Below are 54,652 nucleotides of genomic sequence, written 5' to 3' on the forward strand. Positions count from 1 at the left end.
GGAGGCTGGGCTGGTGGAATACATCCAGTACTACAACCAGGAGCGCATCAAACTGAAACTGAAAGGTCTGAGCCCGGTAGAGTACCGGGAGCGGGCCCAATCGGCCGCCTGACCCCGTCCAAGTCTCGGGGGTCACTTCACAATGGGGGCTTGGCCGCGGCATCCATCCCGCGGACACCCCCGCGAACCCGACCGCCACGGCCTCTGACAGGTTCCGGCGGCGTCCCGCCACGGAATCAACAGAAGAAGGCAAAGGCAAACGCGGGTCGCTGCGCTCGGTGGATCCCCGCCATGCGTGGATGGCGGGGACCACGGTAGTGCCGGCCGCTGGCCGGCACCTCCGTAACGTTTGCTCTGGGCCTACGCCCAGGCCTTCGGCCGTGCCAGCAGCCACGCCACGCTCACCGCCAGCAGCAGCAACGGCAGCCATCCCAACTGGTTCGGGCCGCCCGCCTGCAGCAGCACACCCCCTGCAACGCCTCCGGCGGCGATGGCGAGGTTCCAGCCGGTCACCAGCATCGACTGCGCCAGATCCGCGGCGGCACCCGCACGCCGTGCCAATGCGGTCTGGAACAACGTAGGCACCGCACCGAAGGCCACGCCCCACAGGATCGTCGCCAGCAGCAGCGCGGTCGCGTCGCCCGGCCACAGCAGCAGCGCCAGCACCGGCACGATGAAGCCGATCACCGCCGCCCACACCAGCGTGCGCAGATGACGGTCCACGCCCCAGCCGGCAATGCCGATGCCGGCGATGGCGGCCACGCCAAAGGCCAACAGCAGGCGGTCCAGCCACGGGCCGGCGCCGGCCTCCACCGCCAGCGGTTCGATGTAGGTGTAGAGCACGTTGTGCGCCAGTACGTACAGCACCATCACCGCCAACGCACTGCGCACGCCGGGCATGCGCCACACCGTAGCCAGCGGTATGCGCCGGCCAGCACCGGCGGCGGGCAAGGCCGGCAGTGCCCAACGCGCATACGCCAGCAGTCCCACGCCCAGCACGCTCATCAGCGCGAACGCCCAACGCCAGCCGATCTGCTGGCCCAGCAAGGTGCCCGCCGGTACGCCCAGTGACAGCGCCAACGGCGATCCGACCATCGCCACCGCGATTGCCCTGCCCTGCAGCGACGGCACCACCATACGCGCGGCGTAACCGGCCACCAGCGACCACAGCAGGCCACCACTCACGCCGGCCAGGAAACGCGCGGCCAGGATCAGCGGATAGCTGCTGCTCAGTGCGGTCAGCGTGTTGACCAGCACGAAGCCGGCAATCGCAGCGAGCAGCAAGGGGCGTCGCGGCAGGCGCTGGGTCAGTGCGGTCATCGGCAAGGCGGCCATCACCGAGCCCAGTGCGTACACGCTGACCAGCTGGCCGACCGCCGCATCACTCACGCCGAGGCTGTCGCCCATCGGCCGCAGTACACCGGCCGGCAGGGTCTCGGTCAGCAGCGTGATGAAGCCGCCACCGGCCAACGCCAGCAGGCCGGCCCATGGCAGGCGCGTGGCTTCACCGGCGGGACTGGCTGCATCGATGGCATGGCCGCTCATCGCACGGTCCCGACATCGGTATACACCGCATCGCGCAGTTGATCGACGAAGGCACCGTCCATGCCTTCGTACAGGGTGTTGGTCAGCGCCACCACGCTCAGCCCGCGCACAGGATCGACAAACCAGCTGTGTCCGTAGGCACCGCCCCAACGCCATGTACCTGCGTTCTGCGGCGTGCCGCTTGCGGCCGCATTGCGCAGCACCGCAAAGCCAAGGCCGAAGCCCCAGCCGGCCGGTTCCGGCGGTCCCTGCTCGCCGACCTGCGGGCTGGCCATCTCCGCTGCCAGTACGGGCGGCAGCAGGCCTGAACGCTGCACGTCACGCAAGGCTTCCAGCACCGCCATCACGTCATCGGCGGTACCGACCAGGCCGGCCCCGGCCGAGGGGAAACGGCTGGCATCGGTGGCGCGCGCGAGGCTGTATTCGATGCCGACCGTACCCTCGAACGGAGCGACCACCTCGCCTTCCTGCAGGCGATGCGGCTGCGGCGCGTCGCTTACATAGGGGGTGGCCAAGCGTGCCGCGTTGCGCGCAGCAAAGGCGGTGTCGCGCAGGCCCAGCGGTGCGGCCAGCAAGCGCTCGTACAGTGCCTGCAGCGTTTCACCCGTCGCTGCTTCGGCAACGGCACCGGCAACGTCCACGCCCAGCGAGTAGAGCCATTGGCTGCCCGGCGCGAACAGCAGTGGCGCCTGCGCGATGCGGCGCACGTTATCGGCCAGGGAGAGCGGGTTCGCGTCCAGGCCATCGCTGACCCCAGCGCGCGCATACGGGCCGGCGGCATCGGCTTCGAGGAAGCGATAGCCCAACCCGCTACTGTGGCTGAGCAGTTGGCGCAGGCTGATCGGCGGCGTGCTGCCGTCGGCCAGTGCCGGGCGGAAGTCCGGCAGCCAGCGCTGCACCGGCATATCGAGGTCGAGCACGCCCTCTGCTACCAGGCGCAGGATCACCGTGGTCAGCAGCGGCTTGCTGACCGATGCCAGCCGGAACAACTGGTCGCGCTGCATCGGCGTGGCCGACTCGCGATCAGCCAGCCCGGTCGCGCTGGCGTGGCGCAGCACACCGTGCTGGCGCACCAGGACCACCGCACCGACCAGACGCTGCGGGTGCACCTGCTGCAGCAGCCGCTGCACCGATGGCAGCGTCGGCGTGGGTTCAAGGGAAGGAGTGGCATTCATCGCGGGAATCCGTGGGGAGAGGCCCGCCACGTTAGGCAGCACGGCGCAGCGCAAAAAGCCGGTTGCCGCTCCGGGCATCATGGACCGTGCAGTCCGCAATCGGCATGATGGCCGGAACTGCTAGGCCGTAACGGCCCCACGCCACCCCGCACCACAGTGTTGCGATGGCGGAGCCAGCCGCTACGGTCGCACCAACCTACCCTGCCGCTTTCATTGCCCACACGCCCATGTCAGTCCCGGACAACCTCGCCAACCTGCAGACCTTCGTCCACGCGGCCGATACCCGCAGCTTCGTCGAGACCGGGCGCCTGCAGGGCATCTCGGCCTCGGCCGCCGGCAAGTGCGTTGCCCGGCTGGAGCATGCACTGGGCGTGCGCCTGTTCCACCGCAGCACGCGCAGCATCACCCTCACCGCCGAGGGCCAGCTGTTCCTGGCGCGCTGCCGGCGCATCCTCGACGAGCGCGATGCCGCACGCACCGAGCTGGCACAACCGCACGCCACGCCTCGCGGCACGCTGCGCATCGGCCTGCCGTTGGTGGGCGACCTGACCCTGCCGCTGATGGCCGAGTTCATGGCGGCCTATCCCGATATCCGCCTCGACCTCGATTTCAGCGATCGGCTGGTCGACGTCATCGAGGAAGGATTCGATGCCGTGCTGCGCGTCGGCGAGCCCAGCGACTCACGCATGAACGCACGACGCCTGGGCGTATTTCCACGCCGCATCGTCGCCTCACCCGCCTACCTGCAGCGGCGCGGCACGCCGCGCACACCGGCCGATCTGATGCAGCACACGCTGCTGCACTATCGCTTCCCCAGTACCGGCAAGCTGGAACTGTGGCCGATCCACTGGCCCGACCAGGAAACACCGCAGGAACTGCCAGTGCACATGGTGGCCAACACCATCGAAGCGCGGGTAGCGCTGGCACTGCGCGATATCGGCCTGGCGTTCGTGCCCGTGCACTCGGTGCGCGATGCGTTGGCCGATGGCCGCCTGGTCACCGTGCTGGACGAGCATGTGCATTCCTGCGGCATCTTCCACCTGCTGTGGCCCTCCGGCCGCCACGTGCTACCGAAACTGCGCGTGTTCATCGACTTCGTCAGCGCACGCCTGGAAACCGTGCCCTAGGCGATCGATCCACCCCATGCCCGGCCCACAGTAGATCCACGCCATGCGTGGATGCCTTTGTAGAGTCGCGCCATCAAACCATTCAGCCAGCCCCGCTATACTGGCCGCTCATTCCTCCCAGAGGCTCGCGACCAATGCGCCATTGATGCCGCCGTCTTCCCACCAGACGGCCTGACTCTTCCCGCCCCTGCGCGCAGGGGAGAACCCGGCATCCATGGAGGTCGCATGACCCCGCATTCCCTCACGCTCGATCGCGTGTCGTATCGATTGGCCGACGGCCGCCCGCTGTTTTCCGATCTGACGTTTTCCTTCGAGCCGGTCGCCACCGGCCTGGTCGGTGCCAATGGCGCCGGCAAGAGCGTGCTCGCACGCTTGCTGGCCGGACGGTTGCTGCCCGACACTGGCCAGGTGCGCGGCAGTGGCCGCGTGTTCCTGTTGCCGACGCCCGGCTATCCGCCCGCCGGCACGGTCGGTGAACTGGCCGGCGTCGGCGCGGAACTGGCTGCACTGCAACGCATCGAAGCCGGCAGCGTGGACGAGGCCGACTTCGCCTGCGTCGGCGACCGCTGGGACCTGCGCGAACGCCTGCAGCAGCAATGGCAGGCGCTTCGGCTGCCCGACGATCTCGATCCCGCCCAGCCGGCCGCGCGCCTCAGTGGTGGCCAGGCCATGCAGGTCGCGCTGTCCGGTGCCTGGGCCAGCGGTGCCGATTGGCTGATCCTGGACGAACCCAGCAACCACCTCGATGCACGCCATCGCCAACAGCTGTACGAGCAGTTGCAGCAGTGGCGCGGTGGCCTGCTGGTGATCAGTCATGATCGCGAGCTGCTGGCGCACATGCAGCAGATCGTCGAACTCGATGGGCGCGGGCTGCATCGTTACGGCGGACCGTGGCAGCACTATGCCGATGCGCGCGCCGCCGAGCGCGAAGCTGCCGCCGCCCAGCTCGATCATGCGCGCGCCCAGCACCGCCAGCAGCAACGCAGCGCGCGCGAACAGCACGAACGGCAACAACAACGCCAGGCGCGTGGCAACCGCGATGCGAAGCAGGCCAACCAGGCCCCGATCCTGCTCGGCCGGCAGAAGCAGCGCGCCGAGGCCAGCCACGGCCGCGCACAACAGGTGCAGGCCGAACGCCTGCAGGCCAGCGCAGAGCATCTGCGCGCAGCGGCATCGGCGGTGCACGCGGCGCCGGAACTGGCACTGTTCGCCGGTGCGGGTGACCGTGGCAGCATGCGCCTGCTACAGGCCGAGGCGCTGGTGCTGCCACATGGCTGCAGTGCACCGTTGCAGCTGGAGATCCGCCGCGGCCAGCGCATCGCCGTGGTCGGTGACAACGGCAGCGGCAAATCGACCCTGCTGCGTGTGCTGGCCGGCCAGCTGCCTGCACGCAGTGGCGCCGTGCAACGGCATGCGCCACTGGCCCTGCTCGACCAGCAGCTGCTGGGGCTGTCCGGCGAGCGCAGCATCCTCGACACCGTGCAGGCCGCCAACCCGGGCGCGGACCCAGGCGAGCTGCGCACGCGGCTGGCCCTGCTCGGGCTGGATGCACAGCGCATCCAGCGGGCAGCCCACAGCCTCAGCGATGGCGAACGCGTGAAAGGTGCGCTGGCCAGCGTGCTGTACGCCGATCCCGCGCCCCAGCTGTTGCTGTTGGACGAACCCGGCAATGCGCTGGATCTGAGCGCATTGCAGGCGTTGGAGGAACTGCTTGCGGCGTGGCCGGGCGCGCTGCTGATGGTGAGCCACGACCGGCACCTGCTGCAGGCATTGCGACCGACGCAGGTGTTGCAGGTCACCGCCAACCACTGGCAATGGCGCGACAGTCTGTAGAGTCAAGCCATGCTCGACTCCGCCATGCATCCATCCACGCATGACGTATCGACCAGGGGGTAGTGCCGGCCGCTGGCCGGCAACCCATGGATCCTCAATGCACCGTCAACGCTTCCACACCGGGAACGCCTGCGGCAACTGCTGCCACAGCAATGGCCCCGCACGCAGCTCCTGGTCGTTGAGCAGGCACGCATCCAGCTCCGCACGCACCGCGCGCTCATCCATGTGCACGCCAATCACCACCAGTTCCTGGCGGCGATCCCCCCACAACGGGTGCCAAAGCCGCTGCATCGCCGTGTGCGCTGCCTCATCCGGGAATTCTTCAGGCCCCGGGAGCGGCGCGCTCCAGCAATCGGCCTGCTGCCGCGCCCATCCGAGGTCGCTGTAAGGCAGCGGCGTGGGCGGCAACAACGGCGCGGTGTCTTCCAGCCCGGCCCGCACGCGGTCACGTGCGGCGTACCAGAAGCCCGCCGCCTGCGTGCGCGTCGCCGCGCCCACGCTGTTCAGCTCACCCACCCAGTCCATGCGGTTGGCCAGCCAGAACCAGCCTTTGCTGCGGATCACGCCGGGCATGCCGGACTGCAGCGCGCGGGCGAAGCGCGCCGGGTGGAACGGACGTCGCGAGCGGTAGACGAAGCTGCCGATGCCGTACTCCTCGGTTTCCGGTGTGTGCTCGCCCCGCAGTTCCTTCATCCAGCCCGGCGCACGTTGCGCACGCTCCATGTCGAAGCGACCGGTATCCAGCAGCTCGGCCAGCGGCACATCGCCGAAGCTGGACAGCAGCAGCTTCGCGTCGCGGTTCAGGCCACGCAGCACGGCCAGCGTGTCCTGCAACGCTTCGTCATCCACCTGGTCCACCTTGCTGACCACGATCACGTCGGCGAACTCGACCTGCTCGCATAGCAGGTCAACCACACCTCGATCATCCTCCGGGCCGGCCTGCTGGCCGCGCTCGGCCAGTCGCGACGTCGAGCCGAAGTCGGCCAGGAACGCGCTGCCGTCGACCACCGTCACCATCGTGTCCAGCCGCGCGATATCGCTCAGGCTGAAGCCATGCTCGTCGCGCACCGCGAAGGTGGCCGCCACCGGCATCGGTTCACCGATGCCCGTGGATTCGATCAGCAGATAGTCATAGCGACCGGCATCGGCCAGGCGCAGCACTTCCTGCAGCAGGTCGTCGCGCAGCGTGCAGCAGATGCAGCCGTTGCTGAATTCCACCAGCGTCTCTTCGGTGCGGCGCAGCTCGGCGCCACCTTCGCGCACCAGCTGCGCATCGATGTTGACCTCGCTCATGTCGTTGACGATGACCGCCACGCGCAGGCCCTCGCGGTTGCGCAGGATCTGGTTGAGCAGGGTGGTCTTGCCGGCCCCCAGGAAGCCGGACAGCACGGTGACCGGAAGGCGACGGTCGGCGCGGGAAACAGTGTTCATGTCGGAGCAGGTTGGCTGCGGAACGGAAATGTTACTGTATAACAATTGTTGCGCAAGGAACCTCCCCCGATGAAGTCGCCTTCTGCCGCCCTGCTTGATGCCGGCGCGGTCGCCCTGTCCAGCCTGTGCCTGCTGCACTGCCTGGCGCTGCCCCTGCTGGCCGCCGCGCTCCCCCTGTTCGGCACCTGGGCCGAAGCGGAATGGGTGCACCTGCTGTTCGTGGCCATCGCCCTGCCACTGACCGGCTACGCGCTATGGCGCGCCGAGCGCCGTCACCCGCTGCCCGTACTGGCCTGGGCCGCCGCCGGCGTCGGTCTGGGCCTGTTGCTGGCCGGCGCGCTGGCGCTGCCCTCACATGACTGGGAAACGCCGATGACCGTCACCGGCAGCCTGCTGCTGGCCGCCACGCATATCTGGAACGCACGGCACCGCCACCCGGGGTAGAGTCGACTGTTAGTCGACTATCGCGCGAAGCGCGGGGTTTTTCGTTGGTTGTACGAAGAGCAGTCGACTAACAGTCGACTCTACCGCCCCCCGGCCTATTTGCCGTAGCGGCGCAGCAGCTCCACCAGCACTTCGGCCTCGTCCGCCCGCTGCTGCGGGTCATCGGCACCCACCACGTGTTCCTGCAGGTGCTCGTGCAGCAGCTCCATCAGTAGGCTGTGGGCGGCACCGCGCACGGCGGCGACCTGCACCAGCACGTCCGCACAGTCGCCGGCTTTACCCTCGGGCTGGTCCAGCGCCTGCTCCAACGCCGCCACCTGGCCCGCGATGCGGCGCACCCGGGTCAGCAGCTGCTTTCGATTCTTGTGTACATGCGCCATGGCGGGATCATATACCCTATGGGGGTATCCACTCCAGCTACCGCCGTCATGCACTTGGACGCCCTCGCCGCCGCCCGTCGCCACGAACACCGCTTCGACGACGGCAACCCGCTGGCCGAACGCAATACCCGCCGCGCCCTGTGGCTGACCGTCGGCATGATGCTGGTGGAGATCGTCGGCGGCTGGTGGTTCAACTCCATGGCCGTGCTCGCCGACGGCTGGCACATGAGTTCGCACGCGCTGGCGCTGGGCCTGGCGGTGTTCGCCTACCGCTGCGCGCGCCGCTACGCGCACGACCCGCGCTTCGCCTTCGGCACCTGGAAGATCGAGATCCTGGCCGGCTACACCAGCGCCATCGCCCTGCTCGGCGTCGCCGCGCTGATGGCCGTGCAGTCACTGCAGCGGCTGTGGGTACCGGCGCCGATCCACTACAACGAAGCCATCGCCATCGCTGCGGTCGGCCTGGGCGTGAACCTGCTCTGCGCATGGTGGCTGCACGACAGCCCGGGCCACGCGCATCACCACCACGGGCATGACCATGGCCATCATCACGGGCATGACCACGAACACCACGATCACGGCCATGCGCACGGTCACGACCTCAATCTGCGCTCGGCCTACGTGCACGTGCTGGCCGACGCCGCCACCTCGGTGCTGGCCATCGTCGCCCTGCTCGGCGGCAAGCTGCTGGGCCTGACCTGGCTGGACCCGGTGATGGGCCTGGTCGGCGCCGTGCTGGTGACGGTGTGGGCTGTAGGCCTGCTACGCGACAGCGGCCGCATCCTGCTCGACGCGCAGATGGACGCACCGGTGGTGGCCGAAGTTCGCGAAGTGATCGAACAGGGCCCCTGGCCGGCGCGCCTGGCCGACCTGCACGTCTGGCAGGTCGGTCGCGGCAAGTACGCGGTCAGCGCCAGCGTGGTTACCAGCGACGCCCGCCTGGATGCGGATACCGTGCGCAACGCACTGGCGATCCATGAGGAGCTGGTGCACGTGACGGTGGAGATTCACCGCATCGTGTGATCCATACCGGGTAGTGCCGGCCGCTGGCCGGCAACCTCATGAGCTTCGGACCCAAACTGCAGTTGCCGGCCAGCGGCCGGCACTACCGCTAGAGCTTCAACATCATCCGCAGCAGGTACATCAGCAGCGGCAGCGCACTCAGCACCGCACCACCGATGCCGATCCACGGCCAGCGCTCGCCGCGCACGCGCGAGGCCACCGCCAGGCCGCAGCCCACCAGTGCCGCGCCCAGCACGCCCACGCCCAATCCCGCAGCCATGCCATTGCCGCCTGCGGCCACCGCCGCCTGCGCCGCCAATGTGCCGGCTCCCCAACCCACAGCGATCCCCAGCCAACTGGCCATGCCGCACCACGGTGCCTTGCCCTGCGCCATCCCAAAACCCCTTTGTTCTTGCCGAATTTCTGTACGGGCGACGCCCGAGTGCTGCCTACACTAGCCCCACCTGCCCTGTAGGGACATCCCATGCGCATGCTCCGCCTGCTGCTGCCCGGTGCCGTCCTGCTGCTCACCGCCTGCAGTGGCGATGCCGGGCTTCCTTTCAGCGCCGACCCGTTGCAGGGCTGCTTCGCCACCGGCGCGCGCAAGCCGGCCGACTTCCGCATCGACAGGGAAGGCGGCCAGTACTTCGTCTCCTTCAGCCGCGGCGACCAGTGGCAACGCGAGCCGAATGCCCTGCACAAGGCCACCCGCAGCGAGATCAGCCGCTACTTCCGCGATGACGCCGAGCAGATCGACAGCGCGTTGATCCGCATGGCGGGCGGCTTCGGCATCTTCCACTTCAACAAGGACGCGACGTTGAAGGGCAAGGCCAGCGATAGTGACTACATGGCGTTGATGCTGATCGGTGCTGGGCCGGTGTATGCGGTGAAGTGCCCGTAAGACGCAATGATTCTGATGGCGGCTCAGGGCACTATGGGCGCATCCTGTCTTCTTTGAGGAGCGATGCCAATGCTGCTGTTTCTGCTGCTTGCGGTAAGCGCGCCGAAGACCCAGGCGGCCTATGACGAAGTCCGGCAGCTGCCCGATGGCCAGACCCTGATCATGCGCACCCTGGACTGGGATCTCGGTGATGGTCGCCACGAGCGCGTTACCGTGCATTGGCTGCTGCAGGAAGACGGCAGCCTGCGCTACGACTTTGATCGGCAGCCACCAGAAACTCAGGACGTCCATCGTCGGTCGTGCGCCCGTGTAGGCATGCAGCCGTCGCGTGGCGTCGGCATGCTCTCGGGGGAAGGGACCACACACGGCTACAGCTGCACCAGCCAGCGGTAGCGCCGAGCCCACGCTCGGCTCCTCCCGTCTACATCCACGCATGGCGTGGATCTACTGCAGCAGCCACACGTGGCCCCGGTAACAGCTGCGGTACCATGCCCTCCCCCGAACCGCCCCGGTACCCGCCGTGCCCCATTACACCGGCCCCCTGCTGACCCGCGACAGCGCTGACACCCTGCGCCGTGCCCATGACAAGGGCGCTGCCGACTGGCAGGGCTCGCTCGACCTTGGCCGCAGCGAGGACGGCGTGGCGCTGGATGCCGACGGCTTCCACTTCCGTGGCCAGCCCTACCCGTGGCCGGGCAAGCTGAAGGACCGCACGCTGTACTACTGGGACGGCGAGGACTTCGCGCCGATCTCGCGCTACAGCGGTTCGCTGATCAAGCTGGTGCCGACCGAATGGGGCGCACCGACCTTCGAGATCGACGGCATCAAGATGCTGCCGACCTCCAAGCTGTCACCGTTCGAGGACGCGCGCCGCAAGGTCGAGCTGGTCGCCCCGGCCGGCAAGGTCATCCTCGATACCTGCGGCGGCCTGGGCTACTTCGCCGCCTGCGCGCTGGAGGCCGGTGTCGGCCAGATCCGCTCGTTCGAGAAGAATGCCGACGTGATGTGGCTGCGCACGCTCAACCCGTGGTCGCCGGATCCGGAATCGGCCGTGGCCGGTGGACGCCTGCAGTTCAGCCACGGCGATGTCTCGCAGCAGATCGAACAGGTGGCCAGCAACAGCGTCGACGCGATCCTGCACGACCCGCCGCGCTTCGGCATCGCCGGCGAACTGTACTCGCAGGTGTTCTACGACCACCTCGCCCGCGTCATCCGCAAGGGCGGGCGCCTATTCCACTACACCGGCGCGCCGAACAAGCTGACCAGCGGCCGCGACGTGCCGCGTGAAGTGGCCAAGCGCCTGGAAAAGGCCGGCTTCAAGGCCGAACTGGCGCTTGACGGCGTGCTGGCCGTCAAGCGCTGAGCCTCATTCCGAGTCCACCTTCGCCAGCTTCATCACCCACGACGGCACCTCAGGTTCACCGGCGTAGAAGTCCTTCGGTTTCTTCTCCGCCATCGCCCAGCGGTGCAGCCAGCTCGGGCCGTAGCGACCGCTGTAGCCCTCGGCGCCCCGCGCATAGGCCGGGTCACGCATCGCTTCGTCCAGCGAAATGAAGCGATAGCCGCGCCGCTTCGTCGCCGCCACCAGTTCGGCGAACGTGGCTGCATTGAGTTCGTTCGCATGCATCAGCCAGACCTGCGGCAGCGCGTAGCCCAGCAGCGCCTGGGATTGCTTCTCGTAGTAGTCCAGCTTGTTCAGCATGTACGGCACATAGCCCTTGCGCAGCTGCGCCAGCGTCGCCTCGCGCGCCGGGGAATCCGGCTGCTCGTTCATCACGTTGGCATAGGCGAACGCCCACACCCACTCGCCGTTGTCGACCGTCACCGGTGCCACGCGGTAGCCATGCTGCTTGAAGAACACGTCCATCTCCGCGCGTTCTTCCGGCGTGCGCCCGGCACGCAGATAGGAGTGACGCATCCACTGCGGCTTGAGCCCGCGCTCGGCCAGCAACGGCCGCAGCACCGCCTCGCCACGCAGGAAATCCTGCTGGAACGCAGGCACGCCCTTGGCGTTCAGGTCCATGTGCGAGTAGGTGTGGTTGCCCAGCACATAACCGGCGTCCAGCCAGTCGCGCAGCATCTGCACCCGCGCCGGCTGCACCTGCCCATCGATCTCAAGCTTGTTCCCGTTGACGAAGCCAACTACCGGCACACCCGCCTGGTGCAGCTGCGCCATCAGCGCTTCGTGCCGCGCCTGCAGGTCCGGCGGAACGATCTCGTCCACCCGCGCCCAGGGCAGGTCGTCGATGGTCACTGCGATCCGGCGATCCACCTCAGCGGCGTGTACCGCCAACGAACACAGCAGCAACGGCACAGCACGCAGCAACCAACGCATCAGCACATCCTTGCAGGAGCGGAGCGCAGACTGTAGCGCGATTGCGGGCGCGTGGTCGGTCACACACCCGTTATGGGCTGGGCGACTGCACCTGACGTTCGCGCACGATCGCCCGCCACAGCATGAATCCTGCAGCCATTGTCACCAGCATCAACGCGACCAGCACCAGGGCAAGGTCATCGGGATTGCGCAGCAGCGGCGCATGCTCATGGGTGAGGATCTCGAACACCACCTGCTGCGCCTGTGCCAGCGGCAACCGGCCCTGTTCGCCCAGTTCCACCAGGCACGCCGCTGGGGACAGCTTGGCCACGCTGGTCCACGCCATGTCGTACAGATGCAATGCCCTGAGCGCCAGCGCCAGGATCGCGGCGTGCAGGGCCATCACCCCCCAGTTGGCGCGTCGCAGGCGTTCGGACAGACGTCCCAGACGGTAGACGCTGATCGACATCGCGCCCAGCAACGCCAGTACCACGCCTGCCATCGGAATCCACTGCAACGGTTGCCATGGTGCAAGCGCAGCGGACCGCGCCAGCAGCTGTTCTGCAACCTGCATGCGCGCGACAGGATCAGGCCCACCGCATGCGTCATCCACCGGCTCCAGCAGCAATCCCACGCGGTAGTGGAAGAAGCCGGCTGCAAGGGCTACCGCCAGCAGCGCCACCACCTGCAGTGCCAGCAGAATCGGGCCAGGACCACAGATACGACAGAAGCGGGCAGCAGCAGAGACCATCGGTTCATCCGTGACAACAAAGGACCATCCTAACCAAGCGCCCTGTGCTTGTCGGCTGGCGGATACGACAACCGCCGCGTGGTCCCGGTAGGATGTGGATGAGCATGGATGGTCGCATGTAGAGGTGTTGTGGATGGTCACGCTGTATCTGTGGGTGCGAACGCTGCTTCCGCTGCTGGCGTTCGTGATCGCGTGGATGCTGCTGTCGCGCCTGATCAAGGCCCGCGTGGCGCGCCTTCCACGGGTGCCCTTGAACCTGCCCGAGCACAGCAGCAGCCCGCGCAGGAAGGACCGGCGCATCTACGCGCGCAAGCTGCGGCGCAGACCGGGCCTGCGCACCGCAACGCGCCCGGCCACCGCGCCGCGCAGCTGGAACCTCGCGGCGGTGTTTGTTTCGTTCTCTGCGTTGATTGCCGCCGTGCTGGTCATGCCGGATGGCGCGCGCTTCCAGGTGCTGGTCGAGAGCCTTACAGGCTACCCGGCCACGATTGCTGAAGTACATGTTTCCGCTGCCGGGCAGCCCCTCGTGCTGCAGGCGTGGCAGCCCGCATTGGCGCAGCTGTCACGGCCGGTAACAATGCGCTACCCGATCGGGCGCACCGGCGGCCAGCATGACGCGCACGCCACGCTACCGGTACAGGTGAGGCATCAGAGTGATCGGCTGCAGGTGGCTACGGCCGCGCCGGTGGATTCCGAGCTGCTACGTGCAGAGCTTGCGCGCTTGGCGGGGCTGCCGACGGAGGCAATCACCGTCCGCCAGAGCGAGATCTCGCCATGGCTGGAACCCGGCTGGACGCCGCTGGACGGCATGTAGATGCCGGGCCAGGCCAGGCCGCTGTTGCAGTAGATCCACGCCATGCGTGGATGGGCACCGTGCGGGGTCGAGCACGGCTCGACTCTACAGATCAGGACCCGCGCGGCAGCTTCGCGGCCCACATGTTGTCCACCAGATTCGGATAACGCCGGCCATTCTCTTCCGCCCGCTGCCGCGCCGCCTCTTTCTGTGCAGGCGACAGCGGCTGCGAGGTCTGGCCCTTGGGATTGGGCTTCTTCCACGGGGGTGTCTTGGTCTGGCGCATGGCTGCAGCTTACCGCTTCAGGAAGTTCAGCAGCGCCAGATTGAAGTGGTCCGCATGGCTGGTATTGCACCCATGTGGTGCGCCTTCCAGGATCACCACTTCGCTGCCCGGAATGGCCTGGTGCGTGCGCCGGCCCGAGCCTTCAAACGGCACGATGGCGTCACTGTCACCGTGCAGGATCAGGGTTGGCACCGTGATCTTCTTCAGATCGTCGCGGAAGTCGGTAGTGGCAAACGCCTGCATGCAACCCAGCGCCGCCGTCTGGTCGGATTGATGGCAAAGCGCGATTGCGGCCTGGCGCTCATCCTCGGTCACCATCAGCTTGCCATTGGCACTGAAGAAATCGCGGGTGAAGCCATCGAAGAACGCCTCGCGATCCTTCTCCAGACCGCTACGCATTTCGTCGGCCTTGTCCTGTGTGAGCGGACCTTCCGGATTGTCCTCGCCGCGCAGCAGATACGGCGGCACCGCTGCTGCAAACACCACGCTGTGCAGGCGCGCCTGCCCGTGATTGGCCACATACCGCGCAACCTCACCGCCGCCCATCGAGAAACCGACCAGGGTCACGTCGCGCAGGTCATGTTCCTCGATCACCCCGGCCAGATCCGCCGCCAGCGTGTCGTAGTCGTAGCCCTCGGCGGGCTTGTCGGAACGGCCGAAGCCGCGCCGATCGTAGCTGATCACCCGGTGTTGGGCGTCGCGGAGGATCGAAACCTGCGTCTTCCATGCATCGGCGGACAGCGGCCAACCGTGAATCAGAATGACTGGTCGGCCGTCGCCACCGGTGTCTTCAACGTGCAGGCGGACGCGGGAAGCAGGCATGGAACCTCCTGTGGAAGGGGAGGATTTCAGCCTATGGGCCGGCCCCTATCGCGGCCGTGATGGAATCGCCGGTCGCCATGACATCCCCTGCACAGGGCACGCCACCCGGCCAATCCATAGGTGCGGGCATTCACTCCCTGGAAATCCCGTTTCGTCGCAGGGCGGCTGCGGCCCTCGGAGCACCGTGCGAGCCTGCATGAATCCCGCCCTGGAGCCTCGCCATGCTGCTGCTCACCCTGCCCCTGCTGGCCGCCGGCCTCGCCGCCGCACCCGCGCCCTCCGATGACCTGCGCGAGCAGATCCGCCAGGCCGACACCCAGCTGTTCGCCGCCGCCTTCGAAGCCTGCGATGCCGACAAGGCCGCCGCGATGACCACCCAGGACATGGAGTTCTTCCATGACAAGGATGGCAAGTCAGCCAGCAGCCGCGAAGACTTCCGCCGCAGCGTGGCCAACATGTGCAGCAATGCGCGCAAGGGCGGCTGGAGCCTGCGCCGCGAGCGGGCGGAGCCTTCGCTGCAGGTGTTCCCGCTACACGACGAGCGGGCGCTGGAAATCGGCGACCACCGCTTCCATGAACGCGGCAAGGACGGCGTGGAGCGCTGGGTGGGCCAGGCCCGCTTCATCCAGGTCTGGCGTCGCGTGGACGGGCGCTGGTTGGCCGAGCGGGTGATCAGCTATGACCATCGGCCGGCAGACTGACTTCGCGGGCCGGATCTATACTTGGGGGGTTCACCCACGACCCACCGCTACCGTTCGATGGCCATGGCAGAGATCACCCCCAACCACCCCGACTATGGCCTCAATCAGCAGGTCCGCCAGGGCGTGGCCGCACTGGACGCGCAGCATGGCCGCCCGTTCGACCAGACCAGCGAGCGACTGACCGCCAGCCTGACTGTGCTCGCCCGCGAGCAGGGCCTGCAGCAGGTCGACCATGTGCTGGTCAGCAACGCCACGGCCAATCATCCGGCCGGGCATAACGTCTTCGTCGTGCAGGGCGACCCGGCCAATCCGGCGCACCTGCGCGCGATGATCCCGACGGCTGTGGCAGCGCAGACGCCGGTGGAGCAGTCGATGCAGAAGTTGGGGGTGGGTGTGCAGCCGCAGGTCGAAACCCAAGCGCAGGAGATGCAGAATCCTGCGCACCGGTTGGGGTAAGCAGGCGCGGAAGCGGTTTCTCTCCCGCTATTTGAACTCTGAAACGAGCAGGCCTTCCCGCTTCAGGACGTCTCTGGCCTGGGTGACATAGCTGCTCACCGTCAGTCGATCCAACGGAAGCATCTCGCCGTGCTTCTTCGCCGGCAGCAACCTTCCCGCCTGCTGAAGACGGAATGCCTCGTGGTCCTTCTGGATGTTGATGGATGACACCTTTCCATGGACCTTCAGCAGCTCCAGCACGCACACATGGAAGACCTGTGGCCTGCATTGTGAGATGAACTCCTCAATGGACATCTTCGGGTCGACGAAGTACGGCTTGAACCGTTTGAAGAGTCCCTTCCTTGCACCGTCCTCCAGGTTCTTGATGTAGGCATCCAGCGGAACGTCGATGTTCGAGAGATCATGGATGTACTGGTTCCTGATCTCTGCAACGGCCTTGAACATCGATTTCTGTTCACTGTCGATGATGTTCATCTTGCGCAGAAAATTGATCCTCACTTCCTGCGGGAGATTGCTGATCACATCGAATATCAGCGGCTCGCGCAGGGCATCGACGACGGCCCGCGTGAAAACGGCCTCGACGAGCTGCGCCAGCTTCGAGATGAAGCTCCACGAGTCTTCTTCTTTGTAGAGCGCTACGGCGAATCCCTTCGGTATCGCCAGCTCTTTGTTCAACCTTTCAAATGCGAGCTCGACGAACGCGGTATACGTACTCATTGGATAGCCTCCCCTGGAAGGCTGAAGACGCTACATGTACCGCCCCACTGCAACAAGCGCTGCCCCTGCTTTTGCAACACTTCCTAGTCCAGCGTCATGCGAGCCGCATAAATGGATGAGGCCCGCTCCACGGCCGACGGCCGAGGACACGGGCCTCGTCAATCCAGCGCGAATGCTTACAGCTGGATGCGCGCCACACTCTCGTCAGCGCCCTTGTCATCCTTCTCGCCGTTCTTGATGCTCACGAACAACACGTTGTTCTTCGCATCCAGCGCCAGGCTGTTCGGGTGGGTCGGCACCGTGTAGGTGGCCACCTTCTGGTAGCTGTCGCTGTTGTACGCCGTCACCGTACCGGCTTCGCGGTTGGTCACGTACAGGCGCTTGCGCGGTGCATCCAGCAGGATACCCAGCGGGCCGGCATCGGTCGGAATGCTGGCCAGTTCCTTGCCGGTGCTGCGGTCGAGCACCAGCACGCGCTGGCCCGGATGCTTGCTGACCAGGCCGCTGCTCTTGGCCTGGTAGCCACGCAGGAACTCCGAGCCCTGGTCGGTTACAAACAGGCGCTTGCCGGCCGGGTCCAGCGCGATGTTCATCGGCTGCTCGGCGGCGATCCTGTGCTGCGCCACCACCTTGTTCGAATCGGTGCCCACCACCACCAGGTCGGCCAGCAGGTTGCTGGTGTAGACGCGCTTGTTGGCCGCATCCAGTGCGAGGCCCGGTGCCTTGGCATTGCCCAGGCCATCAATGGTGTTGATCACCTTCAGCGTGGTGGTATCGATCACGAACAGCACGCTGCTCAGGTCCGGCTGGCTGCTGTGGCCGGTCACGTACAGGCGGTTGGCGGCGCTGTCGACCACCAGCTCGCGCAGGTCGTGGGTGTAAGCGGCCTTGCCGTCCTTGCCGGTCTTCTTTTCCATCAGCTGGATGGTGCCGACCGCCTTGTTCTGCGCGGTGTCGACCACGGTCACCGACAGGTCCACGGTGTTGCCCACGTACAGGCGGTTGTGGGCGTCATCGAGGACCACACCGAAGGCTTTGCGCTCCAGCGGAATGCGGGTTTCCACGGCCAACGTGGCCGGGTTCAGGCGCAGCACCTGGGCCGGGCCGGCGTCATCGCCGAAGCCACCGGACGAGGCCACGAACACGACGTTCTGCTTCGGGCTGTAGGCCAGCTCGTACAGGCCCTTGGCCACGGCCTGGCGCTGCACGGCGGCGGTAGCACTGGCGGCGGGTGCGTTGTCGGCGAACGCGGAGGGCGCGCCGAGGCTGAGCGAAACGGCCACGGCCAGGGCGGCCGAGCGGAAGAGAGGATTACGGAACATGCGAGCGTCCTTGAATGGGCACGGGAAGGTGTCCTGGCTCGCTGGGCCGTCCTGCGACGGCCCGCCCCGCATCTGTCTGCGCAGGGTGGGCTGGCTGGGGTTGCGGGGGAATGGTAGCAGGTGGGGGGGCGTGGCGTGCGCCGACGCGCGTATGGCAGGCGCGCGGGTTACTGCTCCTTCAACCGCAGCGAATCGGCCACATCGGTCTTGGCTGCCACTTCAGTGGCGATGCTGGCGCGGCGGTGCCCCGGGTCGTTGCGATCGCCCTGCACGATGAAGATGCTCTCGGCGGCATGACTGCTTTTTGTCGGCCGGCTGAGCAGCACATGGTCCACGCGCGAGAGATTGTTCTGCTTGGCCAGCACCAGCAGGCTGGCGCTGATGCGCTGGCTGGCCGCATCGAACGGGCGGCCATGCGCAGCGTCCAGCTCGGCCACTTTCTGGATCAACTGCGAGAACAGGCGATGGTCTGGATGCGAAGGGTCCAGCAGCGTGCCGGCCACTTCAATCGGCGTCGGTGGCGGCTCATCGCTGGCGCGGTCGCCCTGGCGATGATGTTCAGCCTCGCGCTCGGGCATCGCGTGATGGGTTTCGGCATTCAGATCGCTGCCCGGGAACGGCGCAGCAATGCACTGGATTTCCGGCAGGTTGAACAACACCGCGAACTCGCCCAGATTGCTGCCGCCATCCAGCGGCGCCGGCAGCGGATGCAGGCCGGCGTAGCGCAGCGCCGCCCAGACGAAATCGCTGCAGCGGTTGATGGTGGCCGGGCGATCGACATCGAATTCGAACTCGGCCGGTTCCTCGGCGAAATCACGCAGGCAGCCGTAATGCTCCTCGGAGATTTCCAGGGTGCGGCTGTAGTACGGGTCCAGATGCTCGTCGGCATCGTCGTGGCGCACCTGCGGGTACTGCACGCCGGTGCGGGTTTCGCCCAGCGCCTGGCGCGGCGGTGCGAAGCCGTAGCTGTGGGCCTCGTCGCCCGCGGCCACCTGCAGGTACATGTGGCCGCGCGGGGAGATGCCACCACTCTTCAGCGGGGTGCCGGGCGCGGCCAGGTACAGCGTTGCGGTATAGCGTGTTGCCTGCTCCATGCCTGTTCAGCCTTGATGGGTACTGCGGTCCTGGGCGGATGATGGCATAGGTGGGATGGGAGGCAGGTGGAGATGGAAGCAGTTTCGAGGCCGAGGCGCTCGAAACTGTGATCTTCCGTGCAGTCGCTGGAAGTCAGCCCATCTGCAGCGGCGCCCGGGTTTGTTCCAGGGCCGGCTCCTGCGGCGCCAACGAGGCTCGCTCCTGCTGGGCCAGCGAAATCTGCTCGACCTTGGCAAATGACTGCTCCACCGGTGTTCGCGCACCCTCCTCCGCCGTCATCGAAGCTCGCACATGGGCCGGATCGTTGAGCTCCCCCCGCACGACGAACAGTCGCTGCGCCGAACCATCGCTTGGAGAATTACCCAATACCACATGGTCGACATGCTCCAGCCCGCTCTCCTTGGCGGTGGCCAACAACCCCGCTGAGATCCGCTCGCTGGTCCCATCGTAGGAACGGCCATGCGCCTCATCGATGCTCGCCACTCCCTTGCGGATGGAATCGAGCATATCTCGATCGCCGCGCGGCAGTTGCTCATCGCTGATGATTCGCTGCATCAGCGTTCTCTCCGGCATTTTGTTGTAGTGCTCGGTATTCAGCGCGCTATCTGGGAAGGGTGCGCGGATGCTGCGGATGTACTCCACATTGCTGAGCGGTTTCAGACCACCTTCGAAGCTCTTGTCTTGCATGAAGAGAAGGTTGGTTCGATGAAGCCCCGCGTGATTCAGTGCGCCCCACGTGTAGTCGATACAGCTGTTCTCTACACCGTGATACTCGGTATTGAATCCATGCTCGCCGGGCTTTGCGCCGAATTCCACCAGCTTGTCGTACTGCTGCTTGCTGATCTCCATCGTCCGCGTGTAGTACGGGTCTTTGTACTGCTCGGCGTCATTGTTGTAGACCATTCCGGGCCCAGTGACGACGCCATGCTCGATGGGTGCAAAGCCAAAGCTCACCTCGTCCTTGCCATGTGCCACTTTGTAGTAGACGTGGCCGGCGCTGGATGTCCCTCCCGCCAGCAGCGGCGTGCCGGGAGCGGCAACGAAGATTGTGACTGTGTACTTGTCGTCCATGACGCACTCCTACTTCGACTTGTTTACGTAGGCCACCAGCAACTCGGCTTGCGTGGCCGCCAATCGATCATCAGGCTTCAGTACCTGCATGCTCAGCCTGTAGTGGCCAGGCTGCAGTTCCTGAGCCCAAGCGAGGGCAAGTTGTGTGTGGTGACTGTCAGGCGCCTCCAATCCTGCTGACTGCAGAGACTGATGATCGACGTCATCCAACCACCCGCCTTCCACCCGGCCCATGGGTCCGATGGGCTCAATACGCGCGGGCGTACCTGCCACCGACTCCACCCTCACCAACGGAACAGGAATGCGCTTCTGCGCCTCCAGCCGCTCCAGTTTCACCTCGGCGGGTAGGCCCATACTGCGGATCTCACGGCTCGTATTCAGTGATTTCAGCCCGTCTTCTCCACCCACCCGGATTCCAAGAAACAAGGTTGGCGAGGAGCTTTTCCCTGGGGGCGGCAGGGTGAACTCGACCACCATGGGTGTGGTCATTGCTACCAGCGGCAGCGGCCTGATGAAGGGCACCAGGGTCCCGTTCTCTGCCGGAGCACGCGGCCCGGGTACCGCCTCCGAGCTGGCTCGGCAGCCGCTCAGCAGGGAACCTGACAGTATCAAGGCCAGGCAGACCAACCATCTTCCTTGTCGAAACATCGCTTTTCCTCTTCCAAGGCTCATCGAAGCCGTTGAAGGCGCCTTCGCCCGTACTTATACACCCCGGCCGCAGATGATTCTGCGACGAAGTTCGCTGCGTCGCGGCTCCTGCGACTGGGAGTGATCAAAGTCGACCACGCGCAATGGTGCGCTTACGTACACGCATAGGGGGTAGTAAATGGACCGCTACTTTGTGAACAGAACGCCGCAGGCCAATGGAGACCATGAGGTGCATAGACAGGGATGCTATTGGCTTGCTCGCGCCCAGTCCACACAGGACCTCGGCTTGCACACCAGCTGCAGGACGGCTGTGGCTGAAGCCCGGAGGTGGTACCGGCAGTCGAATGGCTGTGCCACTTGCGCTGCAGCTTGCCATACGAGTTGATCAACGGCCGAAAGCGAAGCGGATGCGGCCCCGCCAAAGTTGGGCGGGGCCGCACCGTCAAAGCCGCTGAGACAGGCCCAAGCCTCCCCCGTCCCCACTGGAGGATGCCCATGACCAAGATCCACCCCACATGGCTGGAAGCCTTCGACAAGGAGCTCCTCCACCTGTTCGCCATCGACCACCGCGACGCCGGCATGGATGAGTACCTGCTGGGCTGCTATGCGGACCTCCCACCGCGCGAGGCGGCTCTGGCGTTCGGCAGCGACTACGACCTGGAGCGCGACGATGCGCTGTGGCCAAGACCAGGCGTGCCTATGTGATCCGTGCAGCAGTCCGGCACACCGGCATTCAAGGCAAGCGATGCCAAGGGATGGCCGCTATGCTGGCAGCGCACCGGAATGGAAACCACGTACGCCCCGCTTCAACACCGCCCCGGCACTGAACCTCGTTCTGATGCTGCTGGGCGCTACACCTGCGATGGCCACGGCGGCAGACCTGCAGGTTTCCACTGAAGTGTTCATGGAGCGCGGTGACAACCCCACCTTCGAGCTGCAGCAGGCACCTGCCATTGAGTATTCAACGGCCCTCGTCACGCCGCCCGATACCTTCCTGCAGGCTCCCATGCAGGTGCTGCTGGTTGCTCAGTTGGATGAGCTGGGCCACGTTTCCAACGTGATGGTGGCGCGGTCCAGCGGACTGCGGGAGATGGATCGTGCGGCCCTTACCGCAGTACGCCAGTGGCGCTTTGATCCGGTCGTGGTTGACGGCGTCGCGCTGTATGCGCGCGTGCGGGTACGTCTGACCTTCGCGCCCACGGCCGAGGCGCCGCCCGGCTGAACCGCTGGTCCAATTTGTCGCTATTGGCCCTAGGCCATCGCCCTGGCTGCGGGCGCTCCTGCGCTTGGGGCCAATAGCGCCAAGCCCTTCAAGACCGTTGCAGCGCAATCGCTTGCCGGCTTAACACCGTGTGCGACAATGCCGAAAGCGTCAGGACTGCCAATCATCAGTCCTGTGGTTTCTTGGCATTTGGCAGCTGCGCGGGTATCTCTTGGCGTGCCACCGGAAAAGGGTGGCGCGGGACTCGAAAACCCGTGTTTATGCCAGCTGTATGCGCTTGCCAGCCGACGTCGCCTTTTATGTGGCGTCGGCTGGCAATCCGTTCGCGTTCCATGGCGGGCGGTGCGTGGGGGTCTTCGGACCCGCCGGTCTGGCATTTACCGGTTTTCGAGCCCGCACCGTCCGCCACCTTTATTGGTGGCGCTGCTGTCTGTCCTGTACGGAGCATTGCCATGAACACATCGGACTTCCGTTCCCTGCACGCGCAGTACGATCCGGACAACGCCGAGCCCGAGCGCGAACCGTCCGTCGATCCCAACGCCTTCGTCGCCACGCTGCATCGCATCGGAACCGGTGCGGCTGCGGACGGCCAGCCTTGGCCGGAGCGGCATCAATTGCCTGGGCGGTGTCTTCAGCTCGCGGATGCGGATTGCGCGCTAGCCGGGCTGCGCGTGGTGGCGGAGCTGATGTTGGCTGCAGAGCGGACTCGGCAGAACGGCTCGCCTGAGGAGTATCTGGGGGATCGGGTGATGGAGGGGTTGAAGATGGCGTGTGTGGCGTTGACTGCGCAGGTGACTGAGCGGTTGCAGGTGCGGGAGTAGAGCGCACCTCGCTACGTACATCGAGTGCAATACGCGGATCGTACGCTGGGTCCCAAGCATTCGCCGCTGTCTGAGCCATTTAGCCTCCAACACTGGCCTCACTATGCCGAGCCGGACTTTGCTTGCCCTGACGACGGCAGCGCTATTGGGATTGATCATTGGAGGGACGTACGCGCCGGCCACCACAATGAGTCTTGAGAGCTACCCAAGACTCACCGACTCGGAGTTTGCTCTGTTTCAGGCCGACGCCGAGAGCTTCGCCGAAGCGTTGGCTTGCCAAGGCGTCACCATCGGAAAGCATGATTCAAGTAGACGCTTCTTTGATATGAGCGTACTTGGCGATGTCATTCTGTTCGTGGACAACTCTGGGGCAAGTCTTCAGATAGTCACCATGTCTACGGTCGCAAGCGATGCAATGGAGCTACAGCGCTGGAAAGATGGATGGGGCTCACCAGAGAGACGCAGTAGGAACCTGAGCGCACCTGAGAACAGCTGCCCTAGGTCTGCGTCCCAGTAGCTCCCTATCTTCACCCTGTCGAGGAAGCCAAACGCGTCAACCAATGACACAAGGAACCTGGTTCTGGCTAGAATCCTGGGCAGTTAGCTTTCGGGACAGGGATCTAGGATGGAACTCCCATTCGAGGTGGGCGCGCTCTACAACCGTCAAAAGCAGATCCATGGTGTATTTGGCGGGCAACAGCAAGGCGGCATTTCGACGCCCAAGGAGCATCCGCTAGTCATCGCGTTCACTGGCGAGGCCGGCGTGTCTCATGGCTACCATGACTTTTGGGACGACGACGAAGTCTTTCATTACTTCGGCGAGGGCCAAGTCGGAGACATGAAGTATGTGGCGGGCAACCGAGCGATTGGTGAGCACGTGAAGGATGGCAAGACGCTCGTAGTGTTCCAGATGATGGGCAAGGGGCGGCCCTACCGATACCTTGGTAGGTTCATGTGCCAGTCCTCCTACGTTCAACCTGGCATGCCAGATGGAAGGGGGCAACGTAGATCTGCGATCGTTTTCCGCTTGAGATCACTGGATGCCTCACTTGGGCTCGCGGCGAGCGATACGGACCAAACCGAGATCGATGCAGCTATCGATGACGTCGGCGCGACGACCACAAGACGCGAAACCGAAGTGCGGACGAAGCAACGCCTGTTCCGTGAGCGTCTGATCGGCGTTGAAAAGGGTTGCCGACTGACCGGCATTGAGGACCTGAGATTCCTTCGCGCGAGCCATATTAAGCCATGGGCGGACAGTAATCACGACGAACGCGTTGATGGGGAGAACGGTCTTCTGCTAGCTCCCCATGCGGACCTGCTGTTTGATCGCGGTTGGATTAGCTTTTTGTCTAGCGGTCGTCTGCTAGTCTCGAGCGACCTATCGTCTGACGTACAAGTTCGGCTCGGCCTGAACCTGAATGCATCACTTCGATATGGAGTCTTCTCTCAGAAGCAGCTTGGTTTCTTAGAATTCCACCGAGACGTCGTTTTTGATAGGCGCCATTCTCAATCAAATCCGCCAGAGCATTGACGCCAGAGCCTCCTGGAATTCTCGCTGATCTCTCGCTCAAGTGTTGCATTATCCGAAAGACGCGAAGCCCCCGCTTTCAGTAGCGGCGCTCATTAAGGCTCAGGTTCCATCGTAGCGGCTTTTGCTGCTAGCTGTTGGGCATACGCGGCCGGCGTCAGGCCACCCAGAATCTTCTTCGGTCGCTCCTCCTTGTATTCGCGCCGCCATGTTTCGATCTCGGTGTGGGAGTGTAGCAACGTCGGGAACCGATGTTGGTTGAGGCATTCGTCCGGAGGGCGGCCGTTGAAGCTCTCAATGTAGTTGTTCCGATTGGGCTTGCCTGACCGGATCAGGCGCAGCAGGACACCTCGCTCGTAGGTCCATGCAGCCATCGTCTTGGGGCGGAATTTCTTGCCGTTGTCGATCTAATCGGTCCGAATCACCTACGGTGGGCCTCGGGTCAGCACCAGCCTATCCAGCACTCGTACCATGCCGCGGCCAGTGATGGTCCGCTCCACTGCGAACGCCTCCGCCTCGTGGTGGCATCGTCGACGATGGCCAGCGCCTTGAGCACACTTCCTTTGGCAGCTCGAACGAACAGGAAGTCCATCGACTCCACCACGTTCGCTGCCTCCGCCCGAAACAACGGTTGGTGTTCACCGTGCAGCATCGTCTCCCGCTTGCGCCAACGCACCTGCAACCTGCCCTCCCGGTAAAGGCGTTCGACCCGCTTGTAGTTCACTGGTCACTGTTCCTGCTGCAGCTTCAGGGAGATCATTCCTACGCCGTAGCGCTTGTATCGTTGTGCCAGCGCCTGGATTCGCTCGGGCAGTTCGATATTGCGATCAGGACGGGGGACATAGCGCAATGCACTGGCGTTCATCCGTACCACGATTAGCGCCGGCACTCGGTGGGCACGCGCTCCTCCAAACGCCGCACCAGCGCCCTGCGCGCAGGTGCAGTCACCACTTTTTTCGAAGGGCGTCGTAGATGACGTCGTTCTCCAGCCAGTGCTCGCACAGCCGCTTCTTCAGCCGCGTATTCTCAGTCTTCAGCTCCTCGAGCCGCTTGGCCACCGGCACGCCCATCCCGCCAAATTTTCTGCACCACAATTAGTAGGACGCCTCATTAAACCCGCTCCTTCGGCAATAGTCTTTCACCGCCGAGCCAGTCTCCATCTCATCCAGGAAGCCAATGATCTGTTCGGAAATTCGCTTCTTCATATCCAATCTCCGTATAGCTGGGGATTGGACTCCAAATCAGCCTACTACTCAAAGTCTGACGACGCCGAGTCACCAGAGCTATTACAGCAGTCGTTTCTGGCGTCCACCTCTTGCTCTCGGCGTCGGCGAATCAACGTTCCGCGGCGCCAAAACCCGACCCGCAAGCAGCTCTAGTGATTTTGCTGCAGAAAGAATCTCATTTGCCAGCTCCTGCTTAGCCACCTCGGAATCTTGAGGTACTGATACCGCCCCTCGATCACTACGCCTTCCGTAGCGGAAGCTCACATCGACATGCGGATACAGCTCAATGACAATTTCATTTGAGTGAGTCATGCGCTTCGATACGGAATCAATCTCAAGCTTATTGGCGAGAATAAACTCGTCATAAGCGATATCGGCTCTCGGCTCTGAGAACAGATCACTGGACAGTCTCATGTCCCTTAGGATTCTGAGACCTCGACCCTGGCGCTGTCTCAAAGCAGAACCGAACCGCTGAATTCCTGCAAAGAAGGCGTACCAAAGCACTACGCTGGGATTAGAGTTTCTCAGTAGAAGATTGAGGTGATCCATAGTTCCGGGCGAAATTCGGGTCGCAACTAATGCGCAAGCAGCCAGAAGCTCTTGGGGCGGATCCTTCGACGTTCTGACTTTCTCAAGGATTGATTGAAAGCCAGTCCCCCTCTCTTCGCGGGTGCCGTTTGAAAAGTCCTGCAGCGACCCCTCTAAGACAGCTCCGGTAATCCTCCTCCAATTTGCGTCACTCGGCTCCCCATACTTAACCGCATCACTGACCAAATCAGCAAGGGTGTCTCCATTGTCCTTTCCCAGGTCAACGGAAATGCAAACATCAAATATTCTGGAAAGAGTCTCAGAAGTCCCAGCCCCAGCCAGAAGCGGAGCGCCGGTAATTGCCTGAACCTCCATCCACCTTCTCAAGAATTCCTGAATTTCGTCCTCAGGAACGATCTGAATCGCCTTCCCAAATGCGTGAGAGATGGTGCGACTGCATACCGAAACGCCTATATTTTCCGATTGAGCGTCCTGCCCGGCGTAAATCGTTGCCTCTGCTATTGCCAGGCAAGCCAGGCCGTTTAGCAAGCTTGAGCGGGTATCAGACCCACGCATTTCAGCCATCGCGGAAAGCTGCTTATTCGTTACCAGCCTCGAAAGTGAAGTTATAGGAAACGGAAGCTGCGGAGCTGACAGCAAAGCTGCGAGCAGCGGAGCAATCGAGCTCTCATTGGATGCGATTAGACACGGAAGCGAGTCAACACTGGTTGAAGAACTGTCATGCCAGACTGCCAAGAAACCGGCGCCGTCTAAGAAAGAAAGCTGTCCACCCTCTTCCATCCTGGAAAGCTCTGGACGCCAGCCAGTGACGAGCACATCCATTATCTCTCTTCGATTAAGCTTCGCATACCACATTATCATCCTCCTTTTCCGAACAGCATCTTTCTGGATACCGGCTTACCGGTCGGCACTACCGTCCTTACTGCAGCCTCTAGATACCCAGGAACATGTGCGTCCCAGTAGAGCGACAAGGCTGTCTTGGCACGCGTGACGGCCGTAAAGGCTAGCCGCTTTTGCGCCCCCCTCCCAACGGCCGCCAACTGATCAAGACCGACCAGATGAAGCGCTCTGAACTCAAGCCCCTTGGCTGATGATATCGTTCCTACCCATATCTTTTTCTTAGAATCAAAATCTTGAGATCCACACCTAGTCACTTCATCCACAAGCTCGGATTTCATTAGAAGCGCCGTGACGGAATTGACATCGTCAACTTTCGGACATAGAACCCCAATTACTTCATCCGGGTAAGCAACCCGCTGCAATCCAACTTGCTCTATTACCAGCTCAACCTGGGCTTCAATTGATAGACCACTCTTATACGAAACAGACGATGGATACTCAGCCTCATCGTAGTGACTTGTATTAAAAAGCGGAATATATCCAGGCTTACCTGCCATCAGGGCATCAGCAACGCGGCATATCTTCTTTCCATTTCTAAAATTAAACGTTAGCTCACGGACTTCATCCACGACAGATTCCAGCGCCGGCTGACTATCATCGCCCTCATAAATTTTCTGCTTAGAGTCACAAGCAGCGGTTATGTTTTCAGCCAATTTTGAGATTAGCGAAACCTCCCGCGGCGTATAATCCTGAGATTCATCCAGAAGCAATGCTTGGCTAACAACCCCAACCTTGCCCGCATTAATAAGCCCCTCAATGATTTCCACTCTCCGATCTCGAATCTCCGTCAGACCCATTCCGGCTTCATTAAACTCCATGTCAAATTCACGGATGATGTCAAGAAATAGCCGGCTATGCGTTATTATTTTTGAAGAAGGAAACTTGTAGACCTCACCACCGAGCTGAATAAACTGACGCAGAACAGAGCCAAAGACCACTACATTGATGTTGGGACGATCAGCAATGTACAGATGATTTGCTCTAAGTAGAAGCAGATTGGTTTTCCCACAACCCGGCGGACCTTTTATCAAAAGATTCTTATCCAATGGAACATCTAGAATATCCAATTGTTCTTTAACCAGATCACCATCATCCTTCCACCATGTAGCGGTCATTCCCTCTCCCCCGCAGAGAAATTGCAATCTTCTATGTAGTCGTACGCCTTGGCCAGCATGGATAACATCCACCCCTCGAGCTCTCGATCTGGCAGTACTTCTTCGATAGTCCCAGCGCAAAGCACAGACTTCTCGGCCAGCGGGTGACCAGCAACGTCAGCATGGGCACTAAGCTGAAAGACGAGAGCACCTGCGTTCCGTGCAACGCAGGCCAAGATGAAGACCATTTCGATGGATGCAGTTAGACCCAGTGTGTCATCCTTTAGGAATGACACGCCACACGTCGCCTCGTCTTTCCGAAGGTCCACGTTTGCACTTAGAGAGTGGAGAGGAAAGCATTTGAGCGTAGTAATTAGCTTTCCCACCTTAAAGCTTAGACTTGAGCTAGCCCTACGAATCTCCTCGCGATGAATTCGCTGCTCTTCTCCATTCAGTGGGAGACCTGAGACTTCTGCGGATTGATGGGAGTAGTAGCCCTGACGATTTCGAATTTGATGAAAAAGCTTAGATCTTTCATCGCTCGCAGACGGCTCAACATCGAATGAATCCCAGCTAATTAGCTCCAATCTCGCGAGCGGATCTTTCAGAAGGCAGTTCTTGCACAGCCTCACAAGCCTCAGATCTTCACCAGCCACATTTGGATTTCTCTGATGAACAGCTTCTACCAGAATTGCATACGGTTCCGAATATTCTTCGAAGAGCTCTTTTCGCATGAGCAAGTCATGGAGTACGGCTCCGATTTGATAGAACGTTAAAGCCCGCCATCCATCAATCGAGTCAACCTCTTCTCTACGAAGAAACTCTGGCGAGCTGTATCGGAGAGTGCCGATGAAACTGCGAGAGTCGACATCAGTCAGACCAGCCGCACCAAATGGGCGTATCACACCGAGATCAAGAAGCTTCAGTGTTGAGAAGTCTTCATTTATCGCAATGTTCTCAGGTTTGATGTCACGGTGCGCAAGCCCATTATCCTCAAGAAATCTCGCTGCAGACGAAAGCTGCGAAATCAACGCCGGCACTGCGTCTGTCGGTATCTGCGGCAACGCTTGCTTCAGGTTTTTCCATGGCAGCTTTTCCATTGCCACGTAGAGCCATCCACTATCCGCTTCCCCGCCACCGAGGATAGTGACAACATGTGGGTGGGTTGCACCCACGAGACTGGCTTCGCGCCTGATTCGCTCTAGTTGAGCATCGCGACCAAATCTCTCCACCAGCTCTGGATGGAACACCTTGATTGCTGCACTTGTGCCTTCTTTCTCACCCACCATAACAACCGCGGACTTTCCATGGCCTAGGCCTCCTGTGATGGTCCACCCATCAAGAGTTGCTCCCATTAGTTCTTGCTGAAGAATTTGGGCTTGCGCTCCGTCCATGGCACTCTCTCATAAAGTAAAGAGGCGGCCAGTGGCCGCCTCTGTGAACTAATAATCAAACCCCAACAGGATTAGCCTTCTCCGGATCAATCTTGTACTGCTTGATCGCCCGGGCCACATCCTTCGCGGTCATCTTCCCTTCCTTCGCCAGCGCCGCAATCGCGGCATGCGCGATGTAGTACCGATCCACCTCAAAGAACCGGCGCAGGTTCGCACGCGTATCCGAACGGCCGAAGCCATCCGTACCCAGCACCGTGTAGCTCATCGGCACGAACGCACGGATCTGGTCCGCATACGCGCGCACGTAGTCGGTGGCGGCAATCGCCGGGCCCTGGCGGCCTTCCAACAGCTCGGTCACGTAGGCCTTGCGCTGCTCACCTTCCGGATGCAGGCGGTTGGCACGCTCCACGTCGAAACCATCGCGACGCAGTTCGTTGAAGCTCGGGCAGCTCCAGATGTCGGCGGTCACGCCGAAGTCCTTGTCCAGCAGCTCGGCCGCGGCAATGGCTTCGCGCAGGATGGTGCCTGAGCCCAGCAGCTGCACGCGCAGCTCGCCCTTCTTCGGCTTGCCGGCGTCGGTCAGCAGGTACATGCCCTTGACGATGCCTTCGGCCGCGCCTTCCGGCATTTCCGGGTGGGTGTAGTTCTCGTTCATCAGGGTGACGTAGTAGTACTCGTCCACCTGGTCTTCCATCATGCGCTTGGTGCCGTGCTGCAGGATCACCGTCACTTCGAAGCCGAAGGTCGGGTCGTAGCTGCGCACGTTCGGAATGCCACCAGCCACCAGATGGCTGAAGCCATCTTCGTGCTGCAGGCCTTCACCGTTCAGCGTGGTGCGGCCGGCGGTGCCACCCAGCAGGAAGCCGCGGGTACGCATGTCGGCGGCCTGCCAGGCGATGTCGCCCACGCGCTGGAAGCCGAACATCGAGTAGTAGATGTAGAACGGCAGCATCGGCACGTTGCTGACCGAGTAGCTGGTACCGGCGGCCATCCACGAGCTGATCGCACCCGGCTCGCTGATGCCCTGCTGCAGCACCTGGCCGCTCTGGTCTTCGCGGTAGAACATCAGCTGGTCGGCATCGACCGGCTTGTACTTCTGGCCGAACGGCGCGTAGATGCCGATCTGGCGGAACAGGCCTTCCATGCCGAAGGTACGGGCTTCGTCGGCCACGATCGGCACGATGTGCGGGCCCAGTTCCTTGTCGCGCAGGGTGATGTTCAGGCTCTGCACGAAGGCCATGGTGGTGGAGTAGCTGCGCTCGCCGCTGCTCTTCAGCAGGCGCTCGTAGGCGTCCAGCTTCGGCGCCACGAAGGTCTTGTCGGCCTTGCGGCGGCGCTGCGGCAGGTAACCGCCCAGCGCAGCACGGCGCTCCTGCAGGTACTGCACTTCCGGCGAATCCGGGCCCGGGTGGTAGAACGGCACCTGACCGTCGGCCAGCTGTGCATCGGTCACCGGAATGTTGAAGCGGTCGCGGAAGTGGCGCACCGCTTCGTCGTCCAGCTTCTTGGTCTGGTGGGTCGGGTTCAGCGCTTCACCGGCGCTGCCCATGCCGTAACCCTTCACGGTCTTGGCCAGGATGACGGTCGGCATGCCCTTGGTGTTCACGGCCTGGTGGTAGGCGGCGTACACCTTGTGTGGGTCGTGGCCACCACGGTTCAGGCGCCAGATGTCGTCGTCGCTCAGGCCGGCCACCATCGCAGCGGTTTCCGGGTACTTGCCGAAGAAATGCTCGCGGGTATACGCGCCGCCGAAAGCCTTGCAGTTCTGGTATTCGCCGTCGACGGTTTCCATCATCAGCTTCTTCAGGACGCCGTTGGTGTCCTTGGCCAGCAGGGCATCCCAGTAACCGCCCCACAGCAGCTTGATCACGTTCCAGCCGCCGCCACGGAACACGCCTTCCAGTTCCTGGATGATCTTGCCGTTGCCGCGCACCGGGCCGTCCAGGCGCTGCAGGTTGCAGTTCACCACGAAGATCAGGTTGTCCAGGCCTTCACGGCCGGCCAGCGCGATGGCACCCAGGGTTTCCGGCTCGTCGCTCTCGCCGTCGCCGATGAAGCACCACACCTTGCGGTCGGACTTCTCGATCAGGCCACGGTTTTCCAGGTAGCGCATGAACTGCGCTTGGTAGATGGCGGCCAGCGGGCCCAGGCCCATCGACACGGTGGGGGTCTGCCAGTAATCGGGCATCAGCCACGGGTGCGGGTACGAGGACAGGCCGCCGCCGTCCACTTCCATGCGGAACTTGTCCAGCTGCTCTTCGCTGATGCGGCCTTCCAGGAACGAACGCGCGTAGATGCCCGGGGCGCTGTGGCCCTGGATGAACAGCAGGTCGCCCGGGTGGTTTTCGCTCGGAGCGCGCCAGAAGTGGTTGAAGCCCACGTCGTACAGGGTGGCGCCGGAGGCGAACGAGGCGATGTGGCCGCCCAGGTCACCCGGCTTGCGGTTGGCGCGCACCACGGTGGCCATCGCGTTCCAGCGGATGATCGAACGGATGCGCCATTCCAGCTCGGCATTGCCCGGGCTCTTGGCCTCGAGCTGCGGCTCGATGGTGTTGACGTATTCGGTGGTGGGAGAGAACGGCAGGTAGGCGCCCGAACGACGGGTCAGTTCCACCATGCCTTCCAGCAGCTGATGCGCGCGCTCGGAGCCCTCGACATCAATAACGGCCTTCAACGACTCGATCCACTCCTGGGTTTCCACAGGATTCGGGTCGTTGTTCAGCACCTCGTTCAACCAGTTCATTAGCGCTCCCATAACCGCACGCACGCGCGCGACTGTTGTATAGATTTCTAGACCGCAAAGTGTAGCGCACCAAGGGCTTTCGTCACTTGGCTACGCAGGCGTATGGATGCAACCGGCCAGTGTCCGCAAGGGGCTTGCCGGGCCCGCTGAAGGCCCTGCGGCGGGCCTTGGTGGCTGCGCGGGCTGTCGCTTGCGGGCCGCTGCGCCCATGTGCAGGACGCAGTGTTACCGCTGCCGATGACGGTTGTAGGGCAGCGCCACACCCACCGGTATCGGCTGCGCGTGCCGGCGCTGAACCGGCGACAACGTGTCGCACCTGCCTCTGGATTGGCCCCCAACCTGCCCTCAGGGTAGGCCTCGAGTGTTGGCCTCGCCCGCTTCGGTCCGCCGTCTGGCCCTGCCTCGCTCCCTTCCACAGTGTTGCCCGGGGCGCCTCGCAAGGGGCGCCCCTTTTGCCGTGCGCGGGGCTGGCCGTGGCCCAAAACTGACCCGCTTGTGGCCGGATCGGTGATTGCCGGCTTCGATATATCGATATATCGTTTGCACACTCGTTTACCGATATATCGAAATGAGCCGCACCGCTTCTCCCAGAGCCCGTTCCACCAATCCGGAAGTGCCGCGCCGCAACGGCCAGCCGCGGGTGCTCAGCCGCGGCGACCTGCGCCTGCTGGTGCTGGCCCTGATCGGCGAACAACCCCGCCATGGCTATGAGCTGATGCAGCTGATCAGCAACCAGTTCATGCAGGCCTACACGCCCAGCGCCGGCACCATGTACCCGCTGCTGGCCAGCTTCGAGCAGGCCGGCTGGATCGAGGCCGAGGAAGTGGACGGCAAGCGGATCTTCCGCATCACCGCCGCCGGCGAGTTCGAGCTGAAGGTGCAGCGCACCCAGGTGCGCCTGGCGCAGCGGCGTGCCTTCGACCGTGCCCGCGAGATCACCAAGGCCTCGCTGCCGCCGCCGCTGGCCGGTGCCCTGCGCGAGTTCAAGCGGGCGCTGGTGCACCACCACGGCCGTTGGGCCGAGGGCGAAGCGGAAGAAGTAGCGGCGCTGCTGACGCGGGCGTCTGCCCTGCTCAACGGTACGGCCGGTAGCGAGAGCCCACCCATTTCAACGACCCAGCCAGACTGACTCCAGCCAGGTCTCCCCTACGCCGCGCAGCACTGCGCGACACCTTTACAGGTAACCCCATGACCGAACACAACAACACGCGCCTGCGCCTGGATGTGCGCTTCCGTGAACTGACCGTGCTGCGCACCGAAGAGGTCACCCCGCACATGCGCCGCATCGTGCTGGGTGGCGCCGAGCTGGCCGGTTTCGATTCGCCCGGCGCTGACGACCACATCAAGCTGTTCTTCCCCAATGCCAGCGGCGAGATGGTGCTGCCGGTGGTCACTGCCGAAGGCCGCAGCTATCCGGCCGGCAAGGAGCCCTCGCCGGCCCGCGACTACACGCCGCGCTGGTGGGACCACGAGACCGGCGAGCTGGCCATCGACTTCGTACTGCACGACCAGGGCATTGCCGGGCCGTGGGCCGAGCGCGCGCAGCCGGGCGACGTGCTGGTGATCGGCGGCCCGCGCGGCTCGTTCGTGGTGGCCGACAGTTACGATGCCTATGTGCTGATCGGCGATGAAACCGCGCTGCCGGCCATCGCCCGCTGGCTGGACGTGCTGCCGGACGGTGCCGAGGTGCAGGCCTTCATTGAAGTGAGCGATGAGGCCGAACGCCAGGACCTGCCGCAGTACGAGAACGTGCGCATCCACTGGCTGGAGCGCAATGGCTTCCCGGCGGCCACCAGCACGCTGCTGGAAGACATGCTGACCGACTTCGAGGCCCCGGAAGGCGATGTCTTCTACTGGATCGCCACCGAATCGCGCCGCGCACGGATGATGCGCAAGTTCATCGAAGGCCACTTGGGCGTGCCGCGCGACTGGATCCGCTCGACCGGCTACTGGAAGGCGCACCCCGACGAAACCGACGGCGATTGATCCAAAGACGGTGGGTGCGGACCCTGCTTGGTAGGTGCGGACCGTTGGTCCGCACGCCCTCCGACAGGTAGTGCCGGCCGCTGGCCGGCAACCTCATGAACCTTCGGCAGGAAACCGCAATTGCCGGCCAGCGGCCGGCACTACCACCCGGCGCGCCCACCCGAACCGCTGCGCGGCCCAGATCTCCAGCGCCACCAGCAGCGCGATGACCAGCAGCGGCAGCAACAGCCCGAAGTACACGCCGGGCATCATGCCGTTGATCTGCGCCTTCACCAGCCGCAGCACACCACGGGTGTGCAGCAGCTCATCCACATGCATGGTCAGCGCCTCACGCACCACCTTGGGCTCCAGGCCAATCGTGCCGGCCTTGTCCACCAGCGTGTCTTCCACCATGCCGCGCAGCAGGCCTTCGCGCACCTTGCCGATCACCCAACCGGTGCCGCGTGACAACGGGCCGTTGCCAAGACGATCCAGGCCGGGCAACGGATGTTCGCTGAGATAGGCCGAGGCAATGGTGTCGGCGACATCACCCACCGTGCCCTGGCTGCGCAAAGCCTCGCGTATGCGCGGGTCGTCCAGCGAGTCGGTGAAGCCTTCGCTCCAGCCTTCCACCAGGGTCTGCAGGTGCGGCTGGAAATGATCCAACTGCTTGAACAGCGCGCGGTGCGCACCAGCAGTAAAGCCCAGCTGCAGGCCGAAGAAGGCGGTGGCCAGTGGCAGCAGCACCACGTAGCTGGCCAGCAGCCAGTGATGCCAGCGCTTGCGCCGCTGCAACCAACCACGGCGGTGCAGCCCGCGCCAGGCGAGGATGCCCAGCACCAGGCCAAGCAACGTGCCGAGCACGCTGCCGCCCACCAGATCGAGCACGCTCAGGCCCGACCAGAATTCGTTCAACCAGTACTGCGCGTCCTGCATGGGTCTTCCTTCCGTGGGTGCGGCCGCGCCATTGTAGGGGCCTGCCCACGCTCGGCTGCTCTCTGCCCTCGGTGGGTGCGGACCGTTGGTCCGCACATTCCCATGCGATTGCCGGCCGATTGCCGGCACGACCGAGCCGGCAATGCGACAATCGCGCTCTTTCCTGCAGCGACGAGGCCCACATGGCCAAACTGACCCTGGCCAGCGTGGATGCGCTGCGTACCCGCTTCGCCGATGACGCCGCCTGCGATGCGGCCCTGGCCGCCTTTGCCGACACCGCTGCACTGCGCGTACCGCTGCGCGAGCTGGTGGCGGCACAGCACCGTTACCTGCAGGCCGAATTCGAAGTGGCACAGGTGGCCGACGTGCTGCGCCGCGACCAGAAGTACGCGCCGGTGGGCCGCCCGTCGGTGCACATCGTGCAGCTGCGCAAGCAGCAGGCCGCGACCAAGCAGGCGGCGCTGATCGCACGCCAGGTGGTGGCGCAGGCCGCGCAGACCTTCGTTCGCGTGAGCGGGCTGGCAGTGAAGGCCAAGCAGAGCCCGAGCGAAGCGTGCGTGGCATGGTTGGGCGCGTTGCGCTGAGGGATCGTGCGGACCAACAGTCCGCACCCACCAGATGCAGGTTGGCGTCTACCGGGTAGTGCCGGCCGCTGGCCGGCAACCCCATCAGCATCGGGCACCCCGCATGCAGCCGGCCAGCGGCCGGCTCTACCGGCACCCAAAAAGAAGGCCCGCTTTTCAGCGGGCCTTCTGCCTTCTCACGACGAGTGAGCGGGGTGCATCAAGCCGCCGGCTTTTCGCCGGTGGCTTCGGTGGTGATGCGGATCTTCACTTCATCGCTGACGTTCGGGGCATACGCGCCGACGCCGAAATCGCTGCGCTTCAGGGTGGTGGTGGCATCGAAGCCGGCGGCCGGAACCTTGGCCATCGGGTGCTCGCCGCCGCCGTTGACGGTCACGTCCAGGGTGACCGGCTTGGTGATGCCCTTGATGGTCAGGTCACCGGTGACGGTCAGCTTGTTGGTGCCAGCGGCTTCCACCTTGGTGCTCTTGAAGGTGGCATCGGCGAACTTGGCGGCGTCGAAGAAGTCGGCGCTCTTCAGGTGCTCGTCGAACTTGGCGGTGAAGCTGTTCAGGCCGCTCAGCGGCAGCTTCACTTCCACGGTGGACTTGGTCACGTCTTCGGCGTTGTACACCAGGGTGCCTTCGACGTTGCCGAAGTGCGCGCTCGGGTTGGAGAAGCCGAAGTGGCTCCACTGGGCCAGCACGTCGGTGTGGGTCGGGTCCAGCTTGTAGGTGCCCGAGGCGATCTTGATCGCTTCGGCGGCCGGCGCGGCAGCGGCGGCATCGGCGGCCGGGGTGGCGGCCTGCTCGGTGGTGGCCGGGGCGGCGGCATCGGCAGCCGGGGCAGCGGTGTCGGCCGGCTTGGAGCAGGCGGCGATGGCCAGGGTCAGGGCCAGCGGCAGCAGCAGTTTACGGGTGGCGCTCATCTGAGGAACTCTCCGGATCGTAGGGTGGGTACACGGTGCAGCAAGAGCCTGCCACGGGACAGCAGGCCCGAAACCGATACAACGACTTACGCGATGCGCGCCGCTTCGTCGAACGACAGGCGCGGCAGACGCGGGAACAGGCCCGCCGGGTCACCGTAACCCAGGTTGACCAGGAAATTCGACTTGATCGAAGTGCCGGCGAAGAACGCTTCGTCCACCTTGGCCGGGTCGAAGCCCGACATCGGGCCGGCATCCAGGCCCAGCGCGCGTGCGGCCAGGATCAGGTAGGCGCCCTGCAGGCTGCCGTTGCGGAGGGCGGCTTCGTGGCGGCCTTCCTGCGGGCCGTCGAACCAGGCCTTGGCATCGGTGTGCGGGAACAGGTACGGCAGCTTCTCGTGGAAGTCCAGGTCGAAGCCGATGATGGCGGTGACCGGAGCGGCCATGGTCTTGTCGTGGTTGCCTTCGGACAGGGCCGGGGCCAGCTTGGCCTTGGCTTCCTTCGAGGTGACGAAGACGAAGCGGGCGGGCGTGGTGTTGGCGGCGGTCGGGCCCCACTTCACCAGGTCATACAGTTCCTGCAGCAGGCTGGCCGGGACCGGCTTGTCGAGGAAGGCGTTCTGGGTGCGGGCAGTACGGAACAGCTGGTCGAGGGCAGCAGCGTCGAGCGCGTGGGACATCGGTGGATCTCCAGGGCGGCTAAGGGAAGTCAGTGCCCGCGGGCGGCGCGGGGCGAAACGACGAGCCGCAGTGTAGAGTGTCGCGACTGTTGCAACACCCAGCAGGGCTGAAACGAATTAATGCCAATGGTGAAACGATCGAGCGCGCCATGGACGGTCACTGACGGCCGTGCGGGCAATGTCCGCCAAGCGGTCGCGCTGGCCTCGGCGCTGCGCCAGGGCACCCACCGACCGCTGGTCCTGCAGCCCCGCGCACCCTGGCGCTGGCTGTCGCCGCGGCGCCTGCCGGGTGATGTGAACGGCTATGGCGAGGCTTTCGCGTCATTGGCTGCCGAGGCCCCGGCGCTGGCGATCGGCTGTGGCCGCCAGGCCGCCGGCGCACTGCGCGTGCTGCGCGCACGTGGCAGCCAGGTGGTGCAGATCCTCGACCCGCGCATCGGCGCACGCCACTGGGATGTGGTGGTGGTGCCCGAACACGATGCCCTGCGTGGCAGCAACGTGCTGACCCTGCTCGGCAGCCTCAACCCGGTGGACGACGACTGGCTGGCCTGGGGCCGCGCCGCGTTCGCCGGCTTCAGTACCTTGCCCGGCCCGCGCACCGCGTTGCTTGTCGGTGGACCGACGCCGCTGGCGCCGTGGGATGAAACGGCGATGGTGGGCGTGTTCCAGGCGCTGGCCGGGCAGATCCGCAGCGAAGGCGGCAGCCTGCTGGCGACCACCTCGCGACGCACGCCGCCGGCGTTGGCCGAGATCCTGCGCGCGACGTTCGCCGACCTGCCGCATGTGATCTGGGGCGACGGCGGCGACGGTACGAATCCTTATGGCGGCCTGCTCGGCTGGGCCAACCGCGTGGTGGTCTCGCCCGATTCGGTGAACCTGCTGTCTGAAGCCTGCGCCACGCGCATGCCGGTGATGGTGGCGCTGGCCGATACCGCGCAAGGCCGGCTGGCGCGCTTCCAGCAGCAGCTGCGCGAGCGCGGGCGGCTGCAGGCGCATTGGCTGGACTGGCAGTACGACCGCATCGAACCACTGCGCGAGACCGCGCGGGTGGCCGCGGAAGTGAAACAGCGTCTGGCATTGGGGTAGTGCCGGCCGCTGGCCGGCAATGCTCTACGCGCTACCGAAGATCCTGACGTTGCCGGCCAGCGGCCGGCACTACCGGGTGCGCAGCGTTTTCTGAACATTTCGATCCGACTGTGCGGTTAGAGTCCAGCGTCCCCCATCACGCTGAACGTCTTCATGCGCACCCTGCTCCTGCTGCCCCTGGCCCTGCTCGCCGCCTGCTCCACCACGCCCACCGAGCTGGATCCGATCTCGTATCAATGCCAGCAGCAGCTGGACGCGTACCGCGAACAGCCGGCGCTGCGCGATCCGAAGACTGGTCAGCGCCCGCCGCTGCCGGTGGCCCCGATCAGCGACGCCTGCGACAAGGAACTCCAGCGCAAGGGCCTGGATCGCCCGCTGCGCTGACCGGCGTATGATCGGCGCGCGGGCCTGCCCGCCGTTGAAGGTATCGACATGGATCGTTTTTCCCGCCTGCCCCGCGCCGCGCTGCTGATCGCCAGCCTGCTGGCGACTGCACCGGCCTGGGCCAACAGCACCGAATGCCGCGAGCGCTACCCGAGCGTGGCCGCGCAGGCGGCGATGCTGGACGTGGCCTGGACCACCGCCGAGCGTCTCGATGCGCTGCCCGATGTGGACGTGGTGGTCGCCGCGCGCGGTGGCCAGGACCTCAGCCGATACGGCCTGCGCCACAGCCACCTGGCCTTCCTGCTGCGCGAGGACGACGGCCGCTGGCGCGCGATGCACCTGCTCAACCGCTGCAAGACCGACAGCTCGCAGCTGTACCACGAGGGCCTGGGCAACTTCGTCGGCGAGAGCGGCGGCCATACCGACCTGCGCATCGGCGTGCCGTCGGCGCCGCTGCGTGCTGCATTGAAGGCGATGCTGGTGTCGCCGTCGATCCAGCCCAAGGCGCTGCACGAGACCAGGTACAACGTGGTCGCCTACCCGTTCGCCACCGACTACCAGAACTCCAACCAGTGGGTACTGGAGGTGCTGGGCGCGGCGATGGCGCAGGCCGATGGCGCACCGGCCATCGTCAAGCGCGAACAGGCCCAGCAATGGCTGCGCCAGCAGAAGTACCAGCCCAGCGTGCTGCATATCGGCCTGGGCAAGCGCGTGGGTGCACGCCTGTTCATTGCAAACGCCACCACCACCGACCACCCCGCCGGCGAACGCATTTCCGGCAACTATTCGGTGGTGACGGTGGAATCGGTGTTCGACTTCCTGCACCAGCGCAGCCAGCTGCAGCAGGAACTGGTGATCCCCCATGTGCCGGTGGCCGGTGCTGCTGCCGCCACGCCCTGAATCCCGCGAGGAGAACGACATGCGTCCGCTGCCTGTTTCCCTGATGTCGATGGTGATCATTGCCGGCCTGCTCGGCGCGAACACCGCCCATGCCGAACGCCGCATCATCATCCTGCAGGACCCGGGTCCGCAGGGGCCGAGCCTGGAAATGTCCGCGCCCCTGGTGGCTTCCGCGCGCGCCGCCGCTGCCAAGGAAGCCCGGGATGCCGGGCTGCCGCCCGGCCACGGCGCATCGGTGAAGCTGCCGCAGATGCAGGTGAGCGCCATCGCCACCACCGTCGACGGCCGCCGCGAAGTACTGCTGCGTGATGCCAACAACCCGCAGAACACCGCGTCGATGCAGTGGCCGAAGCGCCCCGGCGATCCCGCCGTGCAGTTCACCGTGGGACAGACCGTGAACTTCGAGCCGACCGGCACCGACCAGGGCTGGCAGGTGAAGGACAACCAGGGCCGCCCACTGGAATACCTTCCCGAGGCCACCGGCCCGCGCGACATTTTCGATACCCGGCGCTGAGCCGCCGCCCCCACGTTGACCAGGAGGTCTCCATGTTCCGTTGCCTGCGCATTCCCGCGTCCGCCCTGCTGCTCTCGGCGCTGCTGGTGCCCACTGTCCATGCTGGCGCCGCGCCGCAGTTGAACAGCAGCGAGGCCAGCGTGATCGTGACGTCGTTCGTGGTGCTGTCGTTGCCACTGGCGGCCTCGATGGGCTTGTCCGAACTGTCCAAGGCGCCGTTCAAGGCCAGCGAACGCAACGGCCGGGCCACGCGCACCAAGGCAGTGCCGCTGCCGCCGATGGAGGTGAAGAAGGTGGAGACCACGCCGGAGGGCGAGCGCCAGGTACAGCTGCAGGTGCCGGACAAAGCCGACCAGACCGCCACCCTGCGCTGGCCGGCGCGCGTGCATCAAGACCAGGCGGCAGGCTTCGTGGTCGGCCAGCAGGTGCACTTCGACCCCACCGAAGCCGGTGCCGGCTGGACCGTGAAAAGCGCGCAGGGCCAGGCACTGGCTTACGTGCCCACCGCCTACGCCGCTGGCGACGTGTTGAGCGAAGCGCTGTAAAGCTGAACGAGTGGTTTTGGCTTTGCCGCGGGCCGGGCGGATAATGGGCGATCCCCTTTGTCCCCCTGGCTCGCCATGTCCGTGCGTCCTGCCCCTCTTTTTGCCCCGCTGACCCCGCGCGCCCTGGTGCTGGCGGTACTGGCGATGGGCGCGGTGGTGCTGCTGTCCAACGTACTGGTGCAGTACCCGATCAACGATTGGCTGACCTGGGGTGCCTTCAGCTATCCAGTCGCGTTCCTGGTCAGCAACCTGATCAACCGCCGCTTCGGCCCGGGCCCGGCGCGCCGCGTGGCGTGGATCGGCTTCCTGGTGGCGGTGGTGTTGTCGGTGTGGGTGGCCACGCCGCGCATCGCCATTGCCTCGTGCTCGGCCTTCATCGTGGCGCAGCTGCTGGACATCACCGTGTTCGACCGCCTGCGTCGTGGCAGCTGGTGGCGCGCACCGATGGTGGCCACCACCTGCAGCGCGACGGTGGATACCACCATTTTCTGGTCGATCGCGTTTGCTGGTTCCACCCTGCCGTGGGTGAGCTGGGCCGCCGGCGACCTGGCGGTGAAGCTGGCGATCGGCGTGTGCCTGCTGGTCCCGTTCCGCGCGTTGTTGTGGAAGATGGCGCCACTGCGGGCCACCAGCTGACCGCACATGCTCTGGTGGGTGCCGACCTTGGTTGGCACGCTCCATCGGAGTTCATTACCGCTGGCGGATTGTGCCGACCAACGGTCGGCACCTACCAGGAGCGGGCATCGCAGGGCCATTGATCCGGTGGGTGCCGACCGTTGGTCGGCACGCCCTGCAGAACTCATTGCTGCCGACAGATTGTGCCGACCAACGGTCGGCACCTACCAGAGCGGGCATCGCAGGGCCATTGATCCGGTGGGTGCCGACCATTGGTCGGCACCCCCTGCAGAACTCATCGCTGCCGACAGATTGTGCCGACCAACGGTCGGCACATACCAGGAGCGGGCATCGCAGGGCCATTGATTCGGTGGGTGCCGACCGTTGGTCGGCACGCCCTGCAGAACTCATCGCTGCCGACAGATTGTGCCGACCAACGGTCGGCACCTGCCAGGAGCGGGCATCGCAGGGCCATTGATTCGGTGGGTGCCGACCGTGGGTCGGCACGCCCTGCAGAACTCATCGCTGCCGACAGATTGTGCCGACCAACGGTCCGCACCCACCCAAAGTGGTTGCAGCATTTGCCCCCGCTCAGGCGAACGGCAGCTCCGCGGCTCTGCACGCTGCCGTAATCGCGGCACACGCCTCTTCAATCGCAGGCGTGGTCGGCGCCAACCGCGGGCGCCGGTCCAGCGTGCAGGCCAGGCCTACGTCCAGCAGCGTGGCATGTGCCCCATGCAGTGCATGCGCGGTGGCATCGGGAAAGAAACCGGCCACCGCCAACGCATCGATCAACGACGGTGTATCGCGCGGCTGCAGCAGCACCGCATGCTGCGCACTGCGCGCCAGCACGCCGGTCTGCAGCAGGAACTCCAGGTCCACCACGCCGCCGGCACCCTGCTTCAGGTCCAGTCGTGCGGCATCGCTGCGGTCCAGTTCGGTGCGCATGCGGCCGCGCATCTTCAGCACGTCCGCATACAGCACACCCGTGTCGCGCTCACGCCCAAGCGTTTGTGCACGCACCTGCTCGAAGTCGGCCAGCAGGCTGGCATCGCCGGCCACGCCACGCGCGCGCACCAGCGCCTGGTGTTCCCAGGTCCACGCGCGTTCGCGCTGGTATTCGGTGTAGCTGGCCAGCGAAGACACCAGCGAACCCTTGCCACCGTCCGGGCGCAGGCGCACGTCGATGTCGTACAGGCGCCCGGCAGCTGTGACTGCACCGAGCAGCGCCATCACCTTCTGCGCCAGGCGCGCATACCAGCGGCCCGGCTCCAGCGGCCGTGCGCCGTCGCTGGCGTCCAGGCCCGCCGGGTTGTCGTGCAGGAACACCAGGTCCAGGTCGGAACCGAAGCCCAGTTCAAGCCCACCCAGGCTGCCGTAGCCGATGATCGCGAAGCGCCCACCGGGAATTCCGCCGTGTGCGGCATGCATGTCCGCTTCGGCCATCGCCAGCACGGTGACCACCACCGCCTGCGCCAGCTCGGCCAGTTGCCGGGTGCTGTCCACCGCGCCTTGGCGCCCGTCCAGCGTAGCCATCGCCATGCGGAAGCTGAGCGCCAGCCGCGTTTCGTTGAGCCAGCGCAGCGCGGATTCGGGATCTTCCACCACCAGCACCTGCTGGCACTCGGCCAGCATGCCGGCGGCATCCGGCATCGGACCGGACACGCGTACGTCCAGCAGTTCGTCCAACAGTAGCGGATACGCCGCCAGGCGCTCGGCCAGCAGCGCGCTGCGCGCCAGCACATCGACCAGCCGCGCCAACGCGCTGGGTTGCTCGTCCAGCAGCGCGAGATAGCTGGTCCGGCGCAGCACCGCCTGCAGCAGGCCAAGCACACGCTTGAGCGCGGCGTCGGGTTGTGGCGAGCGCGTGGCCGCATGCAGCAGTGCCGGCAGCACGCGATCCAGCCGCGCACGCGCGGCATCGGACAAGGACTTCACGCCGGTGCCCTGGGCGAAATCGCGCAGTGACTGGTCTGCGCCGTTGGCATCGAGGAAGCCGGCTTCGGCCAGCAGTGGTGCGTTGCTGCCTTCGGGCAGGCTGCGCCAGTAGTTGGCCAGCGCGTCGGGCGCGGCCTGGCCCTTGCGCGGCGCCAGCAGCGCGGCGAATTCAGTACTGACCCGCTGCTGCTGTTCGGCCAACGCCGCGCGCAGCACGTCCCAGTCCGCATAGCCGAGGCCGACGGCGATGCGTTCGCGGTCCAGCGCGTCACTGGGCAGTACGTGGGTCTGCGCGTCGCGCAGCATCTGCAAGCGGTTCTCCAGCCGGCGCAGGAACAGGTAAGCCTCGCGCAGTGCGGCGCCATCCTCGGGCGCGATCTGTCCGGCGGCGACCAGTGCATCCAGCGCCACCAGCAGGCGACGCTCGCGCAGTGCCGGTTCACGGCCACCGCGGATCAGCTGCAACGCCTGGCACAGGAATTCGATTTCGCGGATGCCACCGGCGCCACGCTTGATGTCCTCGTGCAACTCGCGGCGCGCGACCTCGGCGGTGATCGCCGCCTTCATTTCGCGCAGGCCATCGAGCGCGGTGAAATCGAGGTAGCGGCGGTACACGAACGGGCGCAGGGTCTGCAGCCACGCTTCACCGGCGGCGATGTCGCCGGCCACCGCGCGCGCCTTCAGCCACGCGTAGCGTTCCCAGTCGCGGCCCTCGCGCTGGAAATACTGGTCCATCGCCGCGAACGACAGCGCGACGCGGCCGGCGCTGCCGAACGGGCGCAGGCGCAGGTCGACACGGTGGCTGAAGCCATCGACGGTGGTTTCGTCCAGCAGCTTGGCCAGGCGCTGGCCGAGGCGGGCGAAATACTCTTCGGCGGCCAGCGCGCGCGGGCCATCGGATTCGCCGCCGTGCGGATAGGCGTAGACCAGATCGATATCGGAACTGAAGTTGAGCTCGCCGCCGCCCAGCTTGCCGAGGCCGAACACGACCAGCTGCTGCGGCGTGCCTTGGTCATCGGCGATGACGCCATGGCGCTGGGCGAATTCCTGCTGCAGGGCCTCCAGCGCCAGCCGCAGGCAGTCTTCGGCCAGGGTGGTGGCGCCGGCCAGGGTCTGCGCCACGTCGTCCAGCCCGGCAAGGTCGCGCCAGATCAGCCGTGTGGACATCGCCGCACGCCAGCGCCGCAGCTGTGCCGGCCAGTCGCTGGGCTGCAGTGGGTCGAGCACCGGCGCCGGGATCGGCGGGCAGCCGGGCGCGGCCAGCTGCGCCAGCAGCGCCGGTTGCCGCACCAGGGTGTCCAGCGCGAAGTCGCTGGTCACCGCCAGGCGGGTCAGCAACGGCAGCAGGTCGGCCGGGATGGGCTCTGGCAGGACTTGAGCCAGACGCGCCAGGGCGCGGTCGACAAGAGGCTGCAGGGAGACGGGCAGATCAGCGGGGGCGAGGGTCATGCACTGATTGTATCGACCCGGCCGGGGCGCAACGGACCCGGTAGTGCCGGCCGCTGGCCGGCAACCCCGGTAACCTTCGGCAGCATCATCGGATCTGCCGGCCAGCGGCCGGCACTACCAAGTCAACGGATCTGCCGGTTAGCGGCCGGCATTACCAACAATGGAGGCCGCGTATTCATACTGGGCGACAGGCAATAAAAAAGCCCGCTTGCAGCGAACTGCCAGCGGGCTCTGCTCCCTCCCCCACGTCGGGATGCAGGGCCATCGTGCGGGCTGCGAAAGCACTTTGCACGCTGCACTGCAAAACAAAACCGACGGGTTTGGGTGAGCCCCTGGGGAAAAGCCATTCCACGAAGGTAGAACCCCCCGTACGGATGAGGATGGCCGATAATCGGAATTCCCCCCAGCAACACGTGTCGTCATGTCTGTTGATCGCATCGCCAACGCGCGTCTCCGTGACCGCGTGGTCTCCGCAGAGGCCGCAGCCGCGCTGATCCAGCCCGGTGAAACCGTGGCCATGAGCGGCTTTACCGGCTCCGGGTATCCCAAGGCCGTTCCCGTCGAACTGGCCCGCCGCATCGAAGCGGTGCATGCCCAGGGCAACCCTTTCCAGATCAAGCTGATGACCGGCGCCTCCACCGCGCCGGAACTCGATGGCGCGCTGGCCAAGGCCGATGGCATCGCCATGCGCATGCCGTTCCAGAGCGACCCGGATGCGCGCAACCGCATCAACGAGGGCAAGCTGGACTACATCGACATCCACCTCAGCCACGTTGCCCAGCACGTGTGGTTCGGCTTCTACGGCGAGATCGATACCGCCGTGATCGAAGTCTCGGCCATCCGCGAGGACGGCTCGCTGGTGCCTTCCACCTCGGTCGGCAACAACAAGACCTGGCTGGACCTGGCGAAGAAGGTGATCGTCGAGGTCAACGAATGGCAGCCGGCCGGCGTCGACGGCATGCATGACATTTACTACGGCACCGCGCTGCCGCCGCACCGCAAGCCGATTCCGCTGGTGAACGCCAACGACCGCATCGGCGACACCGCACTGCGCTGCGACCCGGACAAGATCGTGGCCGTGGTGCGCACCAACGGCCCGGACCGCAACAGCCCGTTCAGCCCGATCGATGCGACCAGCGAGCAGATCGCTTCGCACCTGATCGAGTTCCTCAAGCATGAGGTGAAGAAGGGCCGCCTGCCGCCGAACCTGCTGCCGCTGCAGTCGGGCGTGGGCAACATTCCCAATGCGGTGCTGGCCGGCCTGGCCAAGAGCGGTTTCCGCGACCTAGCCGCGTTCACCGAAGTGATCCAGGACGGCATGCTCGACCTGCTGCGTGATGGCGTGCTGAGCTACGCTTCGTGCACCGGCTTCGCGCTGAGCCCGCAGGCCAACGAGACGTTCAAGGAGAACATCGATTTCTACCGCGAGCGCATCATCATGCGCACGCAGGAAATCTCCAACCATCCGGAACTGGTGCGCCGCCTGGGCTGCATCGGCATGAACGGCATGATCGAGGTGGACATCTACGGCAACGTCAATTCGACGCACGTGATGGGCACGCGGATCATGAACGGCATCGGCGGTTCCGGTGACTTCGCCCGCAACGGTTTCCTGTCGGCGTTCCTGAGCCCGTCCACCGCGAAGAACGGCACCATTTCGGCGATCGTGCCGATGGCCAGCCATGTCGACCACACCGAGCACGACGTGTCGGTGATCGTCACCGAACAGGGCCTGGCCGACCTGCGTGGCCTGACCCCGCGCAAGCGCGCGCAGGTGCTGATCGACAACTGCGCGCATCCGGATTTCCGCGCGCAGCTGCAGGATTACTTCGACCGCGCCAGCCGCGAGAGCTACGGCAAGCACACCCCGCACCTGCTGCCGGAAGCGCTGTCGTGGCACCAGCGCTGGCTGGATACGGGCACGATGAAGGGCTGACCCCAGGTCCGGACATCGGGTAGAGCCGGGCGCTGGCCGGCTTCCCCTACAGCCGGCCAGCGGCCGGCTCTACCTCACGCGGTGCGCCCGGCCAGCGGCCGGCTCTACCTTCACGCGGTGCGCAGCGCCGCCAGCGACTCAGCCTGCAGCCGCTCGTAGATCTCGAACTCGTCATTCACCGCCACGCCCAGCGCCTGCTCGAAGGCCTCGCGGTTGGCATGTGCGGCATAGGCGCGCTGTTCTTCACCACCCAGGTTCGACTGGAAGATGCCCGCGGCACTGACCGGCAGGAAATCCTCATAGACGATCGGGTCGGCCGTGGCCAGGCCGGCGGCCACCAGCACTTCAGCCGGCAGATCCGCCACGCGCTCGGGCGCGGCACGGCCGGCGTCGGTCAGCTGGTAGCGGTAATAGCCCAGTCCTTCCTGGCGCAGCGTGTCATGGTCATCCGGGAAGCTGGCGAACACCGCCTGCAGGCGCTGGCCGTAGTCGCCGCCGGTGCTGCCTTCGCCACCGGCATCGCGGGCCTGCGACAACAGCTGGTCGTACAGCGCGCGGCCCTTCGGGGTCAGCGCAAGGCCGCGCTGTTCGATCTCGCCGAAGCGCGCGGTGTGGGTGCCGGCATCGCCGCCTTCGCCGCCCGGGAAATGCACGGCCTCTTCCAGTGCCTTGAAGCTGGTCTGGCGCAGCAGGATCGGGCAGGCGCGGCGCGGCGGGCCCTCGATCACCGCCTTGGCCGCCATGCCGTGTTCGATCATCGCCGCCTGCGCAGCGTCGATGTCCAGCGTGCGCGGGGTCAGGTGATTGATGTGCGGGCCACGGAAACTGACCACGTCGGCCACCAGGCGGTGCGCGTTGTGCAGCGCGTGGTAGGTCGGCAGGTCGACCGTGGCATCGCCGTGCCAGCGGAAGGTTTCCAGTGCTTCCTCGACGAAGCGCTCGGCATCGGCCTGCGCCAGGCCACCGTCACGCTCGGCCTGGTCGATCAGCGCCAGGGCGCCCTCGGTGAAGATGCGGCGGTGTTCGAGGATGCGCGCGGACTCGGCACGCAGCGCTTCGTCTTCGATCAGCTCCAGGCGCAGCAGCGAGGTGAACACGCGGAACGGATTCTGTGCCAGCGCGGCGCCGGTGAGCGGGCGGAACGCGGTGGAATGCACCGGCACGCCCGCGACCGACAGGTCGTAGTAGCCGACCGGGTACATGCCCATCACCGCGAACAGGCGGCGCAGCGTGGCCAGTTCCTGCACGGTGCCCACGCGGATCGCGCCATGGCGTTCTTCATCCAGGCGCGCGCGCTCGTCGTTGCGCTGCAACTGCGCGGCCAGAGCGGGGTCCTGCGCCAGCACCTGCGCGTTGATCCGCTCCACCAGTTCCACCAGCGTGCCGTACAGCGGCACTTCGGTGCGGTACATGCGGGACATGGCCTGTGCGAACAGGCGGCGGATCACATCAGGCGAAACCAAAGAGGCGCTCATCAGTCACTCGATTACGGGAACGGGGGAACAGCTCGGACCCGTATTGTCGCCGGAGCGCGGGGCGGCGGCGATATGCAGAGCAACATGAAACAGATCGGTAGTGCCGGCCGCTGGCCGGCATCCGCTGCGAGCGGGTATCCCCAGGTTGCCGGCCAGCGGCCGGCACTACCGCTTCAACTGGCGCTTCAGGGTGGCATCCAGGGTGATCGGCCGGTCCCAGTGCTGGTAGCTGGCCACGATGGCGTGGCGCACGGCCCGGTAATGCAGGTTGTCCGGCTTGGTGGACATCCGCTTCACCACCGCTTCCCAGCCGCCGTCCGGGTCCTGGCTGAAGGCGCGCACGCTGTCGCGGCAGGTCTGGCCGCTGGCCTTGGCCCAGAAGCAGGCGAAGTAGATGTCCCCGGCCTGCCAGCCATGGGTGGTGAACAGCGCGCTGATGTAGCCACGGGGCACATCGGCATAGCGCGATACCTCATCGAGAAAGGCATCCGGGTAGCGTTCGGCGTAATGGTTGATGTCCTGCAGCTGGGCATCAACCCAGCTGTCGCCGGTTGCCACCTCATACGCAGCCGAACGCTCGGCGGTCTGCTGGGCCAGCACGGTGGCCGGCGCCAGCAGCAGGGACAACAGCAACACGCGCAGTCGGTAATTCATGCCCCGATTCTGCCGCAGCCGCCGGGCCCTGTCAGGCCGCCGCAGCGGCCTTGGCTTCGATCGCCGCCAGTGCGGCCGGCCAGTCGTGGGCGGTGTCGGCGGTGACCATGCGCGGTTCATCATCGGCGACGCCGTGCTGGGTCTCGTGGGCCCAGGTCACTGCGTACGGGGTATGCACGCCCCAGCCTCCCAGGGTAACCACCGGCTCGATGTCCGAACGCAGCGAGTTGCCGACCATCACGAAGCGCTGCATGGGCAGGTCGAATTCGGCCAGCACGCGGGCGTAGGTTTCCGGGTCCTTCTCCGAGACGATCTCGATGCGCGGGAACAGCTCGCCCAGGTTGGCGACCTTGATCTTCGCTTCCTGGTGGAACAGGTCGCCCTTGGTGATCAGCACCACCGGGTAGTGCTCGGCGATGGCCGCCACCGCTTCGCGCACACCGTCGATCAGTTCGACCGGGTGGCGCAGGGTGTCGTGGCCGATATCCAGGATGCGCTGGATGTCCTTCGCTTCGATGCGCTGCCCGGTGATGTCGATGGCCGCTTCGATCATCGACAGCGTCATGCTCTTCACGCCGTAGCCGAAGGTGCCCAGGTGGCGCTGCTGCACTTCCAGCAGGTGGCGCGCAGTCTGGGTGTCGTGCACGTCGACGTAGCGCGACAGCAGGTCAAGGTAGTCCTGCTCGGCCTTGCGGTAGTAGTCCTCGCTCTTCCACAGCGTATCGTCACCGTCAAAACCGACCAGGCCGATGGCGCGCGACGGCGCAGGCGTGGAGGTGTTCATCGCGCAAGGATACAGGGGCCGTGGTGACGAAAAAAACCCGGGCGGCCGAAGCCGCCCGGGTTCCCATACGCCCCGATACAGGTCTTACCTGCCCTGCGCACCCTGCGCTGCGCCGCCGGCGCCGGCCTGCTGGGCGGCCACATAGGCCTTGTACTCATCGGCGCTCAGCTCGCCGTCCTTGTTGGTATCAGCCTGGTCGAACACCTGGGCCAGGCCCGCGTTCACCTGCGCCTCGGTCTTGCTGATGGTGCCGTTGCCATCGGTATCGATGCTGGCCCAGGTCTGGCCACCGCCGTTGGCCTGCGCCGATGCGGCTGCGGCAGCGTCGGTCGCCTGGTCGGCGGCCTGGCCGGCCTGTGCAGCCGCCTGCTGGGCCTGTGCGGCCTCGTTCTGCGCATGCGCCGCCTGCTGCTTGGCCGACTGGGCCATCGCCGGAATGGCCAGCACGCTGCCAGCGGCGACGATCAGGGCGATCAGGGGCTTGCGGTTGCGAATAGTCATCAGGGGTGTCTCCTGCCAATTGGGTGGTGTTGCGCGGCGTGTTGTCTCCGCACGGCACCTACCCTGCCACCCCGTTTCTGAATCGATTTTGCCCCGCGACCGGCGTCAACACGCACCATTAACCACTCGCCCCCGCGCATGCATTAGCACGGTGGTTAGCAGCAAGTGAGCAGCTCATAAGATGCGCATTCAGCGCTGCCGGATTTAACCGGCAACCAACGAAAAACCTGCGTCAGTCGACGGTTTTTTCCGATGACCGCGAACTGAACAACACCCACCCCAGCGCAACACCGGCGAGCGCACCGGCGATTTCCAGCACCACGCGGCTGCCGAGTTCGTTCGGATCGTGGATGGTGGCCAGGAACAGGCGCGCGTACAGCGGCGACTCCAGCCGCACGATGCCCATGTAGAACAGCTTCCATGCATCGATGCCGGCGGAGATGATCACGGCGATGACACAGGACCACCCGATCGCGTGACCCGCGGTCCAGTGCAGGAGCCGGCACAGCTGCGACCACAGGAAGTACACCAGCAGCCCGACCAGCAGGGCGATGGCGCCGGCTTCCAGGGTACCGAGCAGGCCGAAGTGCAGGGGAAGGTTCATCGGGTGGGCAGGGATGAAGAGGCGGCCAGTGTAAGGGATCTGCCCCGGACCCAATCCGGTAGCCCCAGTAGATCCACGCCATGCGTGGATGAATCTGCATCGAGATCGAGTATCTCGACGATTGAACAAGAAGCAGCCGACGAACAAAGAGCAGCCGAGCATGGACTCGGCTCTACAACGGACCGCGCGGGAAACTGTCAGAGGCTGGGCGGTGCCGGAGTGCGGGGTGTCAGCCGCATGGATGCGGCTGCCAAGCCTCCATGGACGGATTTACGGCGTCCCCGCACTCCGGCACCGCCCAGCCAACCCACGGAACGCACGCTGTTGCTGTTGCGTCTGATGTTGCCGGCCAGCGGCCGGCACTACCGCGGGTGCAGGGCGCAGCCCTGCCGATACCCCTACCGTACCGGGACGTCGTACGCGGTGCCGGGATCCGGTTCGGGCTGCAGGGTGTAGTGCCACCACTCCTGCGGATAGTTGACGAAGCCACGGCGCGCCATCGCCTGCACCAGCTGCTGGCGGTTCGCCTGCTGCACAGTGCTCAGCCCGCTCGTCCGGGTATGCGCGCGCGGGCCAAAGAAATCGAAGTCGGTGCCCATGTCCAGCGGCGTGCAGGCGCCAGTGCGGCAATCCAGCAGGCCAAGATCAACCGTGGCGCCACGACTATGGCCAGAACGCTCGGCGATGTAGCCGTCGGCAAGCAGCCGTGGCTTGTCCAGGTCCGGGTACTGCTGTGCCTTTCGCGAGAGTTCGCGCGGATCGTTCACCCAGGCCATGAAGGCCTGCACCGAGCGCACCGGCCGGTAGCAGTCGTAGAGGCGCAGGCCAAAGCCCTGCGCGCGCAGATCCTGTTCTACCTGCGCCAGCGCTTTCGCCACGGGCGCCAGCAGGTAGCAGGATGGCGCCTCATAGCCGGGCACGCGCGCGCCGGTGAAGTTGTTGGCATTGGCGTATCGGATGTCCATGTCGATGCCTGGCGACAACGTGCGGATCTCCACCAATCCGGCGCTGGCCGCATCAGTGGCCGGCGAAACGCGCGGTGGCTCAGCGGCGTTGGCGGTCGCCGCCAGGGCAGTCGCCAGTACGAGTGAAATGCAGGTCCTGGAAGTCATAGCTGAAGTCGATGTCAGGATCGATGGCGCGCAGGTCCAGTGTCGGCGCCGGGCCCTGGCCCGGCTGCAGCCACGCCTGCGCCTCGTCACCCAGCGTATCCCAGCGCAGCAGCCAGCGCCCCTGCAGTTGCAGCACGGCCGCTTGCAGCCTGGGCGACTTGTCCACGCTGAAGCGCAGGCCATCCTTGCCCGGGCACAGCGAAGCCGTGCCCAGCCAGGGGTCGGAGTAGCGGCCCTGCCAATGCGGCAGGTCATTGCCGCGTGCCGGCTGTGCGGCGGTGGTCGCTGGCCGTTGATGGCCAGATGCTGCCTGTGCTGCCCGGTCAGCCTTCAGTTCGGCCAGGTACTCCATCGCAGGGGGCGCATCGTCTGGTGCGGTGAAGCGCTTCAGCGTGGCCTGCATCAGCGCCGTGCGTGCATCCTCGCCTTCGCCGTTGATCAGCATCACCACGCCGACCCTGCGATCAGGAAGCAATGCCAGCGACGAGTACATGCCCGACAACGTGCCGGTATGCGCCACCTTCCACTGCCCGTCCATGTCCGACACCCGCCAGCCATATCCATAGCCGTAGAAATGCGCGTTGTCCCAGCGCCGCTGGCGTTCACCCAACGGCATCGGCATGTGCAGGGTCCACAGCGTGCGCCGCTGCTCGCTGCCCAGCCAGTCCGGCACCAGCGCGGGATCGAGCAGCACCTGCATCCAGCGTGTCATGTCGCGCAGCGAACAACGGATGCCTCCCGCCGCCATCGAGGGCAGGTCCGGGCTGATCGCAGCATCGGCGTTCACCACCTCGTTGCGTTCACCACGCCAGGCATGCGGCTGTGCCACGTTGCCCACGCGTTTCACCGACCACGCACCCACCTGGCAGCGCGTCATGCCCAGTGGTTCGAACACCTGCTCGCGCATCAGCTGGTCATACGGCTTGCCACCCGCTGCCGCCGCCACTTCGCCGGCCACCACATACATCAGGTTGTCGTAGGCGTAGTGACTGCGGAAGCTGCTGACCGGCTTGAGATGCGCCAAGCCGGCGATGATGTCGGCGCGGGTGAACGCGTTCGGCTCCGGCCACAGCATCAGGTCCCCGGCGCCCAGGCCAAGGCCACTGTTGTGGATCAGCAGGTCGCGCACCTGCATCTGCTCGCCCACCCACGCATCGTGCATGCGGAGGCCCGGCAGATGCCGCTGCACCGGATCATCCCAGCGCAGCGTGCCCTGCTGCACCAACCGCGCCAGCAACGCAGCGGTCATCGCCTTGCTGTTGGAAGCGATCTTGAACAGCGTGTCCTCGTCGATGCGGCCGCCATCGCCGCGCGCCCCCTCTGCATGGCGATGGACCAGCTGTCCGTTCTCGACCACCGCCAACGCCAGCCCGGGCAGATGCTCGGCCCGGACCACGGTCGCGATGTCGGCCTCGATGGCTGCACTGTCGGCCGACGAAGCGGACGGTGCGGCCAGTGCCGCCGCGAGGATCAGCAGGTGGTGCATGCGGGCAGCCCCTCCATTGCCCGCGCCGTCACGGTGGACGGCGCGGATCGTGGCCTCAGAAGTTCCAGGTCACCACCAGCTGGGTGTAGCGCGGTGCCTGCCAGCGCGTACCGGTAGCGAACGTCGCCTCGCGATACTGGCCGGGCTGCGCCTCGTAGCGCTGGTGCACGTTGATGGTCTTCTGGTTGTTGAACAGGTTGTACACCGACAACCGGGCGCTGAGGTCGATGCCCTCCACCGGCAGGCGCCAGGTGACGTTGGCGCCCATGGTCCAGGTCCACGGCAGGCGACCAAACGCGCCGCGCGGGCTGTACTCGAACTGGCGCTGGTTGTACGGGCCCGAACAGTTGGCCACGCACAGCCAACCGGTGCCACCACCACTGCCTTCACTGGACGTGCTGCCACCGGCGATGGAGTCGTTCGGCCACATCACGCCGTAGGCGGTGATCGGGCCACCGGACTGCACCTGCAGCGTGGTGCCGAACGACCACTGCTTGTTCAGCGCATACGCGGCACGCAGCTTGAACTGATGGCGGAAGTCGTTGAACAGAACACCATAGCGTTCATTGGTGGCCGGGTGGTCCCAGAACTGCACCATGCCGGTGTCGCCGTAGTTGGTATCGGAGTTCACCGGGCCTTCGAAGTTGCCCTCGCTCTTGGACCACAGATAGGACGCGTTGAACATCCACTTCTCGTCCCACGCACGGTCGATCTGGAACTCCAGCGCCTTGTAGGTGCGCTTGGGCTTGGAGTAACCGATCACCTCGCCACTGCCGCCCTTTCGATAGCCGCTGTTGGCGGTGTCGATGGTGATCCAGCCTTCGTTGGCGCAACCGATGCTCTTGTCGCCCCAGATCGTCAGGCTCTCGCCCGGGTTGGCGATCGGCCACAGCGTGCTGGGGGTCGGGCCGCACGGGGTGTAGTTGATGCGGATGTCATCCAGCGCGCGGGTCATGCGCCGGTAGGTGGCATTGACGCCCCACGACCAGGCCTGGTTGATCATGTTCTGGAAGCCCAGGATGTATTCGTCCTGGTAGACCGCCTTCAGGTCGCGGTCCACGCTCTGGCGCAGGTCGGCACCGCCGGTGTTCATGCGGGTGTCGGTCGGCCCGATCTGCTGGCCGACGATCGGTGCCATGTACGGCGAACCGGTCGGCGAGGTTTTCTGCTCCCAGCCGTTCAGCACGTAATAGCTGTATTCGTCGGTCAGGCCACCGGCGAAGTTCACGTTGATGTTGTTGGTGACCGGCAGGTAGTAACGGCCGGCGTTGCCGAACAGCTTGGTGCTGCCATCACCGCGCATGTC

At 65.1% G+C, this 54,652-nt stretch carries 55 protein-coding genes and 1 pseudogene (1 of these 56 cut by a window edge); 25 read left to right on the plus strand and 31 right to left on the minus strand.

The window, feature by feature from the left end; translation table 11 throughout:
• On the plus strand, positions 1-112 hold a 112-nt coding region (locus AC5P67_RS18120; RefSeq protein ID WP_495201421.1), incomplete at its 5' end, for an IS3 family transposase.
• A gap of 248 nt (positions 113-360) precedes the next feature.
• Here the strand turns inward: AC5P67_RS18120 and AC5P67_RS18125 are convergent.
• Complete coding sequence (locus AC5P67_RS18125; protein WP_150359428.1) at positions 361-1,545, minus strand: MFS transporter; 1,185 nt, start codon at positions 1,543-1,545, stop codon at positions 361-363.
• Positions 1,542-2,720, minus strand: coding sequence for a serine hydrolase domain-containing protein (locus tag AC5P67_RS18130; RefSeq protein WP_171968610.1), 1,179 nt, complete (start codon positions 2,718-2,720; stop codon positions 1,542-1,544). The genes AC5P67_RS18125 and AC5P67_RS18130 overlap by 4 nt, the downstream gene beginning before the upstream one ends.
• A 227-nt stretch (positions 2,721-2,947) precedes the next feature.
• Between AC5P67_RS18130 and AC5P67_RS18135 the strand changes: the two genes are divergently transcribed.
• Together AC5P67_RS18135 and AC5P67_RS18140 are read left to right on the plus strand one after the other, a co-directional pair.
• Entirely contained in the window at positions 2,948-3,847 is a 900-nt protein-coding gene (locus AC5P67_RS18135; protein WP_495215049.1) for a LysR family transcriptional regulator, read from the plus strand.
• A 225-nt stretch (positions 3,848-4,072) separates the two neighbouring features.
• The gene (locus tag AC5P67_RS18140; protein WP_111193936.1) at positions 4,073-5,680 is read left to right on the plus strand and encodes an ATP-binding cassette domain-containing protein; all 1,608 of its coding nucleotides are present in this window, start codon (positions 4,073-4,075) and stop codon (positions 5,678-5,680) included.
• A 105-nt stretch (positions 5,681-5,785) separates the two neighbouring features.
• Here the strand turns inward: AC5P67_RS18140 and AC5P67_RS18145 are convergent, their stop codons facing one another.
• Complete coding sequence (locus AC5P67_RS18145; protein ID WP_111193937.1) at positions 5,786-7,111, minus strand: GTP-binding protein; 1,326 nt, start codon at positions 7,109-7,111, stop codon at positions 5,786-5,788.
• Positions 7,112-7,180: 69 nt separating this feature from the next.
• On the opposite strand from AC5P67_RS18145, the gene AC5P67_RS18150 reads away from it, so the two are divergent.
• Positions 7,181-7,555 carry a MerC family mercury resistance protein gene (locus tag AC5P67_RS18150; RefSeq protein WP_197584694.1) on the plus strand — a complete coding sequence of 125 codons (375 nt, stop codon included), beginning with the start codon at positions 7,181-7,183 and terminating at the stop codon, positions 7,553-7,555.
• Positions 7,556-7,650: 95 nt separating this feature from the next.
• Here AC5P67_RS18150 and AC5P67_RS18155 read toward each other — a convergent pair whose 3' ends face one another.
• Positions 7,651-7,935 (minus strand): metal/formaldehyde-sensitive transcriptional repressor, encoded by a 285-nt coding sequence (locus AC5P67_RS18155; RefSeq protein WP_044569455.1) that lies wholly within the window; start codon positions 7,933-7,935, stop codon positions 7,651-7,653.
• A 48-nt stretch (positions 7,936-7,983) separates the two neighbouring features.
• Here AC5P67_RS18155 and dmeF point away from each other — a divergent pair, with 48 nt between their 5' ends.
• Entirely contained in the window at positions 7,984-8,958 is a 975-nt protein-coding gene (dmeF, locus tag AC5P67_RS18160; RefSeq protein ID WP_111193939.1) for a CDF family Co(II)/Ni(II) efflux transporter DmeF, read from the plus strand.
• 88 nt (positions 8,959-9,046) lie between these two features.
• Here the strand turns inward: dmeF and AC5P67_RS18165 are convergent, their stop codons facing one another.
• Positions 9,047-9,331 carry a hypothetical protein gene (locus AC5P67_RS18165; RefSeq protein WP_012478993.1) on the minus strand — a complete coding sequence of 95 codons (285 nt, stop codon included), beginning with the start codon at positions 9,329-9,331 and terminating at the stop codon, positions 9,047-9,049.
• A 90-nt stretch (positions 9,332-9,421) separates the two neighbouring features.
• Between AC5P67_RS18165 and AC5P67_RS18170 the strand changes: the two genes are divergently transcribed.
• From AC5P67_RS18170 to AC5P67_RS18180, 3 genes are all read left to right on the plus strand, one after another.
• A complete protein-coding gene (locus AC5P67_RS18170; protein WP_049459186.1) occupies positions 9,422-9,838 on the plus strand; it encodes a hypothetical protein in 417 nt (138 codons plus the stop codon).
• 69 nt (positions 9,839-9,907) lie between these two features.
• Entirely contained in the window at positions 9,908-10,231 is a 324-nt protein-coding gene (locus AC5P67_RS18175) for a hypothetical protein (RefSeq protein WP_495215052.1), read from the plus strand.
• Positions 10,232-10,358: 127 nt separating this feature from the next.
• Positions 10,359-11,201 carry a class I SAM-dependent methyltransferase gene (locus AC5P67_RS18180; protein WP_111193493.1) on the plus strand — a complete coding sequence of 281 codons (843 nt, stop codon included), beginning with the start codon at positions 10,359-10,361 and terminating at the stop codon, positions 11,199-11,201.
• Between the two features lie 3 nt (positions 11,202-11,204).
• Here AC5P67_RS18180 and AC5P67_RS18185 read toward each other — a convergent pair whose 3' ends face one another.
• Together AC5P67_RS18185 and AC5P67_RS18190 are read right to left on the minus strand one after the other, a co-directional pair.
• On the minus strand, positions 11,205-12,173 hold the full coding sequence (locus AC5P67_RS18185; RefSeq protein ID WP_495215053.1) for a polysaccharide deacetylase family protein: 969 nt from the start codon (positions 12,171-12,173) through the stop codon (positions 11,205-11,207).
• Positions 12,174-12,243: 70 nt separating this feature from the next.
• Complete coding sequence (locus AC5P67_RS18190) at positions 12,244-12,903, minus strand: hypothetical protein (RefSeq protein ID WP_111193495.1); 660 nt, start codon at positions 12,901-12,903, stop codon at positions 12,244-12,246.
• 133 nt (positions 12,904-13,036) lie between these two features.
• Here AC5P67_RS18190 and AC5P67_RS18195 point away from each other — a divergent pair, with 133 nt between their 5' ends.
• Positions 13,037-13,717 (plus strand): hypothetical protein, encoded by a 681-nt coding sequence (locus AC5P67_RS18195; RefSeq protein ID WP_100438319.1) that lies wholly within the window; start codon positions 13,037-13,039, stop codon positions 13,715-13,717.
• A gap of 91 nt (positions 13,718-13,808) precedes the next feature.
• Here AC5P67_RS18195 and AC5P67_RS18200 read toward each other — a convergent pair whose 3' ends face one another.
• Positions 13,809-13,982 (minus strand): hypothetical protein, encoded by a 174-nt coding sequence (locus AC5P67_RS18200; protein WP_005412082.1) that lies wholly within the window; start codon positions 13,980-13,982, stop codon positions 13,809-13,811.
• Between the two features lie 9 nt (positions 13,983-13,991).
• Positions 13,992-14,804 (minus strand): alpha/beta fold hydrolase, encoded by an 813-nt coding sequence (locus AC5P67_RS18205; RefSeq protein ID WP_329754881.1) that lies wholly within the window; start codon positions 14,802-14,804, stop codon positions 13,992-13,994.
• Between the two features lie 221 nt (positions 14,805-15,025).
• On the opposite strand from AC5P67_RS18205, the gene AC5P67_RS18210 reads away from it, so the two are divergent.
• Together AC5P67_RS18210 and AC5P67_RS18215 are read left to right on the plus strand one after the other, a co-directional pair.
• On the plus strand, positions 15,026-15,505 hold the full coding sequence (locus AC5P67_RS18210) for a DUF4440 domain-containing protein (RefSeq protein ID WP_024958111.1): 480 nt from the start codon (positions 15,026-15,028) through the stop codon (positions 15,503-15,505).
• Positions 15,506-15,568: 63 nt separating this feature from the next.
• Complete coding sequence (locus AC5P67_RS18215) at positions 15,569-15,961, plus strand: XVIPCD domain-containing protein (RefSeq protein ID WP_024958112.1); 393 nt, start codon at positions 15,569-15,571, stop codon at positions 15,959-15,961.
• 27 nt (positions 15,962-15,988) lie between these two features.
• On the opposite strand, the gene AC5P67_RS18220 is transcribed toward AC5P67_RS18215, so the two are convergent.
• The 5 genes from AC5P67_RS18220 to AC5P67_RS18240 form a co-directional block, all read right to left on the minus strand.
• Complete coding sequence (locus tag AC5P67_RS18220; protein WP_012478981.1) at positions 15,989-16,678, minus strand: hypothetical protein; 690 nt, start codon at positions 16,676-16,678, stop codon at positions 15,989-15,991.
• A 176-nt stretch (positions 16,679-16,854) separates the two neighbouring features.
• Complete coding sequence (locus AC5P67_RS18225) at positions 16,855-18,000, minus strand: YncE family protein (protein WP_111193497.1); 1,146 nt, start codon at positions 17,998-18,000, stop codon at positions 16,855-16,857.
• Between the two features lie 167 nt (positions 18,001-18,167).
• On the minus strand, positions 18,168-19,094 hold the full coding sequence (locus AC5P67_RS18230) for an XVIPCD domain-containing protein (RefSeq protein ID WP_111193624.1): 927 nt from the start codon (positions 19,092-19,094) through the stop codon (positions 18,168-18,170).
• Between the two features lie 133 nt (positions 19,095-19,227).
• On the minus strand, positions 19,228-20,166 hold the full coding sequence (locus tag AC5P67_RS18235) for an XVIPCD domain-containing protein (RefSeq protein ID WP_111193623.1): 939 nt from the start codon (positions 20,164-20,166) through the stop codon (positions 19,228-19,230).
• A 9-nt stretch (positions 20,167-20,175) separates the two neighbouring features.
• Positions 20,176-20,643, minus strand: coding sequence for a hypothetical protein (locus AC5P67_RS18240; RefSeq protein ID WP_239504358.1), 468 nt, complete (start codon positions 20,641-20,643; stop codon positions 20,176-20,178).
• A 666-nt stretch (positions 20,644-21,309) separates the two neighbouring features.
• Between AC5P67_RS18240 and AC5P67_RS18245 the strand changes: the two genes are divergently transcribed.
• The 4 genes from AC5P67_RS18245 to AC5P67_RS18260 all read left to right on the plus strand — a co-directional run bounded on the left by AC5P67_RS18245 (position 21,310) and on the right by AC5P67_RS18260 (position 24,391).
• Positions 21,310-21,519 (plus strand): hypothetical protein, encoded by a 210-nt coding sequence (locus AC5P67_RS18245; RefSeq protein WP_181453204.1) that lies wholly within the window; start codon positions 21,310-21,312, stop codon positions 21,517-21,519.
• A 133-nt stretch (positions 21,520-21,652) separates the two neighbouring features.
• Positions 21,653-22,036 carry an energy transducer TonB family protein gene (locus AC5P67_RS18250; protein ID WP_181453203.1) on the plus strand — a complete coding sequence of 128 codons (384 nt, stop codon included), beginning with the start codon at positions 21,653-21,655 and terminating at the stop codon, positions 22,034-22,036.
• Between the two features lie 452 nt (positions 22,037-22,488).
• Positions 22,489-22,857 carry a hypothetical protein gene (locus tag AC5P67_RS18255; protein WP_111193621.1) on the plus strand — a complete coding sequence of 123 codons (369 nt, stop codon included), beginning with the start codon at positions 22,489-22,491 and terminating at the stop codon, positions 22,855-22,857.
• Between the two features lie 625 nt (positions 22,858-23,482).
• Entirely contained in the window at positions 23,483-24,391 is a 909-nt protein-coding gene (locus tag AC5P67_RS18260) for an HNH endonuclease (protein ID WP_111189090.1), read from the plus strand.
• A 92-nt stretch (positions 24,392-24,483) separates the two neighbouring features.
• On the opposite strand, the pseudogene AC5P67_RS18265 reads toward AC5P67_RS18260, so the two are convergent.
• The 5 genes and pseudogenes from AC5P67_RS18265 to aceE form a co-directional block, all read right to left on the minus strand.
• Positions 24,484-25,593: pseudogene (locus AC5P67_RS18265) on the minus strand (IS3 family transposase).
• An 81-nt stretch (positions 25,594-25,674) separates the two neighbouring features.
• Entirely contained in the window at positions 25,675-27,018 is a 1,344-nt protein-coding gene (locus AC5P67_RS18270; protein ID WP_146256523.1) for a hypothetical protein, read from the minus strand.
• Positions 27,019-27,020: 2 nt separating this feature from the next.
• Positions 27,021-28,178: an ATP-binding domain-containing protein gene (locus AC5P67_RS18275; RefSeq protein ID WP_111189091.1), complete on the minus strand. Its 1,158-nt coding sequence runs from the start codon at positions 28,176-28,178 to the stop codon at positions 27,021-27,023.
• Complete coding sequence (locus tag AC5P67_RS18280; protein ID WP_111189092.1) at positions 28,175-29,551, minus strand: protein kinase domain-containing protein; 1,377 nt, start codon at positions 29,549-29,551, stop codon at positions 28,175-28,177. Before AC5P67_RS18280 ends, AC5P67_RS18275 begins: the two co-directional genes overlap by 4 nt.
• Before the next feature lie 55 nt (positions 29,552-29,606).
• Positions 29,607-32,294, minus strand: a complete 2,688-nt coding sequence (gene aceE, locus AC5P67_RS18285) for a pyruvate dehydrogenase (acetyl-transferring), homodimeric type (protein WP_087803613.1) — start codon at positions 32,292-32,294, stop codon at positions 29,607-29,609.
• 568 nt (positions 32,295-32,862) lie between these two features.
• On the opposite strand from aceE, the gene AC5P67_RS18290 reads away from it, so the two are divergent.
• Both AC5P67_RS18290 and AC5P67_RS18295 read left to right on the plus strand, forming a co-directional pair.
• Positions 32,863-33,423 (plus strand): PadR family transcriptional regulator, encoded by a 561-nt coding sequence (locus AC5P67_RS18290; RefSeq protein WP_024957161.1) that lies wholly within the window; start codon positions 32,863-32,865, stop codon positions 33,421-33,423.
• Positions 33,424-33,482: 59 nt separating this feature from the next.
• Complete coding sequence (locus AC5P67_RS18295; protein WP_111189094.1) at positions 33,483-34,280, plus strand: siderophore-interacting protein; 798 nt, start codon at positions 33,483-33,485, stop codon at positions 34,278-34,280.
• Positions 34,281-34,373: 93 nt separating this feature from the next.
• Here the strand turns inward: AC5P67_RS18295 and AC5P67_RS18300 are convergent, their stop codons facing one another.
• Complete coding sequence (locus AC5P67_RS18300; RefSeq protein ID WP_495215056.1) at positions 34,374-35,195, minus strand: hypothetical protein; 822 nt, start codon at positions 35,193-35,195, stop codon at positions 34,374-34,376.
• 182 nt (positions 35,196-35,377) lie between these two features.
• Here AC5P67_RS18300 and AC5P67_RS18305 point away from each other — a divergent pair, with 182 nt between their 5' ends.
• Positions 35,378-35,779, plus strand: coding sequence for a hypothetical protein (locus AC5P67_RS18305; RefSeq protein WP_099604730.1), 402 nt, complete (start codon positions 35,378-35,380; stop codon positions 35,777-35,779).
• A gap of 199 nt (positions 35,780-35,978) precedes the next feature.
• On the opposite strand, the gene AC5P67_RS18310 is transcribed toward AC5P67_RS18305, so the two are convergent.
• Both AC5P67_RS18310 and AC5P67_RS18315 read right to left on the minus strand, forming a co-directional pair.
• Entirely contained in the window at positions 35,979-36,686 is a 708-nt protein-coding gene (locus AC5P67_RS18310; RefSeq protein WP_005407837.1) for a YceI family protein, read from the minus strand.
• A gap of 86 nt (positions 36,687-36,772) precedes the next feature.
• Positions 36,773-37,363 carry a malonic semialdehyde reductase gene (locus AC5P67_RS18315; RefSeq protein WP_005407836.1) on the minus strand — a complete coding sequence of 197 codons (591 nt, stop codon included), beginning with the start codon at positions 37,361-37,363 and terminating at the stop codon, positions 36,773-36,775.
• 126 nt (positions 37,364-37,489) lie between these two features.
• On the opposite strand from AC5P67_RS18315, the gene AC5P67_RS18320 reads away from it, so the two are divergent.
• The 6 genes from AC5P67_RS18320 to AC5P67_RS18345 all read left to right on the plus strand — a co-directional run bounded on the left by AC5P67_RS18320 (position 37,490) and on the right by AC5P67_RS18345 (position 41,428).
• The gene (locus tag AC5P67_RS18320) at positions 37,490-38,449 is read left to right on the plus strand and encodes a mitochondrial fission ELM1 family protein (protein WP_005407835.1); all 960 of its coding nucleotides are present in this window, start codon (positions 37,490-37,492) and stop codon (positions 38,447-38,449) included.
• A gap of 153 nt (positions 38,450-38,602) precedes the next feature.
• A complete protein-coding gene (locus AC5P67_RS18325) occupies positions 38,603-38,833 on the plus strand; it encodes a hypothetical protein (protein WP_005407834.1) in 231 nt (76 codons plus the stop codon).
• 48 nt (positions 38,834-38,881) lie between these two features.
• A complete protein-coding gene (locus tag AC5P67_RS18330; RefSeq protein ID WP_043035713.1) occupies positions 38,882-39,733 on the plus strand; it encodes a DUF2145 domain-containing protein in 852 nt (283 codons plus the stop codon).
• Positions 39,734-39,752: 19 nt separating this feature from the next.
• Entirely contained in the window at positions 39,753-40,247 is a 495-nt protein-coding gene (locus AC5P67_RS18335; protein WP_005407832.1) for a hypothetical protein, read from the plus strand.
• A 32-nt stretch (positions 40,248-40,279) separates the two neighbouring features.
• Entirely contained in the window at positions 40,280-40,792 is a 513-nt protein-coding gene (locus AC5P67_RS18340) for a hypothetical protein (RefSeq protein ID WP_012478963.1), read from the plus strand.
• Positions 40,793-40,867: 75 nt separating this feature from the next.
• Positions 40,868-41,428, plus strand: a complete 561-nt coding sequence (locus AC5P67_RS18345) for a queuosine precursor transporter (protein WP_495215058.1) — start codon at positions 40,868-40,870, stop codon at positions 41,426-41,428.
• Positions 41,429-41,998: 570 nt separating this feature from the next.
• On the opposite strand, the gene glnE is transcribed toward AC5P67_RS18345, so the two are convergent.
• Complete coding sequence (glnE, locus tag AC5P67_RS18350) at positions 41,999-44,794, minus strand: bifunctional [glutamate--ammonia ligase]-adenylyl-L-tyrosine phosphorylase/[glutamate--ammonia-ligase] adenylyltransferase (protein WP_111189096.1); 2,796 nt, start codon at positions 44,792-44,794, stop codon at positions 41,999-42,001.
• 421 nt (positions 44,795-45,215) lie between these two features.
• On the opposite strand from glnE, the gene scpC reads away from it, so the two are divergent.
• A complete protein-coding gene (gene scpC, locus AC5P67_RS18355; protein ID WP_043035710.1) occupies positions 45,216-46,730 on the plus strand; it encodes a succinyl-CoA:acetate CoA-transferase ScpC in 1,515 nt (504 codons plus the stop codon).
• 110 nt (positions 46,731-46,840) lie between these two features.
• On the opposite strand, the gene hglS is transcribed toward scpC, so the two are convergent.
• The 8 genes from hglS to AC5P67_RS18395 form a co-directional block, all read right to left on the minus strand.
• The gene (gene hglS / locus AC5P67_RS18360) at positions 46,841-48,205 is read right to left on the minus strand and encodes a 2-oxoadipate dioxygenase/decarboxylase HglS (protein ID WP_111193620.1); all 1,365 of its coding nucleotides are present in this window, start codon (positions 48,203-48,205) and stop codon (positions 46,841-46,843) included.
• 165 nt (positions 48,206-48,370) lie between these two features.
• Positions 48,371-48,859, minus strand: a complete 489-nt coding sequence (locus AC5P67_RS18365; RefSeq protein ID WP_111189098.1) for a hypothetical protein — start codon at positions 48,857-48,859, stop codon at positions 48,371-48,373.
• Positions 48,860-48,890: 31 nt separating this feature from the next.
• Entirely contained in the window at positions 48,891-49,643 is a 753-nt protein-coding gene (locus tag AC5P67_RS18370; protein ID WP_012478958.1) for an HAD family hydrolase, read from the minus strand.
• A gap of 84 nt (positions 49,644-49,727) precedes the next feature.
• Positions 49,728-50,144, minus strand: a complete 417-nt coding sequence (locus AC5P67_RS18375) for an EF-hand domain-containing protein (RefSeq protein WP_049418551.1) — start codon at positions 50,142-50,144, stop codon at positions 49,728-49,730.
• 232 nt (positions 50,145-50,376) lie between these two features.
• The gene (locus AC5P67_RS18380; RefSeq protein WP_012478956.1) at positions 50,377-50,748 is read right to left on the minus strand and encodes a hypothetical protein; all 372 of its coding nucleotides are present in this window, start codon (positions 50,746-50,748) and stop codon (positions 50,377-50,379) included.
• 398 nt (positions 50,749-51,146) lie between these two features.
• Positions 51,147-51,860, minus strand: a complete 714-nt coding sequence (locus AC5P67_RS18385; RefSeq protein ID WP_087803659.1) for a M15 family metallopeptidase — start codon at positions 51,858-51,860, stop codon at positions 51,147-51,149.
• Entirely contained in the window at positions 51,793-53,346 is a 1,554-nt protein-coding gene (locus tag AC5P67_RS18390) for a serine hydrolase domain-containing protein (RefSeq protein ID WP_111193619.1), read from the minus strand. The genes AC5P67_RS18385 and AC5P67_RS18390 overlap by 68 nt, the downstream gene beginning before the upstream one ends.
• 55 nt (positions 53,347-53,401) lie before the next feature.
• On the minus strand, positions 53,402-54,652 hold the end of the coding sequence (locus AC5P67_RS18395) for a TonB-dependent receptor (protein ID WP_012478953.1). The gene runs 1,773 nt beyond the window's last position; only the last 1,251 of its 3,024 coding nucleotides appear in the window; its start codon lies off the right edge, out of view — the gene reads right to left on this strand; its stop codon occupies positions 53,402-53,404.

The organism is Stenotrophomonas sp. YJH_SMC_21, from assembly GCF_059369555.1.

Excerpts from the sequence above, each read along its gene's own strand:
- AC5P67_RS18185 (WP_495215053.1), bottom strand. The coding sequence starts at position 12,173 with ATGCGTTGGTTGCTGCGTGCTGTGCCGTTGCTGCTGTGTTCGTTGGCG.
- AC5P67_RS18215 (WP_024958112.1), top strand. The coding sequence starts at position 15,569 with ATGGCAGAGATCACCCCCAACCACCCCGACTATGGCCTCAATCAGCAG.
- AC5P67_RS18305 (WP_099604730.1), top strand. The coding sequence starts at position 35,378 with ATGGCCAAACTGACCCTGGCCAGCGTGGATGCGCTGCGTACCCGCTTC.
- glnE (WP_111189096.1), bottom strand. The coding sequence starts at position 44,794 with ATGACCCTCGCCCCCGCTGATCTGCCCGTCTCCCTGCAGCCTCTTGTC.
- AC5P67_RS18140 (WP_111193936.1), top strand. The coding sequence starts at position 4,073 with ATGACCCCGCATTCCCTCACGCTCGATCGCGTGTCGTATCGATTGGCC.
- AC5P67_RS18280 (WP_111189092.1), bottom strand. The coding sequence starts at position 29,551 with ATGGACGGAGCGCAAGCCCAAATTCTTCAGCAAGAACTAATGGGAGCA.
- AC5P67_RS18220 (WP_012478981.1), bottom strand. The coding sequence starts at position 16,678 with ATGAGTACGTATACCGCGTTCGTCGAGCTCGCATTTGAAAGGTTGAAC.
- AC5P67_RS18295 (WP_111189094.1), top strand. The coding sequence starts at position 33,483 with ATGACCGAACACAACAACACGCGCCTGCGCCTGGATGTGCGCTTCCGT.
- AC5P67_RS18325 (WP_005407834.1), top strand. The coding sequence starts at position 38,603 with ATGCGCACCCTGCTCCTGCTGCCCCTGGCCCTGCTCGCCGCCTGCTCC.
- AC5P67_RS18200 (WP_005412082.1), bottom strand. The coding sequence starts at position 13,982 with ATGCGCCAGACCAAGACACCCCCGTGGAAGAAGCCCAATCCCAAGGGC.
- AC5P67_RS18195 (WP_100438319.1), top strand. The coding sequence starts at position 13,037 with ATGGTCACGCTGTATCTGTGGGTGCGAACGCTGCTTCCGCTGCTGGCG.
- AC5P67_RS18210 (WP_024958111.1), top strand. The coding sequence starts at position 15,026 with ATGCTGCTGCTCACCCTGCCCCTGCTGGCCGCCGGCCTCGCCGCCGCA.
- AC5P67_RS18150 (WP_197584694.1), top strand. The coding sequence starts at position 7,181 with ATGAAGTCGCCTTCTGCCGCCCTGCTTGATGCCGGCGCGGTCGCCCTG.
- dmeF (WP_111193939.1), top strand. The coding sequence starts at position 7,984 with ATGCACTTGGACGCCCTCGCCGCCGCCCGTCGCCACGAACACCGCTTC.
- AC5P67_RS18250 (WP_181453203.1), top strand. The coding sequence starts at position 21,653 with ATGCTGCTGGGCGCTACACCTGCGATGGCCACGGCGGCAGACCTGCAG.
- AC5P67_RS18225 (WP_111193497.1), bottom strand. The coding sequence starts at position 18,000 with ATGTTCCGTAATCCTCTCTTCCGCTCGGCCGCCCTGGCCGTGGCCGTT.
- hglS (WP_111193620.1), bottom strand. The coding sequence starts at position 48,205 with ATGAGCGCCTCTTTGGTTTCGCCTGATGTGATCCGCCGCCTGTTCGCA.
- AC5P67_RS18125 (WP_150359428.1), bottom strand. The coding sequence starts at position 1,545 with ATGAGCGGCCATGCCATCGATGCAGCCAGTCCCGCCGGTGAAGCCACG.
- AC5P67_RS18370 (WP_012478958.1), bottom strand. The coding sequence starts at position 49,643 with ATGAACACCTCCACGCCTGCGCCGTCGCGCGCCATCGGCCTGGTCGGT.
- AC5P67_RS18145 (WP_111193937.1), bottom strand. The coding sequence starts at position 7,111 with ATGAACACTGTTTCCCGCGCCGACCGTCGCCTTCCGGTCACCGTGCTG.
- AC5P67_RS18240 (WP_239504358.1), bottom strand. The coding sequence starts at position 20,643 with ATGGTGGTCGAGTTCACCCTGCCGCCCCCAGGGAAAAGCTCCTCGCCA.
- AC5P67_RS18130 (WP_171968610.1), bottom strand. The coding sequence starts at position 2,720 with ATGAATGCCACTCCTTCCCTTGAACCCACGCCGACGCTGCCATCGGTG.
- AC5P67_RS18155 (WP_044569455.1), bottom strand. The coding sequence starts at position 7,935 with ATGGCGCATGTACACAAGAATCGAAAGCAGCTGCTGACCCGGGTGCGC.
- AC5P67_RS18235 (WP_111193623.1), bottom strand. The coding sequence starts at position 20,166 with ATGGACGACAAGTACACAGTCACAATCTTCGTTGCCGCTCCCGGCACG.
- AC5P67_RS18365 (WP_111189098.1), bottom strand. The coding sequence starts at position 48,859 with ATGAATTACCGACTGCGCGTGTTGCTGTTGTCCCTGCTGCTGGCGCCG.
- AC5P67_RS18330 (WP_043035713.1), top strand. The coding sequence starts at position 38,882 with ATGGATCGTTTTTCCCGCCTGCCCCGCGCCGCGCTGCTGATCGCCAGC.
- AC5P67_RS18170 (WP_049459186.1), top strand. The coding sequence starts at position 9,422 with ATGCGCATGCTCCGCCTGCTGCTGCCCGGTGCCGTCCTGCTGCTCACC.
- AC5P67_RS18380 (WP_012478956.1), bottom strand. The coding sequence starts at position 50,748 with ATGAACCTTCCCCTGCACTTCGGCCTGCTCGGTACCCTGGAAGCCGGC.
- AC5P67_RS18190 (WP_111193495.1), bottom strand. The coding sequence starts at position 12,903 with ATGGTCTCTGCTGCTGCCCGCTTCTGTCGTATCTGTGGTCCTGGCCCG.
- AC5P67_RS18270 (WP_146256523.1), bottom strand. The coding sequence starts at position 27,018 with ATGTGGTATGCGAAGCTTAATCGAAGAGAGATAATGGATGTGCTCGTC.
- AC5P67_RS18230 (WP_111193624.1), bottom strand. The coding sequence starts at position 19,094 with ATGGAGCAGGCAACACGCTATACCGCAACGCTGTACCTGGCCGCGCCC.
- AC5P67_RS18390 (WP_111193619.1), bottom strand. The coding sequence starts at position 53,346 with ATGCACCACCTGCTGATCCTCGCGGCGGCACTGGCCGCACCGTCCGCT.
- AC5P67_RS18205 (WP_329754881.1), bottom strand. The coding sequence starts at position 14,804 with ATGCCTGCTTCCCGCGTCCGCCTGCACGTTGAAGACACCGGTGGCGAC.
- AC5P67_RS18345 (WP_495215058.1), top strand. The coding sequence starts at position 40,868 with ATGTCCGTGCGTCCTGCCCCTCTTTTTGCCCCGCTGACCCCGCGCGCC.
- scpC (WP_043035710.1), top strand. The coding sequence starts at position 45,216 with ATGTCTGTTGATCGCATCGCCAACGCGCGTCTCCGTGACCGCGTGGTC.
- AC5P67_RS18290 (WP_024957161.1), top strand. The coding sequence starts at position 32,863 with ATGAGCCGCACCGCTTCTCCCAGAGCCCGTTCCACCAATCCGGAAGTG.
- AC5P67_RS18300 (WP_495215056.1), bottom strand. The coding sequence starts at position 35,195 with ATGCAGGACGCGCAGTACTGGTTGAACGAATTCTGGTCGGGCCTGAGC.
- AC5P67_RS18320 (WP_005407835.1), top strand. The coding sequence starts at position 37,490 with ATGGTGAAACGATCGAGCGCGCCATGGACGGTCACTGACGGCCGTGCG.
- AC5P67_RS18165 (WP_012478993.1), bottom strand. The coding sequence starts at position 9,331 with ATGGCGCAGGGCAAGGCACCGTGGTGCGGCATGGCCAGTTGGCTGGGG.
- AC5P67_RS18315 (WP_005407836.1), bottom strand. The coding sequence starts at position 37,363 with ATGTCCCACGCGCTCGACGCTGCTGCCCTCGACCAGCTGTTCCGTACT.
- AC5P67_RS18260 (WP_111189090.1), top strand. The coding sequence starts at position 23,483 with ATGGAACTCCCATTCGAGGTGGGCGCGCTCTACAACCGTCAAAAGCAG.
- AC5P67_RS18375 (WP_049418551.1), bottom strand. The coding sequence starts at position 50,144 with ATGACTATTCGCAACCGCAAGCCCCTGATCGCCCTGATCGTCGCCGCT.
- AC5P67_RS18335 (WP_005407832.1), top strand. The coding sequence starts at position 39,753 with ATGCGTCCGCTGCCTGTTTCCCTGATGTCGATGGTGATCATTGCCGGC.
- AC5P67_RS18175 (WP_495215052.1), top strand. The coding sequence starts at position 9,908 with ATGCTGCTGTTTCTGCTGCTTGCGGTAAGCGCGCCGAAGACCCAGGCG.
- AC5P67_RS18245 (WP_181453204.1), top strand. The coding sequence starts at position 21,310 with ATGACCAAGATCCACCCCACATGGCTGGAAGCCTTCGACAAGGAGCTC.
- AC5P67_RS18385 (WP_087803659.1), bottom strand. The coding sequence starts at position 51,860 with ATGACTTCCAGGACCTGCATTTCACTCGTACTGGCGACTGCCCTGGCG.
- AC5P67_RS18135 (WP_495215049.1), top strand. The coding sequence starts at position 2,948 with ATGTCAGTCCCGGACAACCTCGCCAACCTGCAGACCTTCGTCCACGCG.
- AC5P67_RS18340 (WP_012478963.1), top strand. The coding sequence starts at position 40,280 with ATGTTCCGTTGCCTGCGCATTCCCGCGTCCGCCCTGCTGCTCTCGGCG.
- aceE (WP_087803613.1), bottom strand. The coding sequence starts at position 32,294 with ATGAACTGGTTGAACGAGGTGCTGAACAACGACCCGAATCCTGTGGAA.
- AC5P67_RS18275 (WP_111189091.1), bottom strand. The coding sequence starts at position 28,178 with ATGACCGCTACATGGTGGAAGGATGATGGTGATCTGGTTAAAGAACAA.
- AC5P67_RS18255 (WP_111193621.1), top strand. The coding sequence starts at position 22,489 with ATGAACACATCGGACTTCCGTTCCCTGCACGCGCAGTACGATCCGGAC.
- AC5P67_RS18310 (WP_005407837.1), bottom strand. The coding sequence starts at position 36,686 with ATGAGCGCCACCCGTAAACTGCTGCTGCCGCTGGCCCTGACCCTGGCC.